The 57449-nt window shown below is 53.4% G+C and carries 53 protein-coding genes, 1 tRNA gene, 1 pseudogene and 1 riboswitch (1 of these 56 running past the window's edge); of the genes and pseudogenes, 26 read left to right on the top strand and 29 right to left on the bottom strand.

Annotated elements, in window-relative coordinates; genetic code table 11:
- Positions 1–57 carry the final stretch of a DedA family general envelope maintenance protein YghB gene (yghB, locus tag FDW88_RS21675; protein WP_115257486.1) on the top strand. The gene continues 603 nt to the left of window position 1, outside the view, so 57 of the gene's 660 nt are visible here — the last part of the coding sequence; the start codon falls outside the window, past its left edge; its stop codon occupies positions 55–57.
- Positions 58–137: 80 nt separating this feature from the next.
- Here yghB and FDW88_RS21670 read toward each other — a convergent pair whose 3' ends face one another.
- Positions 138–1037: an AraC family transcriptional regulator gene (locus FDW88_RS21670; protein WP_135953045.1), complete on the bottom strand. Its 900-nt coding sequence runs from the start codon at positions 1035–1037 to the stop codon at positions 138–140.
- A 194-nt stretch (positions 1038–1231) separates the two neighbouring features.
- Between FDW88_RS21670 and yqhD the strand changes: the two genes are divergently transcribed.
- The 3 genes from yqhD to FDW88_RS21655 all read left to right on the top strand — a co-directional run bounded on the left by yqhD (position 1232) and on the right by FDW88_RS21655 (position 5088).
- Positions 1232–2395 (top strand): alcohol dehydrogenase, encoded by a 1164-nt coding sequence (gene yqhD, locus FDW88_RS21665; protein WP_115257484.1) that lies wholly within the window; start codon positions 1232–1234, stop codon positions 2393–2395.
- A 222-nt stretch (positions 2396–2617) separates the two neighbouring features.
- Entirely contained in the window at positions 2618–3445 is an 828-nt protein-coding gene (gene dkgA / locus FDW88_RS21660) for a 2,5-didehydrogluconate reductase DkgA (RefSeq protein WP_135911403.1), read from the top strand.
- 182 nt (positions 3446–3627) lie between these two features.
- Positions 3628–5088 carry a DASS family sodium-coupled anion symporter gene (locus FDW88_RS21655; protein ID WP_170974191.1) on the top strand — a complete coding sequence of 487 codons (1461 nt, stop codon included), beginning with the start codon at positions 3628–3630 and terminating at the stop codon, positions 5086–5088.
- A gap of 86 nt (positions 5089–5174) precedes the next feature.
- Here FDW88_RS21655 and FDW88_RS21650 read toward each other — a convergent pair whose 3' ends face one another.
- Positions 5175–7346: a YgiQ family radical SAM protein gene (locus tag FDW88_RS21650; RefSeq protein WP_096755663.1), complete on the bottom strand. Its 2172-nt coding sequence runs from the start codon at positions 7344–7346 to the stop codon at positions 5175–5177.
- A 395-nt stretch (positions 7347–7741) separates the two neighbouring features.
- On the opposite strand from FDW88_RS21650, the gene FDW88_RS21645 reads away from it, so the two are divergent.
- Positions 7742–9217, top strand: coding sequence for a TrkH family potassium uptake protein (locus FDW88_RS21645; RefSeq protein ID WP_137363348.1), 1476 nt, complete (start codon positions 7742–7744; stop codon positions 9215–9217).
- 16 nt (positions 9218–9233) lie between these two features.
- Here the strand turns inward: FDW88_RS21645 and ftsP are convergent, their stop codons facing one another.
- The 4 genes from ftsP to FDW88_RS21625 all read right to left on the bottom strand — a co-directional run bounded on the left by ftsP (position 9234) and on the right by FDW88_RS21625 (position 14431).
- The gene (gene ftsP, locus FDW88_RS21640; RefSeq protein ID WP_115257481.1) at positions 9234–10646 is read right to left on the bottom strand and encodes a cell division protein FtsP; all 1413 of its coding nucleotides are present in this window, start codon (positions 10644–10646) and stop codon (positions 9234–9236) included.
- 71 nt (positions 10647–10717) lie between these two features.
- A complete protein-coding gene (gene plsC / locus FDW88_RS21635) occupies positions 10718–11455 on the bottom strand; it encodes a 1-acylglycerol-3-phosphate O-acyltransferase (protein WP_115257480.1) in 738 nt (245 codons plus the stop codon).
- Between the two features lie 195 nt (positions 11456–11650).
- Positions 11651–13909, bottom strand: a complete 2259-nt coding sequence (gene parC, locus FDW88_RS21630; protein ID WP_096755658.1) for a DNA topoisomerase IV subunit A — start codon at positions 13907–13909, stop codon at positions 11651–11653.
- A gap of 129 nt (positions 13910–14038) precedes the next feature.
- Complete coding sequence (locus FDW88_RS21625; protein WP_137363341.1) at positions 14039–14431, bottom strand: YgiW/YdeI family stress tolerance OB fold protein; 393 nt, start codon at positions 14429–14431, stop codon at positions 14039–14041.
- A gap of 153 nt (positions 14432–14584) precedes the next feature.
- On the opposite strand from FDW88_RS21625, the gene qseB reads away from it, so the two are divergent.
- The 4 genes from qseB (at position 14585) to FDW88_RS21605 (ending at position 17625) form a co-directional block, all read left to right on the top strand.
- Positions 14585–15244, top strand: coding sequence for a quorum sensing response regulator transcription factor QseB (gene qseB, locus FDW88_RS21620; RefSeq protein WP_096755656.1), 660 nt, complete (start codon positions 14585–14587; stop codon positions 15242–15244).
- Positions 15241–16590, top strand: coding sequence for a quorum sensing histidine kinase QseC (gene qseC / locus FDW88_RS21615; protein ID WP_137363340.1), 1350 nt, complete (start codon positions 15241–15243; stop codon positions 16588–16590). Before qseB ends, qseC begins: the two co-directional genes overlap by 4 nt.
- Positions 16591–16698: 108 nt before the next feature.
- On the top strand, positions 16699–17280 hold the full coding sequence (locus tag FDW88_RS21610) for an NAD(P)H-dependent oxidoreductase (RefSeq protein WP_117342677.1): 582 nt from the start codon (positions 16699–16701) through the stop codon (positions 17278–17280).
- A gap of 30 nt (positions 17281–17310) precedes the next feature.
- Positions 17311–17625: a putative quinol monooxygenase gene (locus tag FDW88_RS21605; RefSeq protein WP_096755653.1), complete on the top strand. Its 315-nt coding sequence runs from the start codon at positions 17311–17313 to the stop codon at positions 17623–17625.
- 94 nt (positions 17626–17719) lie between these two features.
- On the opposite strand, the gene FDW88_RS21600 is transcribed toward FDW88_RS21605, so the two are convergent.
- The 3 genes from FDW88_RS21600 to FDW88_RS21590 are packed head-to-tail and all read right to left on the bottom strand — an operon-like array spanning position 17720 to position 22033.
- Positions 17720–18910: a glycoside hydrolase family 88 protein gene (locus tag FDW88_RS21600; RefSeq protein WP_137363339.1), complete on the bottom strand. Its 1191-nt coding sequence runs from the start codon at positions 18908–18910 to the stop codon at positions 17720–17722.
- 23 nt (positions 18911–18933) lie between these two features.
- Positions 18934–20202, bottom strand: a complete 1269-nt coding sequence (locus FDW88_RS21595) for an oligosaccharide MFS transporter (protein ID WP_096755651.1) — start codon at positions 20200–20202, stop codon at positions 18934–18936.
- Positions 20203–20212: 10 nt separating this feature from the next.
- On the bottom strand, positions 20213–22033 hold the full coding sequence (locus FDW88_RS21590; RefSeq protein WP_137363338.1) for a DUF2264 domain-containing protein: 1821 nt from the start codon (positions 22031–22033) through the stop codon (positions 20213–20215).
- A 165-nt stretch (positions 22034–22198) separates the two neighbouring features.
- On the opposite strand from FDW88_RS21590, the gene FDW88_RS21585 reads away from it, so the two are divergent.
- Positions 22199–23050: an AraC family transcriptional regulator gene (locus FDW88_RS21585; RefSeq protein WP_137363337.1), complete on the top strand. Its 852-nt coding sequence runs from the start codon at positions 22199–22201 to the stop codon at positions 23048–23050.
- 99 nt (positions 23051–23149) lie between these two features.
- On the opposite strand, the gene parE is transcribed toward FDW88_RS21585, so the two are convergent.
- The 5 genes from parE to nudF are packed head-to-tail and all read right to left on the bottom strand — an operon-like array spanning position 23150 to position 27555.
- Complete coding sequence (gene parE, locus FDW88_RS21580) at positions 23150–25042, bottom strand: DNA topoisomerase IV subunit B (RefSeq protein WP_096755648.1); 1893 nt, start codon at positions 25040–25042, stop codon at positions 23150–23152.
- Between the two features lie 28 nt (positions 25043–25070).
- Positions 25071–25652, bottom strand: a complete 582-nt coding sequence (gene yqiA / locus FDW88_RS21575) for an esterase YqiA (RefSeq protein ID WP_115257472.1) — start codon at positions 25650–25652, stop codon at positions 25071–25073.
- Positions 25652–26479 carry a 3',5'-cyclic-AMP phosphodiesterase gene (gene cpdA, locus FDW88_RS21570; RefSeq protein ID WP_137363336.1) on the bottom strand — a complete coding sequence of 276 codons (828 nt, stop codon included), beginning with the start codon at positions 26477–26479 and terminating at the stop codon, positions 25652–25654. Before cpdA ends, yqiA begins: the two co-directional genes overlap by 1 nt.
- Before the next feature lie 24 nt (positions 26480–26503).
- On the bottom strand, positions 26504–26926 hold the full coding sequence (locus tag FDW88_RS21565) for a DUF1249 family protein (protein WP_096755645.1): 423 nt from the start codon (positions 26924–26926) through the stop codon (positions 26504–26506).
- A complete protein-coding gene (gene nudF / locus FDW88_RS21560) occupies positions 26923–27555 on the bottom strand; it encodes an ADP-ribose diphosphatase (RefSeq protein ID WP_096755644.1) in 633 nt (210 codons plus the stop codon). The genes FDW88_RS21565 and nudF overlap by 4 nt, the downstream gene beginning before the upstream one ends.
- A 199-nt stretch (positions 27556–27754) precedes the next feature.
- Between nudF and tolC the strand changes: the two genes are divergently transcribed.
- The 3 genes from tolC to FDW88_RS21545 all read left to right on the top strand — a co-directional run bounded on the left by tolC (position 27755) and on the right by FDW88_RS21545 (position 31234).
- Positions 27755–29242, top strand: coding sequence for an outer membrane channel protein TolC (gene tolC / locus FDW88_RS21555; RefSeq protein ID WP_137363335.1), 1488 nt, complete (start codon positions 27755–27757; stop codon positions 29240–29242).
- A gap of 148 nt (positions 29243–29390) precedes the next feature.
- Entirely contained in the window at positions 29391–30068 is a 678-nt protein-coding gene (locus FDW88_RS21550) for a DUF1190 family protein (protein WP_115257469.1), read from the top strand.
- A gap of 5 nt (positions 30069–30073) precedes the next feature.
- Positions 30074–31234 (top strand): glutathionylspermidine synthase family protein, encoded by a 1161-nt coding sequence (locus tag FDW88_RS21545; protein ID WP_096755641.1) that lies wholly within the window; start codon positions 30074–30076, stop codon positions 31232–31234.
- Between the two features lie 85 nt (positions 31235–31319).
- Here the strand turns inward: FDW88_RS21545 and ygiD are convergent, their stop codons facing one another.
- Positions 31320–32108, bottom strand: a complete 789-nt coding sequence (ygiD, locus tag FDW88_RS21540; RefSeq protein WP_137363334.1) for a 4,5-DOPA dioxygenase extradiol — start codon at positions 32106–32108, stop codon at positions 31320–31322.
- Positions 32109–32255: 147 nt separating this feature from the next.
- Here ygiD and zupT point away from each other — a divergent pair, with 147 nt between their 5' ends.
- Positions 32256–33029: a zinc transporter ZupT gene (zupT, locus tag FDW88_RS21535; protein WP_096755639.1), complete on the top strand. Its 774-nt coding sequence runs from the start codon at positions 32256–32258 to the stop codon at positions 33027–33029.
- Positions 33030–33094: 65 nt separating this feature from the next.
- On the opposite strand, the gene FDW88_RS22525 is transcribed toward zupT, so the two are convergent.
- The gene (locus FDW88_RS22525; RefSeq protein WP_096759330.1) at positions 33095–33271 is read right to left on the bottom strand and encodes a hypothetical protein; all 177 of its coding nucleotides are present in this window, start codon (positions 33269–33271) and stop codon (positions 33095–33097) included.
- 519 nt (positions 33272–33790) lie between these two features.
- A complete protein-coding gene (ribB, locus tag FDW88_RS21530) occupies positions 33791–34444 on the bottom strand; it encodes a 3,4-dihydroxy-2-butanone-4-phosphate synthase (protein WP_115257467.1) in 654 nt (217 codons plus the stop codon).
- A 106-nt stretch (positions 34445–34550) separates the two neighbouring features.
- Positions 34551–34700, bottom strand: a riboswitch (FMN riboswitch).
- 132 nt (positions 34701–34832) lie between these two features.
- Between ribB and ubiK the strand changes: the two genes are divergently transcribed.
- A complete protein-coding gene (gene ubiK, locus FDW88_RS21525; protein ID WP_137363333.1) occupies positions 34833–35129 on the top strand; it encodes a ubiquinone biosynthesis accessory factor UbiK in 297 nt (98 codons plus the stop codon).
- Between the two features lie 33 nt (positions 35130–35162).
- On the opposite strand, the gene glgS is transcribed toward ubiK, so the two are convergent.
- Positions 35163–35369 (bottom strand): cell surface composition regulator GlgS, encoded by a 207-nt coding sequence (glgS, locus tag FDW88_RS21520; RefSeq protein WP_096755633.1) that lies wholly within the window; start codon positions 35367–35369, stop codon positions 35163–35165.
- A gap of 178 nt (positions 35370–35547) precedes the next feature.
- On the opposite strand from glgS, the pseudogene FDW88_RS22520 reads away from it, so the two are divergent.
- Positions 35548–35664: pseudogene (locus FDW88_RS22520) on the top strand (hypothetical protein); the annotation flags it as partial.
- 53 nt (positions 35665–35717) lie between these two features.
- On the opposite strand, the gene hldE reads toward FDW88_RS22520, so the two are convergent.
- The 3 genes from hldE to FDW88_RS21505 form a co-directional block, all read right to left on the bottom strand.
- Complete coding sequence (hldE, locus tag FDW88_RS21515) at positions 35718–37154, bottom strand: bifunctional D-glycero-beta-D-manno-heptose-7-phosphate kinase/D-glycero-beta-D-manno-heptose 1-phosphate adenylyltransferase HldE (protein WP_115257466.1); 1437 nt, start codon at positions 37152–37154, stop codon at positions 35718–35720.
- 59 nt (positions 37155–37213) lie between these two features.
- Positions 37214–40054, bottom strand: a complete 2841-nt coding sequence (gene glnE, locus FDW88_RS21510) for a bifunctional [glutamate--ammonia ligase]-adenylyl-L-tyrosine phosphorylase/[glutamate--ammonia-ligase] adenylyltransferase (RefSeq protein WP_137363332.1) — start codon at positions 40052–40054, stop codon at positions 37214–37216.
- 113 nt (positions 40055–40167) lie between these two features.
- The gene (locus FDW88_RS21505; protein ID WP_137363331.1) at positions 40168–41469 is read right to left on the bottom strand and encodes an inorganic triphosphatase; all 1302 of its coding nucleotides are present in this window, start codon (positions 41467–41469) and stop codon (positions 40168–40170) included.
- Positions 41470–41710: 241 nt separating this feature from the next.
- On the opposite strand from FDW88_RS21505, the gene FDW88_RS21500 reads away from it, so the two are divergent.
- Positions 41711–42331, top strand: a complete 621-nt coding sequence (locus FDW88_RS21500; protein WP_137363330.1) for a TIGR04211 family SH3 domain-containing protein — start codon at positions 41711–41713, stop codon at positions 42329–42331.
- A 62-nt stretch (positions 42332–42393) separates the two neighbouring features.
- The gene (locus FDW88_RS21495; RefSeq protein ID WP_096755625.1) at positions 42394–43629 is read left to right on the top strand and encodes a multifunctional CCA addition/repair protein; all 1236 of its coding nucleotides are present in this window, start codon (positions 42394–42396) and stop codon (positions 43627–43629) included.
- A 98-nt stretch (positions 43630–43727) separates the two neighbouring features.
- On the opposite strand, the gene bacA is transcribed toward FDW88_RS21495, so the two are convergent.
- Both bacA and folB read right to left on the bottom strand, forming a co-directional pair.
- A complete protein-coding gene (gene bacA / locus FDW88_RS21490; protein ID WP_096755624.1) occupies positions 43728–44546 on the bottom strand; it encodes an undecaprenyl-diphosphate phosphatase in 819 nt (272 codons plus the stop codon).
- Positions 44547–44631: 85 nt separating this feature from the next.
- Entirely contained in the window at positions 44632–45000 is a 369-nt protein-coding gene (folB, locus tag FDW88_RS21485) for a bifunctional dihydroneopterin aldolase/7,8-dihydroneopterin epimerase (protein WP_096755623.1), read from the bottom strand.
- A gap of 106 nt (positions 45001–45106) precedes the next feature.
- Here folB and plsY point away from each other — a divergent pair, with 106 nt between their 5' ends.
- Positions 45107–45724, top strand: coding sequence for a glycerol-3-phosphate 1-O-acyltransferase PlsY (gene plsY / locus FDW88_RS21480; RefSeq protein ID WP_096759329.1), 618 nt, complete (start codon positions 45107–45109; stop codon positions 45722–45724).
- Between the two features lie 40 nt (positions 45725–45764).
- Here plsY and FDW88_RS21475 read toward each other — a convergent pair whose 3' ends face one another.
- Positions 45765–46697, bottom strand: a complete 933-nt coding sequence (locus FDW88_RS21475; protein WP_135911392.1) for a LysR family transcriptional regulator — start codon at positions 46695–46697, stop codon at positions 45765–45767.
- A gap of 210 nt (positions 46698–46907) precedes the next feature.
- Here FDW88_RS21475 and ttdA point away from each other — a divergent pair, with 210 nt between their 5' ends.
- The 3 genes from ttdA to FDW88_RS21460 are packed head-to-tail and all read left to right on the top strand — an operon-like array spanning position 46908 to position 49933.
- Positions 46908–47819, top strand: coding sequence for a L(+)-tartrate dehydratase subunit alpha (ttdA, locus tag FDW88_RS21470; protein WP_096755621.1), 912 nt, complete (start codon positions 46908–46910; stop codon positions 47817–47819).
- Complete coding sequence (gene ttdB / locus FDW88_RS21465; protein ID WP_115454410.1) at positions 47816–48421, top strand: L(+)-tartrate dehydratase subunit beta; 606 nt, start codon at positions 47816–47818, stop codon at positions 48419–48421. Before ttdA ends, ttdB begins: the two co-directional genes overlap by 4 nt.
- 48 nt (positions 48422–48469) lie before the next feature.
- The gene (locus FDW88_RS21460; RefSeq protein ID WP_115257460.1) at positions 48470–49933 is read left to right on the top strand and encodes an anion permease; all 1464 of its coding nucleotides are present in this window, start codon (positions 48470–48472) and stop codon (positions 49931–49933) included.
- 67 nt (positions 49934–50000) lie between these two features.
- On the opposite strand, the gene tsaD is transcribed toward FDW88_RS21460, so the two are convergent.
- Complete coding sequence (gene tsaD / locus FDW88_RS21455; RefSeq protein WP_096755618.1) at positions 50001–51014, bottom strand: tRNA (adenosine(37)-N6)-threonylcarbamoyltransferase complex transferase subunit TsaD; 1014 nt, start codon at positions 51012–51014, stop codon at positions 50001–50003.
- A gap of 235 nt (positions 51015–51249) precedes the next feature.
- Between tsaD and rpsU the strand changes: the two genes are divergently transcribed.
- The 3 genes from rpsU (at position 51250) to rpoD (ending at position 55574) form a co-directional block, all read left to right on the top strand.
- The gene (gene rpsU / locus FDW88_RS21450) at positions 51250–51465 is read left to right on the top strand and encodes a 30S ribosomal protein S21 (protein ID WP_001144069.1); all 216 of its coding nucleotides are present in this window, start codon (positions 51250–51252) and stop codon (positions 51463–51465) included.
- Positions 51466–51699: 234 nt separating this feature from the next.
- Positions 51700–53445, top strand: a complete 1746-nt coding sequence (dnaG, locus tag FDW88_RS21445) for a DNA primase (RefSeq protein WP_137363329.1) — start codon at positions 51700–51702, stop codon at positions 53443–53445.
- A 284-nt stretch (positions 53446–53729) separates the two neighbouring features.
- Positions 53730–55574, top strand: a complete 1845-nt coding sequence (rpoD, locus tag FDW88_RS21440; protein WP_096755616.1) for an RNA polymerase sigma factor RpoD — start codon at positions 53730–53732, stop codon at positions 55572–55574.
- A gap of 44 nt (positions 55575–55618) precedes the next feature.
- Here the strand turns inward: rpoD and mug are convergent, their stop codons facing one another.
- Entirely contained in the window at positions 55619–56125 is a 507-nt protein-coding gene (mug, locus tag FDW88_RS21435) for a G/U mismatch-specific DNA glycosylase (protein ID WP_115257458.1), read from the bottom strand.
- A 124-nt stretch (positions 56126–56249) separates the two neighbouring features.
- Here mug and FDW88_RS21430 point away from each other — a divergent pair.
- Positions 56250–56325 (top strand) — tRNA-Ile (locus FDW88_RS21430).
- A 161-nt stretch (positions 56326–56486) separates the two neighbouring features.
- On the opposite strand, the gene ykfI is transcribed toward FDW88_RS21430, so the two are convergent.
- Genes ykfI through FDW88_RS21415 form a run of 3 tightly spaced genes read right to left on the bottom strand, consistent with a single transcriptional unit; the run spans position 56487 to position 57406 of the window.
- Entirely contained in the window at positions 56487–56828 is a 342-nt protein-coding gene (gene ykfI / locus FDW88_RS21425) for a type IV toxin-antitoxin system toxin YkfI (protein ID WP_137363328.1), read from the bottom strand.
- Positions 56829–56848: 20 nt separating this feature from the next.
- Positions 56849–57166 carry a type IV toxin-antitoxin system antitoxin YafW gene (yafW, locus tag FDW88_RS21420; protein WP_000070396.1) on the bottom strand — a complete coding sequence of 106 codons (318 nt, stop codon included), beginning with the start codon at positions 57164–57166 and terminating at the stop codon, positions 56849–56851.
- Between the two features lie 18 nt (positions 57167–57184).
- Positions 57185–57406, bottom strand: coding sequence for a DUF987 domain-containing protein (locus FDW88_RS21415; protein WP_000691994.1), 222 nt, complete (start codon positions 57404–57406; stop codon positions 57185–57187).
- Positions 57407–57449 lie beyond the last annotated feature (43 nt).

The following is a 57449-nucleotide window of genomic DNA, read 5'->3' as shown; positions in this document are numbered from 1 at the left end:
GCTGGTCTGCTAGGTACCTTGTTCGTGGTGATTAAAAAAAAATGCTGTAGCGCCTGAGTCGTCATCGTTGGCCGGGTAAAATCACCCGGCATTTTCGCCTGATGCCGCTTTGCTAATCAGGCCAACGGTGAACATCATTAACTTCCCTGCATCGTCCGAATTCTTGCCGCATCCTCCCCCGGCGTTACGCCAAAGTACCGTTTAAACTCGCGGCTAAACTGCGACGCGCTCTCATAGCCAACCCGCATTGCTGCCGCGCTGGCCTTCATGCCGTCGTGAATGATCATCATCCGAGCCTTATGCAGGCGATAACTCTTCAGATACTGCAGCGGTGAAGTGCTGGTCACCGATTTAAAATTATGATGAAACGCCGACACGCTCATGTTGGCTTCTGCCGCCAGTTGCTCAACGTTGAGGTTCTCGGTGTACTTGTTTTCGATGCGCTTCAGCACGCGACTGATCAAACTGAAATGCGTCTGACGACTGACCAACGCAAGCAGCGCGCCACCGCGTGGACCGGTCAGCACATGGTACAAAATCTCACGGATGATCTGTTTTCCCAGAATTCGCGCGTCCAGCGGTCGCTCCATCACATCCAGCAAACGCTCGGCCGCGCAAAGAATCTCATCAGAAAGCGTGGCCGAGTTTATTCCGCTCGCCGCCATTGCAGGCTGGAACAGTTCATCTTCGCCAATGTCCATCAGGAGTTCCTGCAATTGCAGGATATCGACATTCAGCCGCAGACCGGCCAGTGGAATCTCCGGTGTCGCATACGTTTCACATTCAAAGGGTAAAGGTACGGTGAGCAGCAGGTATTCGTTGGCGTCATAACGAAATACACGCTCATTGATGTAACCAATTTTATGACCAGAGAAGAGAAATATAATGCCAGGTTCATACATCACAGGGGTGCGCAGCCCAGGCTCCATGCCATACAGTAAACGCACATCAGGCAGCAATTTATTGAGTTTATTTTCATTATTTTTCAGCTGCTTAATTTTTTCCGTCAGCAGAAGGCAGACATCATCACGGTTCATAGAGCGCCCTTTCGTCATCGAATTGTAACGTCCACAGTGTGCGTATTTTTATCCGTTTTCTCCAGTAGTCTGTAGAAATAGGCAAGACATTGGCAGAAATGAGCATTGAGAGGAATGCGTCTGACGACCACAATGTTCACCATCAGGCAGACACTCACCTGCCCTCTTTTTTTACCCACACAAGGTAACGAGCAATGAATAACTTTAACCTCCATACCCCAACCCGCATTTTGTTCGGTAAAGGCGCTATCGCTGAACTGCGCGATCAAATCCCTCAGGATGCTCGCGTGCTGATTACCTACGGCGGCGGCAGCGTGAAAAAAACCGGCGTACTGGCACAGGTTCAGGATGCCCTGAAAGGTCTGGATGTACTGGAGTTTGGCGGAATTGAGCCGAACCCGTCTTATGAAACGCTGATGAATGCGGTCAACATCGTGCGTGATGAGAAGGTGACATTCCTGCTGGCCGTCGGCGGCGGCTCTGTTCTCGATGGCACTAAATTCATCGCCGCAGCGGCCCATTACGCTGAAGGTGTCGATCCGTGGCGCATCCTGGAAACTCACGGCAACGACGTAAAAAGCGCCATCCCGATGGGCTCCGTTTTGACCCTGCCGGCAACCGGCTCTGAATCAAACTCCGGCGCGGTAATTTCCCGCAAAACCACCGGCGATAAGCTGGCCTTTATGACACCGTTTGTGCAGCCGGTCTTTGCCGTGCTGGATCCGGTTTACACCTACACTCTGCCGCCGCGTCAGGTCGCAAACGGCGTAGTGGACGCGTTTGTTCACACCGTAGAGCAATACGTAACATACCCGGTCAACGGCAAAATACAGGACCGCTTTGCCGAAGGTATTTTGCTCACATTGATAGAAGAGGGCCCGAAAGCGTTGCAGGAGCCAGAAAACTACGATGTCCGCGCCAACGTCATGTGGGCAGCGACCCAGGCGCTGAACGGCCTGATTGGCGCAGGTGTACCGCAGGATTGGGCTACCCATATGCTCGGTCACGAACTGACCGCGATGCACGGTCTCGATCACGCACAAACACTGGCCATCGTTCTGCCGGCACTGTGGAATGAAAAACGCGACACCAAGCGCGCCAAACTGCTGCAATACGCGGAGCGCGTCTGGAATATCACCGAAGGGAGTGATGACCAGCGTATCGATGCCGCCATTGCCGCGACGCGTCAATTCTTCGAGCAGATGGGCGTCCCAACCCGCATGTCCGACTACGGTCTGGATGGCAGTTCCATCCCGGCGTTGCTGGAAAAACTGGCAGCGCACGGTGGGACGAAACTGGGCGAACATCAGGACATTACGCTGGACGTCAGCCGCCGCATTTACGAAGCGGCACGCTAGGTTTTTTGACCTCTGACTTTCGTTTTTGGGTATTTATACCAGGCTTAAGTCACACACACCTCACCGGGGCTGCTCCGGTGAACTCAATTTACACCCAATCATTCATGATGCATCGAGGCGGCAATTGAGTGAATCCCCGGGAGCGTACATAAGTACGTGACCGGGGTAAACGCAAGCAGCCAACAAAGAGGCAGCCTGAAGGATTCAGTGTAGGGGGGAATTATGACCAGTCCGACCATTATCAAGCTACAGGATGGTAACGTCATGCCTCAACTGGGCCTGGGGGTCTGGAAGGCAAGTAATGAGGAAGTCATCTCCGCGATCCATAAAGCGCTGGAAGTCGGTTATCGCTCTATTGATACCGCTGCCGCGTATAAAAATGAAGACGGTGTCGGTAAAGCATTACGCGACAGCGGCGTGCCCCGGGAGGAGTTATTCATCACCACTAAACTGTGGAATGACGACCAGAAACGTCCCCGAGAAGCGTTGCTCGAAAGCATGGAGAAACTCCAGCTCGATTACCTCGATCTTTACCTCATGCACTGGCCCGTCCCGGCAATCGACCATTACGTTGAAGCATGGGAAAACATGATCGACCTGCAAAAACAGGGACTCATTAAAAGCATTGGCGTGTGCAACTTCCAGATCAACCATCTCCAGCGCCTGATGGATGAAACGGGCGTTGCGCCAGTGATTAACCAAATCGAGCTGCACCCGCTTTTACAGCAGCGGCAGCTTCATGCCTGGAACGCCACGCATAAAATCCAGACTGAATCCTGGAGCCCGCTGGCACAAGGCGGCAAAGATGTGTTCGATCAAAAGATAGTTCGCGATCTCGCCGAAAAATACGGTAAATCACCGGCACAAATTGTCATTCGCTGGCATCTGGATAGCGGCCTGGTGGTGATCCCTAAATCAGTCACTCCTGCGCGTATCGCGGAGAACTTTGATGTCTGGGACTTCCGCCTGGACAAAGATGAACTAGGCGAAATGGCCAAACTCGACCAGGGCAAACGTCTGGGGCCGGACCCGGACCAGTTCGGCGGCTAATCCCTTCTCTCCAGCCCGGCATCCCAGTCGGGCTCTTCCTGCATGGAAATATCAAGAAACAATTCACTTACATTTATTGATGTATTTATTTCAGTCGCTGGAGCAGCATTGCGCCACATAACCTACTAATTATTCACTAAATATATTCATACGATGAATATATTCACAATGTATATAGGTGCATGACCGTGGCTGAAAAAAAACCGCAGGGAGTTAAATGGCTCCAATTAATTCTAATAATTTTGATTTCAGCCGGGCTCTGGCAACTTACCCCACCAACGGGGTTAAGCGCTTCCGCCTGGCATTCGGCAATTATTTTCGTGGCCACTATCGCCTCTATCGTGGCAAAAGTTCTGCCCATTGGCGCAGTCGGTATTATTGGCATAACCGTCTTTGCCCTCGCCTATGCCGCCGGGGATAAAACCGCCAGCGGTGCGATTACCACCGCTCTGAGCGAACTGAACAGTTCACTCATCTGGCTGATCGTCGTTGCCTTTATGATTGCCCGCGGGTTTATCAAAACCGGCCTTGGTCGACGTATCGCCCTGCAGATGATCCGCCTGCTCGGCAAGCGCACGCTCGGACTTGCCTACGGCCTGGCGTTTGCCGATCTGATCCTCTCTCCGGCGATGCCCAGCAATACGGCACGCTGCGGCGGCGTCATCTATCCGATTGCCGACTCACTGGCGCGCAGTTTTCATTCCAATCCGGAAGATGAATCGCGCAGCAAAATCGGCACCTTCCTCATTACCTGCATTGGCAACGTCAACGACGTCACCGCCGCACTGTTTATGACCGGCTATACCGGCAACCTACTGGCAGTAAAACTGGCGGCCAACGCCGGGGTCACGCTAACCTGGGGAAGCTGGTTTATGGCGGCGCTGCTGCCTTGCATGGTGTCTTTGCTGTTGGTTCCGCTGCTGGTGTACTGGCTGGTGCGTCCGGAAATTAAACACACGCCGGATGCCCCGAACCTGGCCCGTCAGGAACTGGCGGAAATGGGCAGCATGTCACGCGGTGAGTGGTTGATGCTGGGTACCGTTGGCGTCCTGCTGGTGCTGTGGATTTTTGGCGATACGCTAGGCGTCGATGCCACCACCGCGTCGTTCGTTGGACTCTCAATTTTACTGCTCAGCGGTGTGCTGAGCTGGGAAGACGTCAAAAGCGAAAAAGGTGCATGGGACACGCTGATTTGGTTTGCCGCACTGCTGATGATGGCAAACCAATTGAAGAAGCTCGGTTTCACCACCTGGTTTGGTAATCTGATTGGCGATAGCCTCAGCAGTACCATGCATGGCACCAGTTGGGTGGTCGTCCTGCTGCTGCTTAACGCCGCCTACTTCTACACCCACTACTTTTTTGCGAGCGGAAATGCGCAGATCGCCGCATTGTACGCGGTATTCCTTGGCGTCGGCCTGCATCTGAATATCCCGGCAGCCCCGACCGCGTTGATGCTGGCTTTCACCAGCAGCCTGTACTGCTCTCTCACCCAGTACACACATGCGCGTGGTCCGATCCTGTTTGGTGCGGGGTATGTGCCGACGGGCGTCTGGTGGCGAACAGGGTTTATCGTCAGCCTGTTTAACCAGGCAGTCTTTATTACCGTAGGTCTGATGTGGTGGAAGGTGTTGGGGCTGTACTAAAACAGATTTGCCGGATGGCGGTGCAAGCACCTCATCCGGCTTTCAAAGCAGTGGCCCAGTAAGCAGAGCGCTACCGGGCTTCAGGATTAACGCCCTGCTACTTTGCCACGTTTTTTATTCGCGGCGGGCGTCTGGCGCTGGTGTGCAACAGGTGTGTGCTTGGTCAGTGCCGGGCGAGTATGACGATTCTGGCGACGCGCTTCACGCATTTCTTCCAGCGTAGGCGACGGAACCAGACATTCACGACGACCGCCAATCAGGTGCTTTTTACCCATATCTTCCAGCGCCTGACGGATTAACGGCCAGTTAGCCGGATCGTGGTAACGCAGCAGCGCTTTATGTAAACGACGCTGCTTATCGCCTTTCGGCACCACTACATCTTCACTCTTATAGCCAATTTTACCCAGCGGGTTTTTCCCGGTGTAATACATGGTTGTCGAGTTCGCCAGCGGTGATGGGTAGAAGTTCTGTACCTGATCAAGGCGGAAACGACGCTGCTTCAACCACAACGCCAGATTCACCATATCTTCGTCACGCGTACCCGGGTGCGCAGAGATAAAGTAAGGGATCAGATACTGCTCTTTACCGGCCTGCTTCGAGTAGGTGTCGAACAGCTCTTTAAAGCGGTCGTAGCTACCCATGCCCGGCTTCATCATCTTCGACAGCGGACCTTCTTCGGTATGTTCCGGTGCAATCTTCAGATAGCCACCAACGTGGTGGGTCGCCAGCTCTTTGATGTAGCGCGGATCTTCCACGGCGATGTCGTAGCGCACGCCGGACGCAATCAAAATCTTTTTGATGCCTTTCAAATCACGCGCGCGACGATAGAGGTTAATCGTCGGTTCGTGGTTGGTGTCCATATGCGGGCAGATGTCCGGATAAACGCACGACAGACGACGGCAGGTCTGTTCCGCACGTGGCGACTTACAGCGCAGCATGTACATGTTGGCCGTTGGGCCACCCAGATCGGAAATCACGCCGGTGAAGCCCGGTACGGTATCGCGAATCGCCTCGATCTCGTTGATGATCGAATCTTCAGAACGGCTCTGGATGATGCGTCCTTCATGCTCGGTGATCGAACAGAAAGAACAGCCGCCAAAGCAGCCGCGCATAATGTTGATGGAAAAACGGATCATCTCGTAGGCCGGAATACGGCTGTTGCCATATGCCGGGTGCGGGACACGTTTATACGGCAGTGCGAATACGCTATCCATCTCTTCGGTCGACAGCGGGATCGCCGGAGGGTTAACCCAAATGTAGCGGTCGCCGTGTTTTTGCATCAGGGCGCGCGCGCAGCCAGGGTTGGTTTCGTGGTGCAGAATACGTGAGGCGTGAGCGTACAACACTTTGTCGCCTTTCACCTTCTCATAAGACGGCAGCAGCACGTAGGTTTTTTCCCACGGCTTCGGACGCGCAGGCTGAACGGTCACCGCTTTGGCTTCCTGCTTTTTAGGCGCTACTGGCTTGTTATCTGCACACGGTAAATCTTCACCGTACGGATGCGGGATAGGGTCAATTTTCCCCGGCATATCCAGACGCGTGGAATCCACACCGCTCCAGCCGGGCAGCGCTTCTTTAACCATAATCGCGGTGTTACGCACGTCGCGGATTTGGTCGATGGTTTCACCCATCGCCAGGCGGTGCGCAACCTCAACCAGCGGACGTTCACCGTTGCCGAACATCAGCATATCCGCTTTGGAATCCACCAGCACCGAGCGGCGCACGGTATCAGACCAGTAATCGTAATGCGCGGTACGACGCAGGCTGGCTTCAATACCACCAAGGATCACCGGCACGTCTTTCCATGCTTCACGACAACGTTGGGTATAAACCAGTGTGGCGCGGTCCGGGCGCTTACCGGCGACGTTGTCCGGCGTATAGGCATCATCATGGCGCAGGCGACGATCGGCAGTATAGCGGTTGATCATCGAGTCCATGTTACCGGCGGTTACGCCGAAGAACAGATTCGGTTTACCCAGACGCATAAAGTCGTCTTTACTGTTCCAGTCCGGCTGGGCGATAATCCCGACGCGAAAACCCTGGGCTTCCAGCATACGGCCACAAATGGCCATACCGAAACTCGGGTGATCAACATAGGCATCACCGGTAACCAGAATAATGTCGCAGCTATCCCAGCCAAGTTGGTCCATCTCTTCTCGCGACATTGGCAGAAACGGCGCGGGGCCAAAACAGGCGGCCCAGTACTGCGGCCAGGAGAAAAGGTCTCTGTCCGGTTGGATCAGGGATATTGCGCTCATAATGCTTCCAAAAATGGTAAAAAAATAATCAAAGGCCGGGGATTATACGCTGTATGTCCGCCAGAAATGAAGCGGAGTCTGAGCCAGACGAGTAGAAAGTTAAATAAATTGTTAAATTTTACTACGCCTACTTTTATCTATACCCAAAATAATTCGAGTTGCATGAAGGCGGCAAGTGAGTGACAAATTCGTCAGGAAAGAATTTGAACAGCCAAAGGCTGGCCTCCGGTGAGGGACATGGATGTCCCTCATTAATCTCCAGGAGCATAGATAACTATGTGACTGGGGTGAACGAACATAGCTAACGCACATGCAACTTGAAGTATGACGGGTATATCATAATTGACATCATGTCTTGCCAGCCGGACCAGGTCTTTTTGGCGGGGGATTTTCCATTGCATCGCAACGAATCACTTAATATTTCCCAGCTGCGGGTTGTTCTTCACCTGTGCGGATTTCTGGTTCTCCTGTACAGCTTCTCTATGCTGCCGCCGATGGCCATCGCCTTGCTGAACAAAGAACGGAGTTATTTTGCTTTTTTGAGCACCTTTGCCGTTTTTTTTACCCTCGGCGGCGGTGCCTGGCTGGCGACAAAACGTGCGGGCATTCAGCTACGAACCCGCGATGGGTTCGTCATTATCGTTCTTTTTTGGCTACTTTTTTCATTCATCAGCGCCATGCCGATGTGGATGGAAGACGGGTTAAATCTCTCCTTTGCCGACGCCCTGTTTGAAGGCGTCTCCGGTATTACCACCACCGGGGCGACGGTCATTGACGATGTCGGCGCGATGCCCAGATCTTATCTGTATTATCGGGCGCAGCTTAATTTCATCGGCGGTCTTGGCGTTATCGTCCTCGCCGTTGCCGTCCTGCCGCTGCTGGGGATCGGCGGCATGAAGCTGTATCAGTCTGAAATGCCTGGGCCGTTTAAAGAAGAACGCCTGACCCCACGACTTGCCGATACCGCACGCACGTTGTGGCTAACCTATGTCACCCTGGGGTTTGTTTGTACGCTGGCCTACTGGATTGCCGGCATGTCGTTTTTCGATGCGTTATGCCATGGGCTTTCGACAGTCTCCCTCGGTGGGTTCTCTACCCGAAGCGAAAGTATCGGTTTTTATAACAGCCACGCCATTGAGCTTGTCGCCGGGCTGTTTTCGCTGCTTTCTGCCTTTAACTTCACCCTCTGGTACGTCGCCATCGTCAAACGGACCTTCAAGCCCTTTCGCCGTAATGCCGAACTGCAGCTGTTTCTGATCATTGCGCTGGTGATCACCCTGATAGCCACCTGGCAGGTCTGGCGGGCAGGTATGTACAATTTAACGGACAGTCTGGTGCATGCTTTTTTTCTGGCAAGCTCAATGCTCACAGACAACGGCCTGTCGACGGCGGATTACGCCCAGTGGCCTTCACATACTATCTTCATGCTTCTCATCGCCAGTTTCTTCGGGGGGTGTATCGGTTCGACCTGCGGGGGTATTAAAGCGCTGCGTTTTTTAATTATGTTCAAGCAGTGCCGACAGGAATTACACCAACTGGCCCATCCTCGTGCATTACTGAATATCAAAGTGGGTAATAGCGTGGTTAACGAGCGCGTGATCCGCTCAGTGTGGAGCTTCTTTTTTCTCTATGCTTTGTTTACCAGTTTTTTCGTCTGGGCGCTTAATCTGATGGGCTACGATCTCTTTTCCTCGTTCGCCACCGCCGCGGCCTGTATCAATAATATGGGGCTGGGATTTGGCGTCACGGCGGTCACGTTTGGTACTTTAAACGAAGAGGCAAAGCTGTTGATGTGCGCGGCCATGATCATGGGGCGTCTGGAAATCTACCCCATTTTGATCCTTTTCTCGCGCATGTTCTGGCGGGCGTAATAGCCTGCCCGGCACATTATGGCGCCGGGTTCACCAACATCTGTCCGATCGAGCCACGATCGGCCATTTCCAGCGTCTGGCTGTTAAAGTAGAACGGGAAATGCGCCCAGGAAGGCTGTCCGTAATACACCAGCAGCTCAACCTGACCATCCACCCAAACGGTATCTTTCCAGCCCCGGTCTTCCGGGAACGGCATCGCGCCGTTCACATTGCGGATCAGGAAAGAGACGCCTTCGATATGGAAAGACTGCGGCATATCCGCCCGCACCGTCCAGCGCTCCCAGGAGCCCTGCTGAGCGGTAATGTCCATGCGGTTTACATCCCACAACTGCCCATTAATGCCGGGATCGTCATCAAGGCTGATCTCACGACTGCGAATCGGTGAGCCGCTTAAAATTTCCGTAGGCAACAAACGCATCGGCAGGTTGTCGGTCACCAGCGGCAGCAGCCCGGTCGGGCGCAGGGTCAGTACCAGCGTGGAAATCAGAATACTGGAGGGCTCGAAGAAGCCGCGGATCCGGTCGACAATGCTGGCGGCCTCACCACAGGTGATCGACACTTCATCGCCGTTGGTCATGTCCACCAAAATCTCACGACGTTCACCCGGGGCCAGCGAGAGTTGCTTCACCGAAACCGGCGCGGGTAAAAAGCCCTGATCGCCGGAAATCACATGCAGCGCACGACCGTCACTCATTTGCAGCTGGTAACGACGCGAGTTCGACGCATTGAGTAAACGCAAACGCACCCAGCCGCGAGACACTTCTACATACGGGCTTTGTGCCCCGTTAACCAATAGCGTATCACCAACAAACCCGCCGCTGCCTGGCTCACTGTATTCAGGCGTGCCGAAGTTATCCAGCCGCTTGTCCTGAATAATGACCGGAAAATCATCCACGCCATAATGGTTGGGAATCGGCAGCGACTTACTGACTTCATCTTCAATCAGCCACATACCAGCCAGACCGTTATAGACCTGCTGCGCGGTACGGTTCGGCGTATTGGCGTGATACCACAACGTGGCGGCGTCCTGGCGAATGGGCAATACCGGCGCCCAGTCCGCATTCGGTGACATCATGCGTGCCGGCCCGCCCATCAGTGGGCCAGGAACCTGCAGCCCGGCGACGGTCATTGAAACATTCTCGGTAAGACGGTTGCTGTAAATAAGCTTGACGTCATCCCCTTTCCAGACGCGGATGGTCGGCCCCAGGTAACGCCCGTTAATCCCCCAGACCGGCGCGCGGGTGCCTTGCGTAAAGGACCAGTGAGCGCGTTGCAGGGTCATAAATAGCGGCTGTCCACGGCGAGACTCCAGCAGCGGTGGAACAGGTAACGGTTGTTGCTGACCGGCAGCATTAGCCTTCAGCGGAATAGCACCTGCACACAGTGCGATCCCCGATGTCTGAATGAACTGACGCCGACTGAGTGACATATAAGCTCCATGTAAAACTGGCGATTAACACGCAGGAAAGTATTTCCTGTAACAAACTCGGATGGCGCGAATCACACCTTACCGGTAGCTTCACGCTCGGCAACTTCTTTGTCGAGTTCGGCGATTTTTTGTTCCATTAACGTGCGGCAATGCGCGGCCAGTTCACGAACCTGATCCTTACCATAGTGGCTGATATCTACTGGCGGTAACATCTCGACGATCGCCAGACCATTATTTAATCGGTTAAGTTTAATCTTATTTGAGGTCGTTGAGACGCACACCGGGATCACCGGAACACCCGCGGCAATTGCCGCATGAAACGCGCCAGTTTTAAACGGCAGCAGACCACGGCCACGGCTACGCGTACCTTCCGGGAACATCCAGATAGAGATACGACGTTTTTTAAAATGATTAACGACCGTCGCAATGGTGCTGTGCGCTTTGGCGCGATTGTTTCTGTCGATCAACAGGTTACCGGTGAGCCAGTACAGCAGGCCGAAGAACGGGATCCACAGCAGGCTTTTTTTACCGACCGTAACCGTCGGTGGTTGCACGATCTTCGCGGCGGTAACCATGTCATAGTTATTCTGGTGGTTACAAATATAGATAGCGTTGCCGTAGTCCTTTGCGTCCGGCGGCATGCGGCATTCCACCTTCAGGCCGTACAAGGGGGCCAGTCGACCAAACATATGGCCAAACGTTGAGACGTGTTTAGGATTTCGTGGGCTGAACAGACAATATATACAACCAAAAACACAGACCAGAATGCAGTAAATTACGGTAATGAATAAACGAAAAATATATAGCATAACAACCTCTAAGGCCTAAGAGCCTGGCATTTTACGTCACCAGATGCAGAACCCTGCGTCAGGTTAGGGCTTTGTTAAGAGCGGCTCTCTGGAAAAGCGTATTGTTAATCGCAATGCACGAATAAACAACGGTTTCACGGGAATTTTTAATGTTGACTCTCCCTGCGTAAAAGCAGGGAGAGTCAGACGACAGCGTTATTCTTCGCTGTCGCCCTGACCGGCACGTCGTGGTGAGTCAATTTCGATACGGTCGATGCGCTGTAAACCGCGCATCAGCGTACCGCGACGCCCACGCTCGCCGGTCACCTTCTGCAGTTCTTCAGGACGCAGTTTAATTTTGCGTTTACCAACGTGAATGGTCAGCGTACTTTGCGGAGGCAACACGTAGAGGTGCGCCAGCCCATCATCCCCTTTCGCCGCTTCTGCAGACGGAATGTTGATGATCTTGTTCCCTTTCCCTTTCGACAATTGCGGCAGATCACTGACCGGGAACATCAGCATACGCCCGGCATGGGTGATCGCCAGCAGCATGTCGCTTTCATCTTCAAGCACCACCGGCGGCATCACATGCGCGTTCTCCGGTAACGTAATCAATGCCTTACCTGCACGGTTGCGCGCCACCAAGTCATTGAAGGTGCAGACGAAACCGTAGCCAGCATCGGAGGCCATCAGCAGTTTCTGGTCATCACTTTCCATCAGCATATGCTCAACCGTCGCTCCCGGCGGCAGCGTCAGCTTACCGGTCAGCGGTTCACCCTGACCACGTGCCGACGGCAGCGTAATCGGGTCGATGGCATAGCTGCGCCCGGTTGAATCCACGAACACCACCGGCTGGTTGCTCTTGCCCTTCACCGCCGCCTTGTAGCTGTCACCCGCCTTATAGCTTAAGCCCGGCGCATCAATGTCATGGCCTTTGGCGCTACGCACCCAGCCGCTTTGCGACAGTACAATGGTGACCGGCTCAGACGGCAGCATGTCGTGCTCGCTCATCGCCTTCGCTTCTTCGCGCTCTTTCAGCGGAGAACGGCGATCGTCGCCATAGGCATCTGAGTCTGCCTGCAGCTCTTTCTTCAGCAGGTTACTCATCTTGCGCTCAGAGGCCAGAATGCCCTGCAGCTGATCGCGTTCTTTCGCCAGCTCGTCCTGCTCGCCACGAATTTTGATCTCTTCAAGTTTGGCAAGATGACGCAACTTCAGTTCGAGGATGGCTTCAGCCTGGGTTTCAGAAATGCCAAACCGCGACATCAGCTCAGGCTTCGGTTCATCTTCATGACGAATGATTTCAATCACTTCGTCAATGTTGAGGAACGCCACCAGCAAACCTTCGAGGATGTGCAGGCGCTTGAGGACTTTTTCCAGACGATAGTTCAGACGACGACGCACGGTATCGCGGCGGAACGCCAGCCATTCGGTGAGGATCTCCAGCAGGTTTTTCACCGCCGGGCGACCGTCGAGGCCAATCATGTTCAGGTTGATGCGGTAGCTTTTTTCCAGATCGGTGGTGGCAAACAGGTGGTTCATCACCTGCTCCATATCCACACGGTTGGAGCGCGGCACGATCACCAGACGGGTCGGGTTTTCGTGATCCGACTCATCGCGCAGATCGTCCACCATCGGCAGCTTTTTATTGCGCATCTGGGCGGCAATCTGTTCCAGCACTTTGGCACCGGAAACCTGATGTGGCAGCGCGGAAATCACCACCGCGCCATCTTCTTTGGTCCAGACCGCACGCATACGCACGGAGCCACGTCCGTTTTCGTAAATCTTACGAATTTCTGCACGCGGGGTAATGATTTCTGCTTCGGTCGGGTAATCCGGTCCCTGGACGATATCCAGCAGCTGATCCAGCGTCGTTTTCGGCTGCTCAATCAGCGTAATCGCCGCTTTTGCCACTTCACGCAGGTTATGTGGCGGAATGTCCGTTGCCATGCCGACCGCAATACCGGTGGTGCCGTTCAGCAGAATATTCGGCAAACGCGCAGGCAGCATCTTCGGCTCCTGCATGGTGCCGTCGAAGTTTGGTACCCAGTCCGATGTCCCCTGACCGAGTTCCCCCAGCAGCAGTTCCGCATATTTAGACAGTCGAGATTCGGTATAACGCATCGCCGCGAACGATTTCGGATCGTCCGGTGCCCCCCAGTTCCCCTGCCCGTCAACCAGCGGATAACGGTAAGAGAACGGCTGCGCCATCAGCACCATCGCTTCATAGCAGGCGCTGTCGCCGTGTGGGTGGTATTTACCCAGTACGTCGCCGACGGTACGGGCGGATTTTTTAAATTTGGCGCTGGCATTCAGCCCCAGTTCGGACATCGCGTAAACGATGCGTCGCTGAACGGGTTTCAGACCATCACCAATAAACGGCAACGCCCTGTCCATGATGACGTACATGGAATAGTTCAGATAGGCGTTTTCCGTGAATTCATGCAGCGCAAGGCGCTCTGCCATATCGCTCATTAATCGTGGTTCCTCAACTGTTAGCCCGAACAATACCCGGTATTCGTCAGGCAATATTGCCGCAGATACTACCCTATCTGGCGAGTTGAGTCACAAAGAAAAGGGCCACGAACGCGGCCCTGATGGGGATTATTTGGTGACTTTGGTAATCTGTTTTACGTCGATTTCAACGGAGTTCCAGTCTTTATCCACTTCGCCCTGGATTTCTACGACATCCTGCGGCGTGACGGTTAAACCGTTCCAGCGCTTGTGGTCGATATCCACGTTCACCGTGCCAGATGCATCTTTAAACAGGTACAGATCGTCGGAGATACGCTCGACGATATTACCGCGCAGGGTAACCCAGGCATCATCACGCAGCGATTTTGCACTTTCTACCGTCGTACTGCTGCCATTCGGACCCACAAATCCGCCCGCCTGGCTTTGCGTCGCCGTTGGGCCAGAGAATCCGCCCTGCTGCGCTGCCAGAACAGGTGCGGAACACAGTGCCATCACGGCAACCATTGCAGCTAATTTTTTCATCTTCATGTCTCCCTTATCATGTTGTTTCACGACTATTTAATAAGTTAATCCTTAACAACTTCTTAAGGCAAAAAAAGATTCTTTTTTTGCTGTACATCCCCGGTTGACACAAGGTTTACTGGCAGCCAACTGAGTGAGCGCAGGGAAGAACATATGCGTATTTTACTGGTAGAAGATGACGCGTTGATTGGCGACGGTCTGAAAACGGGCCTGAGTAAAATGGGGTTCACCATCGACTGGTTTACCGAAGGTCGTCAGGGTAAAGAGGCGCTTTACAGTGCGCCTTATGACGCGGTGATCCTCGACCTGACGCTGCCGGGTATTGACGGCCGCGATATCCTGCGCGAATGGCGCACAAAAGGAAAACAGGAGCCGGTGCTGATTTTAACGGCCCGCGACGCGCTGGCAGAACGCGTGGAAGGTCTGCGCCTCGGTGCGGATGACTACCTGTGTAAACCCTTTGCACTGATTGAAGTGGCCGCCCGACTGGAAGCGCTGGTACGTCGCGCCAGCGGTCAGGCTACCAGCGAACTACGCCACGGTCAGGTGACGCTTAATCCCGGCGCACTGGTCGCCACGTTCGCAGGCGAGCCATTGTCGCTCAAGCCGAAGGAGTTCGCACTGTTGGAACTGCTGATGCGTAATAAAGGGCGCGTCCTGCCCCGTAAACACATTGAAGAAAAACTGTATAACTGGGACGAAAACGTCTCCAGCAATGCGGTTGAAGTGCACGTCCATCACTTACGCCGTAAGCTCGGCAGTGATTTTATCCGCACCGTGCACGGTATTGGTTACACCCTGGGTGATGCATGAAATTCACACAACGCCTCAGCCTGCGCGTCAGGCTAACGCTTATCTTCACCATTTTGGTGCTGGTGACCTGGCTGATTTCCAGTTTTGTCGCCTGGAAGCAAACCACCGATAACGTCGACGAGATGTTTGACACACAGCTGATGCTGTTTGCCAAACGGCTGGTCACGCTGGATCTTGACGAACTAAAAGCCTCTGAGCGCTTTGCCCAAACGCCAAAGAAATTCAAACACGGCCATATTGACGACGATGTGCTGACCTTTGCGGTCTACACCCCGGACGGAAAAATGGTTCTGCACGACGGCGACAATGGTCAGTACATTCCCTATAGCTATCGCCGGGAAGGGTTTGACGACGGATATCTGAACGGTGACAACGATAAATGGCGCTTTATCTGGCTGACTTCAGCAGATAAAAAGTACCGGGTCGTGGTCGGTCAGGAGTGGGAATACCGCGAAGATATGGCGCTGGCGATTGTGACGGCCCAGCTGGTGCCGTGGCTGGTCGCCCTGCCGTTGATGCTGCTGATCCTGATTGTACTGTTAAGTCTTGAACTTAAGCCGCTGAAAAAGCTGGCACAGGCTTTACGTTTGCGCGATCCGGAATCTGAAGAACCACTGAGTCTGAAAGGCATTCCCGGCGAGGTTCGCCCACTGGTTGAGTCGCTCAATCAGCTGTTTACCCGTATTCACACCACCATGGTACGCGAGCGGCGCTTTACCTCAGATGCCGCGCACGAACTGCGTAGCCCACTGACGGCGCTCAAGGTTCAAACCGAAGTGGCGCAACTGTCTGACGATGACCCGCAGTCACGACAAAAAGCGCTAATGCAGATGCAGACGGGAATTGACCGCGCCACTCGCCTGGTCGATCAGCTGCTGACGCTTTCGCGTCTTGATTCGCTCAACAATCTTCAGGATGTCGCCGATATCTCACTCGAAGAGTTACTGCAATCCGCCGTCATGGATATCTACCACCCGGCACAGCAGGCCCACATCGACGTGCGCTTGCAGATTAACGCTCACGACGTTAAACGCACCGGACAACCGCTGTTGCTTAGCCTGATGGTCCGCAATCTGCTGGATAATGCAATCCGCTACAGCCCGCAGGGTAGTGTCGTGGACGTGACGCTCAACACCCACTGTTTCAGCGTCAAAGATAACGGTCCGGGCGTTGCGCCAGAGGTATTACTGCACATTGGTGAGCGTTTCTATCGTCCACCGGGACAAAACGCGACCGGCAGTGGGCTGGGTCTGTCGATCGTCCGGCGTATTGCGACGTTGCACGGTATGTCCGTGTCATTCGCCAACGCCGCGGAAGGTGGATTTGAAGCCAAAATCAGCTGGTAGCGTTGAATTATTGCGCTACCAGCAAAAGACTTTGCACATTTTGCTAATTTCACCGCACCGCTCATCGGCGTAAAATCGCCTTCAAACGTAATTCTTTGAGGATACAACATGAGCAACATTCTGATTATCAATGGCGCTAAAAAATTCGGCCATTCCAATGGTCAGTTGAATGACACCCTGACCGAGGTCGCGGACGGTATCCTGCGCGACCTCGGACATGATGTTAGAGTCGTGCGCGCAGACAGCGATTACGACGTACAAACAGAAGTGCAGAACTTTGTCTGGGCTGACGCCGTTATTTGGCAAATGCCGGGCTGGTGGATGGGTGCACCGTGGACAGTGAAAAAATACATCGATGATGTGTTCACTGCAGGGCACGGTACGCTGTACGCCAGCGATGGTCGCACACGTTCTGATGCCACTAAAAAATACGGTTCTGGCGGCCTGATTCAGGGCAAAAAATACATGTTGTCCCTGACCTGGAATGCACCGATGGAAGCCTTTACTGACAAAGATCAGTTCTTCCACGGCGTCGGCGTTGATGGCGTTTATCTGCCGTTCCATAAAGCAAACCAGTTTTTAGGTATGGAAGCGCTGCCGACTTTTATCACCAATGATGTGATTAAAATGCCGGATGTCCCGCGTTATATCGCAGAATATCGCAAGCATCTGACCGAGATTTTTGGTTAACTAGTTACCTGGAATTAGAAGGAGTTAACCATGCTTACCGTTATTGCAGAAATCCGTACACGTCCAGGTCAACACCACCGCCAGGCGGTGCTGGATCAGTTTGCTAAAATCGTTCCAACCGTCCTGAAGGAAGAAGGCTGTCATGGCTACGCGCCGATGGTCGATCACGCCGCGGGTGTGAGTTTTCAAACCACAGCGCCGGATTCAATCGTGATGATTGAACAGTGGGAAAGCATTGCGCACCTTGAAGCGCATTTGCAAACCCCGCATATGAAAGCTTACAGTGAAGCCGTGAAAGGTGATGTGCTGGACATGAGCATTCGTATTCTGGAATCAGGTATTTAAGGTTGTTGATGTACCGGATGACGTCGCCCGCGACGTATCCGGTCTACACACGATCTGTAAGCCCGGTAAGCACAGTGCAACCGGGCCAATAAACTTACCAGTACAACTTCCAGCACTGCGTAAAACGGGTTAACGCCTCAACGTAAAAGTAATCTCCCCAGCTTGCGCACTCATCGACCCCTTTATTGCTCGCAAGATGGTAAACCGAGTGTTTCAGTAGCCCGTTGCCCTTCTCATCTTTGCCCATCAGATAATGCTGCGTCAGCGATGACATGATCCCCATCGCCCATTGTTGATAACGTTCACGATCCGGATCGGTCACCGGCAGGTGTTTAATCAACTCCAGCAGGCCACATACCGCAATGGCCGCCGAAGAAGAATCACGCAGCGCATCGGTGCCCACCAGCGCCAGATCCCAGTGACAAACGGCATCATCCGGCAGGCGATTGAGAAAGTAGTTGGCCAGTTTTTTCGACAGCTGCACCATCTCGCGATCGCCGGTATAGATATAGCTCAACAGAAAACCATAAATCCCCCACGCCTGCCCACGCGACCAGCATGAATCATCAGCGTAACCCTGCTGGGTATTACCGTAGCGCGGCGCGCCGGTTTGCACGTCCATGTAGTAGGTATGGAACGTCGAGGCATCTTCACGGATCAGATATTTCGCCGCCTGCGCCACGTGCGCTTTTGCCGCATTGGCAAAGCGCGGATCGCCCGTCTGTTCACTGGCCCAGTACAGCAGCGGCAGGTTCATATTGCAGTCAATGATCATCCGACCGGCCTGCTCTGGATCGCGGAGATCGCCCCATGCCTGAATGATCTGCGCCTTCTCGTGAAAACGTTCGAGCAGCGCTTCTGCCGCCATCAGCGAAAAACCGCGCGCATCGCGATTGCCCGTCAACCGCCAGGCCGCCACACAGGAGAGCGTGTACAGGAAGCCCAGGTCGTGGGTGTTGGTGTCATGACGCCCGGCAATACGCAAACCAAATGAGCGCACGTGCTTTTCGGCCATTTCACGAAATGTCGCTTCACCGCTCATTTCCCACGCCAGCCACAGTTGCCCAGTCCAGAAACTGGTGGTCCACTCCACATTATCCGTCAGCGGGTAATAACCGTTGACGCAGGTTTCGGCAGGAAAGTCTTCACCGAATTCCGTTAAATGACGGCTAAGCAGCTCGAGGACATGTTCCCTGGCGCCATTCATTTGTTCCTGAAAGGCTGCGGTATTAAGCGGGCTACCAGGAAAAGCGCGCAACGTTTCCTCAACGATATGCTTTAACATATTTTGGTTCCTTATTACGTAGATTATCTTGTCGCGTTATTTTCAGCGATATCGAGCGCGGTATTATTACGACGTTTACTTTGGCAGGCGGATAACGTAAATGCCGAAATCAGCGTAAAGGTCAGCGCAATAATACCCATAATGATATAGGTCTTTTCAAAACCAATTCGGTCATACATTAATCCGGCAGGTGAAGACACCACCACGTTGCCAACATACAGCATCGCCTGATAACCCAGTAAATACATGGTTGCGTTGACGCGTTTATCAAAATGTTCGGCAATGTATTTAAAGACAGAAACCAGCAATAAACAGATTTCCAGGCCATACAACGGTTTTAGCACTGAAATTAACAGATGCGAGTCGCACAGTCCGGAGATAACCAGACGCGCGCCGACCAGTGCCCCGACAATCAGCAATCCCCGCTTCGCGCCGATGTAGTTAACGAACAGCGGGATCACCATATACATGATAAATTCCATACCTGACTGCACGGTGCCCAGATATCCGAATACCGCATTGCCTTTATGTACATCAGCAAAGAAGGTGACAAAATAACGCGAGAATTGCTGTTCGGCGATAAACATCATCCACGCCACGCCTGCGACATACAGGCAAAACGCCCAAAATTTGCGGTTACGTAGCAGCGCGTAAACATCCGCAGGAGAGATTTTATCTTTGGTCAGTACCTCTGAGGCATTGGCTGAATTTACGTTCACTTTCAGGCTTAGCAGGACAATCAGCATTACCACCGACGCCACGCTACCTAACATAAAGTTATACGCCGGAGAGAGGTTAAACAGCAGCCCCGAGAACGACGACGCGACTGCCCAACCGAGCGATCCCCACATGCGGATTTGCCCAAACTCCATGCCGTTTAAACGACTGTAGCGGTCAGAATAGGATTCGCAGGCGGCCACACCGGCGTACCACGCAAAGCTTAAGTAAATTGCGCCGACAATAATACCCAGTAGGGTATTGGAGATTAATAGCGGCTGATATACATAAATAAAAAACGGTGCCATTAATGCCGACATAATCACGACAAAATAGAGCAGGTATTTACTCATACCGATTCTGTCGAGGATATAGCCATAAATCGGCTTCAGTATCACCGAGAAAATACCGTTCACAGCAAATACGGTACCGATAACCGTCCCACTTAACTGCGCTTTCTGCCCCAACCAAATGGCCAGCAAACCAATACTGGCCGACCAGGTAAAGAAATAAAGAAAAATAAAGCTACTAATTTTATAATATTCTGTTCTGTTACTCGCTGAACTCTTTTTCATACCATCCTCGCTATAAAAAGAACGACAACTGACGTGCACCGTCAGGTTCGCGAATAACGACCTGGTTACGGTTAATTTGCAGCAGTGGGACCGTGAGCACGTTTTTTTGCTTGCCGCTGGCATTCACGGCGCAGCACAGCCAGCTCCCGCCCGGCAGGATCTCGGTGGTCAGCGTCGGAATAGCCGCGCACTCGGCAAACATAATGCTGCTGTTAGGCGGCGTGACCACACTGTCCGGCTGGCGGATGATGGCAGGCGACAGATCCACAATCGCACTGGTCCCGTTACGCGCTGCCAGCAGACATCCCCGTGCGCTGAGCTGCGGCTCTGTCTTCATCACTGCAAAGCCCCCTTCTACCGTTTGCAGCGTTCTCGCACTGTGAATGCGGTGCAAACGAATATGCCACTCGCCAAACGGCACCAGCCAGGTCTCAATACTGACGTCATGCCACGGCGACCAACGGGACCAGAGATAATTTTCATCAACGCGAACGTCATCGCACTGACGACGTCCACGGAAGTAATTATCGCCATCTGCCAGCAGCAGCATGGAATCGCACGCCGCATGTTTGATGCCGTAGCGCCCGCGCTCAATGGTGAAGCCAAAACGGCTGGAGTAGGCAAATTTGGTGTACTTGGCCTCGGTATTCACATAGTTGTTCAGCTCAAGCTGGCCTGACGCCAGCATCGTGACATGCGCAGAATCTTCGCTGTGTTGCAGGATCTGCCCGGCATGGGTAATCACCCGTTTTTCGTCAAGCACCGGGAGCGGCAACTCTTCAGCCTGCCAGAACGCGTGATCGTCCGGTAACGCGAGGATCAAAAAGACTTTCAGTGCCCAGTACGGCGATCCCGGCGAATTGTAGTCTTCACACATCGCCAGGTTTGGATAGGCAAAGCCCAACGTCAGGATGCCGTCTCGATCAAAAATCGGCTGCTGTTGCCACCAGCGCAGATGGCGCAGGATCACCCCTTTGATAACCCCAGGAGAGAACACATCCAGTTCAGCAAAGGCCACCGCACTCCAGAGGGCGACCATGGCAAAGCGGTAGGTCAGGCTGCGACCAAACGGCACCGATGCCCCGTCGGCGGCAGACATAAAGATAAAATCCGCGGCAAACAGCCGGGAACGTTCACGCAACGTAGCGGCGCGACGGGTGTCTTCCGGGCTGAGGGTGGCATACAGCAGGCCATAAAAATGAAAGGCCATGGAGATGTAATAATCTTTAGGTCGCCCGGGACCGTCGGAATACCAGCCATCGCCGAGGTAGTAGGCGTCCATCATCTCAAATCGCCGATCGATAGCCTGTTGGTCAAACGGTAATCCTGCACGTTTAAAGCCAAGCTGCACGATAATGGCGAAATAGTTCCAGTTGCTGTCCGGCATCTGAGCATCGGTAATTTGATTCAGCCAGCGGTGCAGATTGTCCTGCTCCATTGCGCTGAACATCCCGGTTAAACGCGTCTGCAATAACGCCAGGCCCAGACCATACGCCGCCATCTCGACCAGACGCTGATCGTAAGGACCGGTGTCCCCCCAATAGTGCGAGCTGTGGGGATCGGTGCCGAGTTTTATCGCCTGAATATATTTGTCGGCAAACGGCACATCCGCCCCGCCGGCCATCAGCGGAAATAGCCCCCACAGCGCTCGGGAAAGCCCTTCCATGCAGGCAATATCCACGCTGTAATGCGCGCAGGTATCACCGAGAGAAAACTGAGCCTGTCCCGCTGGGAATTGCTTGTCGAGTGCCCGTAAAAGGGTATTAACGGCACGCGTAACGTCTTCGCGGGATGACAATGGATTTGATTTTTCTTCAGTTGCCGACCACATACTCTGCCCCTCTGAATTAAGTGGCTAAAGAATAGTGAATGGCAGACAAGCAGAAATGTTACTTCAATCACACGACAAACATTAAAATAAAACAGTGATTGAAGAAATTTAAAAATAGGGTTTATAAACAGGAATTCGCCGGCAAAAGTTTAAATTTATTGCACTATGAACTTATCTTCCCCTCAAGAGTACCTGGAGCTGATTGCCCTCAACGACGCGGTGGTGTCGTTCAGTCGTTTATTTGCCAATACGGTTCGTTATCACCATTGGCATCAGTGTCTGGAAGTGTTGTACGTGGAAGAAGGGTTTGGCGTGGTGACGGTCGATCATAAGCAATACACCATGCGTCCAGGGCGAATGTTCTTTTTCCCGCCGTTTACGCTGCATAAAATTTTTGTCGACGAGCAGGTGCGGGACCGTTATCGGCGGACCATTATTCATCTCGATCAGCACGCAGTGCTGAAGGTGTTACGCGACTTTCCACTTCATCAACAGCGTCTACAACACCTGAGTGTACGCGGGAGCGAGGCGTGGGTCATCGACGCCGCAGACGTCCATACGCACATTGATTTTCTGTTCAGCCGCTATGCAAAACTGGCCGCGCAGAAACCGCTTAACACTGAGCACGTTGCCTGCCTGTTATTGAATTTATTCAGCCTGTTACCCGAAGATAACGTCAATATGCATGATAGTGATACGGGGATGGCCAGCCAGGTGATGTTCTGGCTTGATGAGCACTACATGCATAAATTTAGCCTGGAGACGCTGGCACAAGCGTTAGGAAAATCAAAAAGTTATGTTTCTCGGCGTTTTCAGGTAGAAACAGGCGAGAGCATCCTCGGGTATCTCAACACGCTGAGGTTGAGAAAAGCCTGCGAGGCGCTGTTACACAGCGAGGCAAGCGTCAGAGAGATTGCGCAAAAAGTGGGGTTTTCTGATGTGACTTATTTTATCAGCGCCTTCGGAAAAGGCATTGGCGAGACGCCGTTACAGTACAGGAAGCGGCATAAGCCGTAACGCCTGATGGCGACGCTAATGCGTCTTATCAGGCCTACGGGCACAATGCGAATGTAGGCCGGATAAGCGAAGCGCTATCCGGCATTCACAACATCATGCTTACCCTTCGAGATCCGCCAGGTCGCCTTTCTCCTGCAGCCAGTTACGGCGATCTTCAGAGCGCTTCTTCGCCAGCAGCATATCCATCATGGCGTTGGTGCGCTGATCGTCTTCATCATCAATGATGAGCTGCACCAGGCGACGGGTATTTGGATCCAGCGTGGTTTCGCGCAGCTGCATCGGGTTCATTTCACCCAGACCTTTAAAGCGTTGGACGTTCGGCTTGCCTTTCTTACGCTTCAGCTGCTCCAATACGCCCGCTTTCTCTTCTTCCGTGAGCGCGTAATACACCTCTTTCCCGAGGTCGATACGGTACAACGGCGGCAGCGCCACGTAGACGTGTCCGTGTTTGACCAACGTGCGGAAGTGCTTCACAAACAATGCGCACAGCAGCGTAGCAATATGCAGACCATCGGAGTCCGCATCCGCGAGGATACACACCTTGCCGTAGCGCAACTGGCTGAGATCGTCGCTGTCCGGATCGATGCCGATCGCTACCGAGATATCGTGAACTTCCTGGGAGGCCAGCACTTCATCAGAAGAGACTTCCCAGGTGTTCAGGATCTTACCCTTCAGCGGCATGATCGCCTGATACTCACGATCGCGCGCCTGCTTGGCCGATCCGCCCGCCGAGTCACCTTCCACCAGGAACAGCTCGGTGCGGTTAAGATCCTGTGCGGTGCAGTCCGCCAGCTTACCCGGCAGTGCCGGACCGCTGGTGAGCTTTTTACGCACCACTTTTTTCGCTGCACGCAGACGACGCTGAGCGCTGGAAATCGCCATTTCCGCCAGCAGCTCTGCTGACTGCACGTTCTGGTTCAGCCACAGGCTAAAGGCATCTTTTACCACCCCAGAAACGAACGCCGCGCACTGGCGCGAAGAGAGACGCTCTTTGGTCTGACCGGCAAACTGTGGATCCTGCATCTTCACGGACAGCACGTAGGCGCAGCGATCCCAGATATCCTCCGCCGACAGCTTCACGCCACGCGGCAGGATATTGCGGTATTCACAGAATTCACGCATCGCATCCAACAGACCCTGACGCAGGCCATTGACGTGCGTCCCGCCCTGCATGGTTGGGATCAGGTTAACGTAGCTTTCGGTCAGCAGTTCACCGCCTTCCGGCAGCCACAGCAGCGCCCAGTCCACCGCTTCCGTATCACCGGAGAACGTCCCAACAAACGGTTTTTCCGGCAGCAACGGCAGGCCGTTCACCGCTTCGCTCAGGTAGTCGGTCAGGCCATCGGCGTAGCGCCAGGTCTGTTCGGTATCGTTGACCTTATCCTTGAAGATGATCTCCACGCCCGGGCAGAGTACCGCTTTGGCTTTCAGCAGATGGCTCAGGCGAGAAGCGGAGAAACGTGGGCTGTCAAAGAAGCTTTCATCCGGCCAGAAGTGCACGCTGGTCCCGGTATTGCGCTTTCCACAGGTGCCGGAAACGTGCAGGTCTTCGACCTTTTCACCGTGTTCAAAGGCGATACTGTGAATCTGACCATCACGACGAACGGCCACTTCAACACGTTTTGACAAGGCGTTAACCACCGAAATCCCCACGCCGTGCAGGCCACCGGAGAACTGGTAGTTTTTGTTAGAAAACTTCCCCCCTGCGTGCAAACGGCAAAGGATCAATTCAATGGCCGGGACGCCCTCTTCCGGGTGGATATCGACGGGCATGCCACGTCCGTCATCAATGACTTCCAGTGATTGATCGGCATGAAGGATAACCTCGACACGTTTCGCGTGCCCGGCCAGCGCTTCATCCACACTGTTATCAATAACTTCCTGCCCCATATGGTTAGGACGAGTCGTATCTGTGTACATCCCCGGGCGGCGGCGAACCGGCTCAAGCCCAGTGAGTACCTCAATGGCATCAGCGTTATAAGTTTGCGTCATGGTTTAAATTAGCAATTCGAATTGATCGTCAAAAACTGTGCAGTCCAAGGAAATCGACAATCTGGTTGAAATAATCTTCGAAGCCTGTGAATGCGTGGTTTCCGCCCTCAATAACAGTTTGACGGCAGGAGGCGTAATACGCCACCGCCTGGCGGTAGTCCAACACTTCATCGCCCGTTTGTTGTAGCAGCCAGAGCAAATCCGGCGCCTCCAGCGGGTCAATCTGCATGACTTTAAGATCGTAAATATGGCGAGACTCTAGCACATATTGCTGGCCCGTGTAGGGGTTCTCGTTTTGGCCAAGGTAGTCGACCAGCAGTTCGTAAGGCCGCACCGCAGGGTTCACCACCACCGCAGGCAACATAAAACATTGCGACAGCCAGGTGGCGTAATAGCCCCCTAAAGAGGAGCCAACAATCCCCAGCGACTCTCCGCCATGCTCAAGGACTATTGATTCCAGCATCTCTGCCGCTTGGGCAGGATACGGTGGCAGCTGCGGTACGATCATCTCAACGTGCGGGTGGTGCTCTGCCAGCCAGCTTTTCAGCAGACACGCCTTCGCCGAGCGAGGAGAGCTATTAAATCCGTGTAGATAGAGAAGCGTAGACATCAGTAGCCTTCTGAAGCGGTATCAGGGTGGAACCGAATTCCCGGCAGACGGCACACCTGAGTGTGCAGCGAACCATCAGCAAAAAGTTCCAGCGTACGCCAGCCGGGACTAATGGTATCTAACGTAAAGTTGGCACAATGCGGCTTGAACTGCACGCATGTCGACGGCGTAGCCAGCAGGCGGCGACCGTTCCAGTCGAGATCCAACTCCTGATGAATATGCCCACACAGCAGATACTTCACGCGCGGATAGTTCACCAGCACGTTGTCCAGCTCAGCAGCATTGCGCAGGCTGTGCTGATCGAGCCAGCTACAGCCCGAAGGCAGTGGGTGGTGATGCAAAAGCAGCAAGGTATTCCGTTCAGGCGCATCGGCAAGTTTTCGCTCCAGCCATTCAAGCTGGAACTCACTTAATTCTCCGTGGGGAACGCCAAAAACCTGGCTATCGAGCAGCAAAATTTGCCACTGTTCACCAATGAAGACGCGTTTCGCAGGCGAAATTCCGGCGTCCTGCAGGGCGCTGTACATGGCTGGCTGAAAATCATGATTGCCAAGTAACCAGACGCAAGGCGCACGAAAGCTTGCGATACCCTCAGCAAAATGCTGATACGCCGCAGCGGATTGATCCTGCGCTAAATCGCCTGTCGCCACGATCAGATCGAAGTCGGTCGACTCAGCATGTATAGCGTCCAATACGCACTGATAGCTGTCCCAGGTGTTCACTCCCAGCAGCGTTTCATGCTTTTCGGCAAACAGGTGAGTGTCTGTAATTTGCAAGATCCTGACTCTGGCCTCACCAGCCAAAGGAAGGGTTAACAGGCTTTCCAAATGGTGTCCTTAGGTTTCACGACGCTAATAAACCGGAATCGCCATCGCTCCATGTGCTAAACAGTACCGTAACCAGTCGGCCAGGAACTGATTAATTTGATGCTTTTCGTCGCGTTGATGCAACTTTTTATTTGGGTAATCATACCGCGCTTTGAAGCGAAAGATCTGCTGACTTGAACACACTTCAGCCACCCTCGCATCATGATACAGGCGGACGGTAAGCGATGGCAGGCTCCAGTAAGTGACAGCAGGCGCCGTCTGTTCGATCGCAACCAGCGTAGTGTATCGGGTCGATTCAACAATCGTTAACCGATATTGTGCGTTTGCCACCTGATAGCTCACTGTTTCGCCGACCACATCATTTCGCGGCAACAGACGGCGCAGTTGCGAAAAGTTGGTTTCGCACAGGCGCATCATTTCAGGGAAATCAGGTGTATAACGCTTCATTTTTTCCACTCAGTTTTTAACTCTTGATAGTGCAGCTGCAACCATTGCAAGGCGATGACAGAAGCCGCGTTGTCGATTTTTCCCTCTTCCACCCACTGATAAGCCTGTTCCCGGCTTACAACATGAACGCGAATATCTTCGTTTTCATCCGCCAGACCGTGGATCCCGCTTGCGGTCGTGGCGTCCACTTCGCCGACCAAAATGGACAGGCGCTCGCTCGTGCCGCCGGGGCTTGCCAGATAGCTCAGCACAGGTTTGGTTCGTTTTACGTCCAGTCCGGCTTCTTCCATCGCTTCACGGCGGGCAACGTCCTCAACGGTTTCACCTTCTTCGATCATCCCGGCGACCATTTCCAGCAGCCACGGGCTTTCGCTGGTATCAAATGCCGCAATACGAATCTGCTCAACCAGCACAACTTCGTCCCGCTCAGGGTCAAAGGGTAGCAAGACCGCCGCGTGTCCGCGCTCAAAAATTTCGCGCGTGACTTCCTCACTCATTCCACCGTTAAACAGGCGATGGCGGAACCGATAAAGATCCAGTGAAAAAAAACCGCGGTATAGCGTTTCTCGTGCAATAATTTCTACATCATTTTTCGTGAAAGTCATTGGCAAGCTGTCTGGTTTACGCATTGTGCTGTCCTGATACCAATAGTGATTAAAATGTGAATTTCAAGGTCGTTTGACTGCTGTTTGGGCGCCCTTGTGTTAAATTGATGCAAATTAACGCCGTATGGCACGTAACGCCAACTTTTTGAAGTGGTGGATTCTGCTAGAATCAACAATTATTTTTACCATTTGATCAGCGCTAAATACTGCTTCACAACAAGGAATGCAAATGAAGAAATTGCTCCCCATCCTTATCGGCCTGAGCCTGTCGGGGTTCAGTACTTTGAGCCAGGCAGAGAACCTGATGCAGGTTTATCAGCAAGCACGCCTGAGCAACCCGGAATTGCGTAAATCCGCCGCCGATCGCGATGCTGCATTCGAAAAAATTAACGAAGCGCGTAGTCCGTTACTGCCTCAGCTGGGCTTAGGTGCCGATTACACCTACAGCAATGGCTACCGTGATGCAAACGGCGTGAATTCCAACGCCACCTCTGCTTCGTTAACCCTGACTCAGTCTCTGTTTGATATGTCGAAATGGCGTGCCCTGACGCTGCAAGAAAAATCAGCGGGCATCCAGGATGTGACCTATCAGACCGATCAGCAAACGCTGATCCTGAATACTGCCACGGCCTATTTTAAAGTATTGAACGCGATTGATGTGCTGTCATACACCCAGGCACAGAAAGACGCAGTTTACCGTCAGTTGGATCAGACTACCCAGCGTTTTAACGTCGGCCTGGTCGCCATTACTGACGTACAGAACGCCCGTTCACAATACGATACCGTGCTGGCAAATGAAGTTACCGCACGTAACGATCTGGACAACGCGGTGGAAGAGCTGCGCCAGGTTACCGGCAACTACTACCCGGAACTGGCCTCGTTGAACGTTGACGGCTTTAAAACCAACAAGCCGCAGGCGGTGAATGCACTGCTGAAAGAAGCCGAAAATCGCAACCTGACCTTGCTGCAGGCGCGTTTAAGCCAGGACCTGGCGCGTGAACAAATTCGTCTGGCGCAGGACGGTCACCTGCCGACGCTGGATTTAACCGCCTCTACCGGTGTTTCTGATACCTCTTACAGCGGCTCTAAAACCCGCGCGGCAACCGGTACTCAGTATGACGACAGCAATATGGGTCAGAACAAAATTGGCCTGAATTTCTCGCTGCCGCTGTACCAGGGTGGCATGGTTAACTCGCAGGTGAAACAAGCACAGTACAACTTTGTGGGCGCGAGCGAACAGCTGGAAAGTGCGCACCGCAGCGTGGTACAGACCGTACGTTCATCCTTCAATAACATTAATGCGTCCATCAGTAGCATTAACGCATACAAACAAGCGGTTGTCTCTGCACAAAGCTCTTTGGACGCGATGGAAGCCGGTTATTCCGTTGGTACACGTACCATCGTGGATGTGTTGGATGCCACCACCACGCTGTACAACGCCAAACAGCAGTTGGCTAACGCACGTTATACCTATCTGATTAACCAGTTAAACATCAAATCTGCGCTCGGTACGCTGAACGAACAGGATCTGGTGGCGCTGAACAATACGCTGGGCAAACCGATTCCGACCGCGCCTGACACCGTCGCGCCGGAAAACACACAGCAAGACGCTGCAGCAGACGGCTATACCGCGAGCAACAACGCGGCAGTCGCTCAGCCGACGGCAGCACGTTCAACCAGCAGCACCGGCAACAATCCGTTCCGTAACTGATGGTGATGACGGGGCTTCGGCCCCGTCTGAACGTAAGACAACGTAAAGATCCGCCCCTTCTTCCGCATTCTCGCCTCTTCCCGCTTCAATTTCGACCAGTCATCCTCTATTCTGAGCAGTATTTACCACTGGGTCCTGGAAGACATAAATGAAACGGACAAAATCTATACATCACGCGTCGTTCCGCAAAAGCTGGAGCGCACGCCACCTGACTCCTGTTGCCCTGGCTGTTACCGCCGTTATTATGCTGGCGGGCTGTGAGCAGAGCGACGAAACAGTATCGCTTTACCAAAATGCGGACGACTGCTCGACGGCGAATCCGGGTAAAAGCGCTGAATGTACAACCGCATTCAACAACGCGCTGAAAGAAGCTGAGCGCACGGCGCCGAAGTACGCCACCCGCGAAGACTGTATCGCTGAATTCGGCGAAGGTCAGTGCCAGCAGGCACCTGCACAGGCTGGTATGGCACCAACGGGTGAAGGCCAGGCTCAGGCACAGAATCAGAGCAGCGGCAGCTTCTGGATGCCGCTGATGGCAGGCTACATGATGGGCCGCATGATGGGCGGCGGTATGGGCGCTCAGCAGCCGCTGTTCAGCTCGAAAAATCCGGCCAGCCCGGCCTACGGCAAATATACCGATGCTGGCGGAAAAAACTACGGCGCAGCAACGCCGGGCCGTACCATGACCGTACCGAAAACCGCCATGGCGCCGAAACCGGCAACCACATCAACCGTCACGCGCGGCGGCTTTGGTGAATCTGTCGCCAAACAAAGCACCATGCAACGTAGCGCCAGCGGTACCACCACGCGTTCAATGGGCGGCTGATCCACATGGAAAGAGTCAGTATTGTTGAGCGCCCGGACTGGCGCGAAAAAGCCACCGAATACGGTTTTAACTTTCACACCATGTACGGCGAACCGTACTGGTGTGAAGACGCCTACTACAAGCTCACGCTTGCACAGGTCGAAAAGCTGGAAGACGTCACCGCTGAACTGCACCAAATGTGCCTCAAGGTGGTTGAAAAGGTCATCGCCAGCGACGAGCTGATGACCAAGTTTCGTATTCCCAAACACACCTGGGGATTTGTCCGCCAGTCATGGCTGACTCAGCAGCCGTCGCTCTATTCCCGCCTCGATCTGGCATGGGATGGCATCGGCGAACCTAAGCTGCTGGAAAACAACGCCGATACGCCAACCTCGCTGTACGAAGCTGCATTCTTCCAGTGGATCTGGTTAGAGGATCAGCTCAATGCCGGGAACCTGCCGGAAGGCAGCGATCAGTTCAACAGCCTGCAGGAAAAGCTGATTGAACGCTTCACCGCGCTGCGCGAACAGTATGGTTTTCAGCTACTGCACCTGACCTGCTGTCGTGACACCGTCGAAGATCGCGGGACCATCCAGTATTTGCAGGATTGCGCGGCCGAAGCGGAAATCGCCACCGAATTCCTCTATGTCGAAGATATCGGCCTCGGTGAGAAAGGTCAGTTCACGGACTTAGAAGATCAGGTGATTGCCAACCTGTTTAAGCTCTATCCGTGGGAATTTATGCTGCGCGAGATGTTCTCTACCAAGCTGGAAGATGCCGGCGTTCGCTGGCTGGAACCGGCCTGGAAGAGCATCATCTCCAACAAAGCGCTGTTACCACTGCTGTGGGACATGTTCCCGAACCATCCGAACCTGCTGCCTGCGTATTTCGCCGAAGACGACTATCCACAGATGGAAAAATTCGTCGTGAAACCGATCTTCTCGCGTGAAGGCGCTAACGTGTCGATCGTTGAGAACGGTAAAACGATCGAATCGGTGGAAGGCCCGTACGGTGAAGAAGGTATGATCGTACAGCAGTTCCATCAGCTACCGAAGTTTGGCGATAGCTACGTGCTGATCGGCAGTTGGCTGATTAACGATCAGCCAGCCGGGATTGGCATTCGCGAAGACAGAGCGCTGATCACTCAAGATCTTTCCCGCTTCTATCCGCATATTTTTGTCGAATGAATGAAAGTGCCGGGTGGCGGCTCTGCCTTACCCGGCCTACGACACGAACTGTAGGCCCGATAAGCGCAGCGCCATCGGGCATTAATCATCCAACCTGCACCGACAGCATACTCAGACTGCCCATCTCAATGCCGTCCACAGGAATTGTCACGGGTTCTTTTCCATCCCACGCACCTAATACGTAAAGCAGCGGCAGATAGTGATCCGCCGTTGGATTCGACAACGATCCGCCTTCATGATCCAGATAGTTGACCAGCGGATGTTGTTCAACCGGTCCCTGCCATGTCAGGTTGGCCTTCACATAATCGTTGAATGAGGACGCCCACGGGTATGGCGTATTTTCACCGTGCCAGCGTGCCGTGCGCAGGTTATGCACCACGTTACCACTGGCGACCAGCATAATACCTTCGTCGCGCAGCGCCGCCAGCTTACGACCCATTTCAAAATGCCAGGCGGCCGGCTTCGTGCTATCAATGCTTAATTGCACCATCGGGATGTCGGCATTCGGGTACATCTTGATCAACACGCCCCACGACCCGTGGTCAAAACCCCAGGCTTCTTTGTCTAAGGCGACAGGGACGGGAGACAGCAAATCCACCAGATGTTGCGCCAGTTCTGGCGAGCCCGGCGCCGGATAATGTGTGTCATACAGAGCCTGCGGAAAACCACCAAAATCATGAATCGTTTTCGGTGCTTCCATGGCAGTTACGCCAGTGCCACGGGTAAACCAGTGCGCCGAAACCACGACTATGGCTTTCGGTCGCGGCAACGTTTCCCCCAGTTGCTGCCAGGCACGGGTATAAACGTTATCTTCCAGAACATTCATCGGGCTGCCGTGCCCCAAAAACAATGCTGGCATACGAGTTAAAGACATGATGATATCCTTACTGAGGGAGTCATTTTGATATCATCACAATACGCTTTTTCGGTTGATGAAGAACTCAGATAACCATGATGAAGATCATCAGTTATTTTGACGGTCTGGCCCGGACAGCTGATGGATAAGGAGTTGGATTTGTCGATGTCAGTACCTTTACTTCTGACTTTACTGGCGGGTGCCGCCACCTTTATTGGCGCCTTTCTTGGCGTGCTGGGACAAAAGCCCTCAAACCGCGTGCTCGCCTTTTCTCTGGGTTTTGCCGCGGGCATTATGCTGCTTATCTCCCTGATGGAGATGCTACCCGCCGCACTGGCTGCAAAAGGAATGTCACCCGTACTTGGCTACGGGATGTTTATCGTAGGCTTACTGGGCTATTTTGGTCTGGATCGTTTGCTGCCGCACGCCCATCCTCAGGATCTCGTGCAAAAAACAACACAACCTTTACCCGGTTCTATTAAACGCACCGCCATTTTGCTCACGCTTGGCATTAGTCTGCACAATTTCCCGGAAGGGGTCGCGACGTTTGTTACTGCCAGCAGCAACCTCGAGCTGGGTTTTGGTATCGCCCTCGCCGTGGCATTGCATAATATTCCTGAAGGTTTGGCCGTTGCCGGACCCGTGTACGCTGCAACCGGTTCGAAACGTACCGCGATATTTTGGGCTGGGATCTCCGGTATGGCGGAAATACTCGGCGGCGTACTGGCGTGGTTAATTCTGGGGAGTTTAATTTCACCGGTGGTCATGGCGGCAATTATGGCGGCTGTTGCCGGAATTATGGTCGCACTGTCCGTCGATGAACTGATGCCGCTGGCAAAAGAAATCGACCCGAATAATAACCCCAGCTATGGTGTACTCTGCGGAATGTCGGTGATGGGACTCAGCCTTGTCATCCTGCAATCAATGGGCATCGGATAATACAGACGGCGGATGCTGTCCTGCCCTGCAGGCCATCCGCCTCTACAACAGCAAAGCGACAGGGATTATTCATGCTCCCTGACCGTGCCAGCCTCTTCGCTCGTACGGCGAAAGAGTTTGTTACGCGCCTCAAGCAACGCATCTCGGTCTTGTCGAAACGCGCGGCAATAACGCTTCATATGACAATAATAACCAATAGCAACGAGTGCAATTAATACCATCCAATACCAGGCAATAAACATTCTTTTACCCTTAAAATTTAACATCATTAAACATTTAACGTTAAAATTTCACATATCCTTATTTCAACCTACCACTATAGTGGCACATTACAGAAACAAATAGATGATTTCGATCATATAAACCAGCGGATAGAGCCAATTGAAAAACGTGCATTCAAAATAAAACAATACAGAACCTGCAAGCATCTATAAATAACATTAATTATAATAAGTACATTCCAAACTTACTTTACTTAATTAAATCAACACACTAGGGTTGATAACAAACAGACCTAAAACAATAAACACATTTACTTATCACAAAGATTTAGCCATATTCTTATATGGTAAAAAATACAAAAATAGCGCATGCGGAATATATTATATGTCGATAAAATATAAAGCAGTATATCCTCGTTAAAGGATACCGTTCGTCCGGGCAAAGCTAAATAGGCGGGCCGTAATAACAAAAAACCGAAGCCAGAAAACTGACTTCGGTTTTTTATTGCCACCGCAACTGGCGCGGTAAAGCGTGTGCTATCAGCTGGCTTTACGTTCGTGCGCCTGACGGTAAGCGACTAAATCTTCGATCGTGACCACAGCCATATTATGCTTGCCTGCAAATTCGATGCACGCTGGCGCACGCGCCATGGTGCCATCATCATTGGTCAGCTCACACAGTACACCAGCCGGTTTAAAACCTGCCAGCGTCATCAGATCGATGGTTGCTTCAGTATGACCACCGCGGGTCAACACGCCGCCAGCCTGAGCACGCAGCGGGAAAACGTGTCCCGGACGGTTCAGATCGGAAGGTTTAGCGCCGTCTTTAACTGCCGCGCGAACCGTGGTAACACGGTCAGCGGCAGAAACACCGGTAGTTACGCCTTCAGCGGCCTCAATGGTCACGGTAAAGCCCGTGCCGTAAGCGCTGGTGTTATTTTCCACCATCATTGGCAGATCGAGCTGCTTGCGTCGATCTTCAGTGATGCACAGGCAAACAATACCGCTACCGTGACGGATGGTAAGTGCCATCTGTTCAACGGTCATGGTTTCTGCCGGGAAAACCATATCGCCTTCGTTTTCACGATCTTCGTCGTCAAGCACCATCACACCGCGTCCTTCACGCAGCGCAGACAGCGCAAGTTCAACACGTTCGAAAGGCGTACCAAAAGAGGAAAGTAGCGTCTGATTCATGGTAAAAAAACCTCACTAAAATTATGGTTACCAGAATCAGGGCAGTCTTAGGAGTACCGTCTAAGCGGCAAAAAAATAACGTGAGCGGGTCCATGCCCGACTGGATCGTTACTCTCTCCCATCCGGACTCTAACCGTCGGCCCCGGAATTACACCGGATCTGCTGACCTTTTCGCGTTAACGAAAAGCGCTCGCGGGCTTTCAACATCAGTTGATTTACCGCCGGTGGGGAATTTCGCCCCGCCCTGAGAATAAGCGAGTTAACTATAACGCTATTGATTACCTTCATCAACGCCTTTGCTTGACTTCACTTCACACAATTCTGGTTTATGCCGCTGCCAGTTCGCACTACAATAGGCAGCAACACGTACCAGTTCAGGGAAACCACCATGATTGACCCGAAAAAAATTGAGCAGATTGCTCGTCAGGTCCACGAGTCGATGCCGAAAGGGATCCGCGAGTTTGGGGAAGACGTCGAGAAAAAGATTCGCCAAACGCTGCAGTCACAGCTGACGCGCCTGGATCTGGTAAGCCGCGAAGAGTTTGATGTACAAACCCAGGTTTTGCTGCGCACCCGCGAAAAGCTCGCGCTGCTTGAGCAACGCCTGACCGAGCTGGAAGCGCGCGAGAAACCGACTGAAGTGAAGCCTGCACCTGCTATCCCGCCCGTCGATCCGCAAGCGTAAAAACGACAACGGGCCGCAAGGCCCGTTTATCTGTTAGTGTTCCAGCTCTAATTTTTTCGCCTCAGTTGCCTGCTGGCAATACAGCGCGTAGCGTTTGCAAAACCAACTGCGGTGCTCCTCATCCATGTTGCCGGTTACGGCCTGGATATCAACAGGGTGCCCCTCAGCCTGCATCCTGGCAAAACTCCGGGCCAGGAAATCGAAATTGTTCAGTGAATACATATTGCTGTTCATGAGCATACCCTCCAGTTATTGAATATCTGTTAAGGCCATATGCTTTTTCTGATTTCAGTATTTCCCTATACAGAAAGTTGTTCTGTACATAATGTGCGCAAATTGAGAGCTATGCTTCACACTTTCCTACGAAATCTGAGAGGGGGAGATGTCTTTTTTCGGATGTAAGGAACCTGCAGAACTTCAGGCTCCGCTGATTGATTCGCTGTTAAATGAGATTGGTTTGTCCGGCGGTTCGCTTCACGCCCTGGCTGAGCCGCTGAAAAACAGTCCACAGCCTGTGGAGAAAACTGAAGCATAAGAGACAGAAATGCCGGATAAGGTGTTTATACCGCTATCCGGCAATCGACCAGACTATGACTTATCGCTGTCTTTCTGGATCTTTTTGATGATATTGGTCGTTGAGCAGCCGTCTTCGAAGTTCAGCACCAGCACTTCACCGCCGTTCGCCCATACCTCTTCGCTACCCGCAATTTGTTCCGGCTTGTAGTCACCACCTTTTACCAGCAGATCCGGCAGAACACCTGCGATCAGTCGCTGTGGGGTATCTTCTTCAAAAGAGACCACCCAGTCGACGGATTCCAGCGCACCCAGTACGATCATACGCTGCTCGAGAGGGTTGACCGGGCGCGTTTCACCTTTCAGACGTTTGGTGGATGCGTCGCTGTTTACCGCCACGATCAGACGATCGCCCAGCTTGCGCGCATTCGCCAGATAAGAGACGTGGCCCGCGTGCAGGATGTCGAAAACGCCATTGGTCATGACCACCTTCTCACCGCGCTTGCGCGCGCTGGCCACGGCTTGTTTCAGCTCGGCTTCTGTCATCACACCAAAACCGGTATCCGCACGACCGCGCACGGCGTTTTCCAGTTCGATAGGCGAAACGGTGGACGTCCCCAGCTTACCCACTACCACGCCCGCCGCAGCGTTAGCAAAATAACACGCTTCTTCCAGTGAGTTACCCGCCGCCAGCGTTGCCGCCAGCACGCCAATAACCGTATCGCCAGCACCGGTCACGTCATACACTTCCTGCGCCTGGGTCGGCATGTGCAGCGGTGCTTTGCCCGGCTGTAGCAGCGTCATGCCCTGCTCGGAACGGGTGATCAACAGCGCGGAAAGATCGAAATCCGCAATCACCTTCATGCCGCGTTCAACCAGTTCTTCTTCGCTTTTGCACTTACCGGCAACCGCTTCAAACTCGGAAAGATTTGGTGTCAGCAGCGTCGCACCGCGATAGCGTTCAAAATCAGTGCCTTTCGGATCGATAAGCACCGGTACGCCAGCCTTTCGTGCCAGCGCAATCATCTGCTGCACGCTGGCCAGCGCGCCTTTGGCGTAGTCAGACAGTACCAGAGCACCGATAGAACCCAGCGCCTGGTTAATACGATCGTGCAGCGGCTGTGGATCTACGCCTTCGAAACCTTCCTCGAAGTCCAGACGGATCAGCTGCTGGTTGCGTGAGAGTACGCGCAGTTTGGTGATCGTCGGGTGCGTTGGCACCGAAACGAAGTCACATTTCACATTCACGTCCGCCAGCGTTTTACTCAGCGCACGTGCCGCATCATCAATACCAGTCAACCCTACCAGACGGGAATTTGCGCCCAGAGAGGCAATGTTCATCGCCACGTTTGCCGCGCCGCCGGGACGTTCTTCAATGGTATCCACTTTGACTACCGGAACTGGGGCTTCTGGTGAAATACGGCTAGTAGGCCCGTACCAGTAGCGATCCAGCATCACATCACCGACAACCATGACTCCTGCACGTTCAAACTCTGGCAGCGTTACTTTCATTCCTGTCTCCTGAGAGATTCTCTGAGGGTCTTAAAATTTGCGCGCGATCATAGCACACTTCACTCGGCAACCAGCCACTTCTGCCAGCTGTCACGCACCAGCGCGCGCTCAGCGCTGAAGCACTCCGGCGCCACATGGCCCGGAAGTTCCTGCAAAGCAAGATGATGAAGTTCATCACGCAGCGTAGTATAGGCGCGGGTCAGCGCCAGGGCTTCTTGCTCTTCCATAATGTCGTTTTGTGCCAGTAATTCCAGAATGCGCACGTTATCTGACCAGCGCGTCAGTTTCGGTTTTTCATGGGCATAGCGCAGCACCAGATATTGAGTAATAAACTCAATGTCGGTGATCCCGCCTTCATCTGCTTTGATATCAAAGCGATCGCGATGCTTATTACCCAAATGAGCACGCATTTTCTCGCGCATTTCACGCACGTCGGTCTGCAACGTTTTTCCGTCACGAGCGAGCGTCATGATATCGCGACGCACCGCGTCAAACTGAGAGGTCAGCTGCGGGTCGCCATACACCACCCGAGCACGCACCAGCGCCTGATGCTCCCATGTCCAGGCTTCGTTGCGCTGGTAATCGGCGAAAGCCTCGGTTGATGTCACCAGCATGCCTGCGGCACCGGATGGGCGCAGCCGCGCATCCACCTCATATAAAATGCCGGAAGACGTGCGGGTACTGAAAAGGTGCATGATGCGCTGTGACAGACGCAGATAGAACTGCCGCCCGTCAATTTCACGCTCGCCGTCAGTCATCACGGCCATCGGACAATCGTGCAGGAAGATCAAATCAAGATCGGAGCTGTAGCCCAGCTCCCAACCGCCCAGCTTGCCGTAACCGACAACGGCGTAACCGCGGCCCTCGCGATCGCCAAGGTGCGTTGGTTGCCCGTAGCGGGCGACCATTTGCGTCCACGCCTGCTGAACCACGGCATCGATAATCGCTTCGGCCAGCCATGTTAAGTGGTCGCTCACCTTCATCACTGGCAGCGTCCCGGCGATATCGGCCGCCGCAATACGCAGCAGTTGAGTTTGCTTGAACTGACGCAACGCTTCCAGTTGCTGTTCTTCGTCATCCTCCGGCACACGCAGCAGATACTGACGTAGCTCATCACGGTAGGCATCGGTTGCGGTGGGCTGATACAGGGTGTTCGGATCCAGCAACTCGTCCAGCAGCAGCGGATAGCGCGCCAACTGGCTGGCGACCATCGGCGAGGCGGCGCACAGCGAAATCAGGTGCTTCAGCGCGCCAGGGAATTCACTCAACAGCTCCAGATAGGTCGTACGGGTGACAATGCCCACCAGCAGCGGAGTAATACGCGACAGCGGCACCGAGGCATCAGCGCGGGAGCAAACATCGCTCAGCAAGTGCGGCATCAAATGATCCAGAACCTGGCGTCCACGTGGGCCGATGGTGCGCTTATCCAGCTCTTTACGGAAATCGGCGATCAGAGTCAGCACGCGGCGCTGATCGTCTTCCGCAAGATGCGCCAGCACTGGCGTGGTGTCATCTTCCTGCAAAGCATCCTGCCACAGTTCGCGCCACTGTTCCGACAACGACTCTTCCTGGGTTTCGGTTTCATCATCACCGATTAACTCATTGAACACCCGACGCACGTTGCCCATGTGAACGTTCAGGACAGCCGTCAACTGCGACCAGTCATCCGCACCCATGGCCCATGCCAGACGCGCGCGATTTAGCTCATCGCCCGGCAGCGTCTGGGTCTGTTCATCGTTGATGCTCTGCAGCAGGTTTTCCAGACGACGTAAAAAGAGATAGGCACTTCGTAAATGCTCTGCATCGGTATCAGACAGTAGATGCAGCGCGTTGATGGCGCTGAGCGTAGGTAACAGCGCGCGGGATTGTAGCGATGGCTCACGCCCGCCGCGAATCAGTTGGAAGACCTGTACGATAAATTCGATTTCACGAATACCGCCCGCCCCCAACTTGATATTGTCTTTCAGACCACGGCGGCGGACTTCACGGGCAATCATCCCTTTCATGTTACGCAGCGACTGGATCACGCTGAAATCGATATAACGACGAAAAACAAAAGGCCGCAGCATGGCGCGCAGTTCAGCGACGTAAGTACCGTCAGCATCCCCCATAATACGCGCCTTAACCATCGCGTAGCGTTCCCAGTCACGCCCTTGCTCCTGGTAATAATCCTCCAGCGCCGAGAAGCTCAGCACCAGCGGACCGCTGTCACCAAACGGGCGTAAACGCATATCCACCCGATAGACAAATCCATCCATAGTCGGCTGATCCAACACTTTAATCAGCCGTTGGCCCATACGCGTAAAGAACTGAGCGTTATCCAGCTCACGCCGTCCGCCCTGCGTCGATCCGTGTTCTGGCCAGGCAAAAATCAGGTCGATGTCGGAGGAAAAGTTAAGCTCGCCGCCGCCCAGTTTTCCCATCCCTAAAATCAGCAACGGCTGCGGGACACCGTCAGGGTTGCACGGCGTTCCCCACTCACGACAGCAGACGTCATACAGCCAGTCTCGTGCAGCGATAATCAGCGTTTCAGCCAGATGGCTTAACTGCTGCAAAATGCTCTCTTCCGTCACCAGCGACAGCGTCTGCGCCCAGGCAATTCGCACCATGATGCGACGGCGAAACAGGCGCAGCTCACGCATCAGCGCCGCTTCATCACCGACGTCAGCTAATGCTTGCTGCAACCAGACGCCATAGTGCTGCCATTCATCCGCCAGCGGCGGTTCGCTTTCCAGCTCTGCCAGCCACTCGGGATGGGCGATAACGCTGTCGCGAACAAAATCACTGAATGTGAGCACTGACTTCGCCTGCAGGCTGAGTGACGCTTCAGGTATTGCTGCTGGCAGCCGATCAACAACGGTCGGCCAGTACTGTTGTAACGGTGAAGAGAGCTGCTGCATTTACGGGTTATCCTTTAAATGATGCCGGATAGTGGCGTTTCACCTTATCCGGCCTACAAGACATTTACGCCCATCGCGTAGGCCTGATAAAGGCATCCTGATCTCGGTCCTGATTATCGTTTACCGCTGTGCAGCCAGAACGGCTCCTCAGAGATCGCTTCATTACGATAATGTTCAATTTCAATATGTTGGCGCGTCATGATGGCATGACGTAAACCCTGCCAGGTCGCAATCCATTCCGATGCCACCTTCTCATCGTAATAGCCTGCCAGCATCAGAATACTGTCAATGTTTCGCGTCAGGCGCGGGATTTGGTCGGCATATTGATCGCCCAATGGCTGACCAAACACCGTTTTCAGTTCAGCCGCATGACGTGAAAGATGGGTATCAGAGAAACGCTTGAAGGAGTCGGCGATTTTGGCCTGCGCTTTCGCATCGAGGAACGGTTGCCACCCTTTAGTCACCAACCACTCGGTGAGTGCCAGTTTTGCCATTGCCGTTTGCGGGTTGTAAGCCGCAGATACCGCAGAAGTTTCAGCGGCAATAATCGCTTCCGACTGGGTCAGCAAATCACGTAAGTGAGCGCTCGCTTTACGTGGAACATTCCCGCCAAACAGCATCAGGATGTGGCGTACCAGCCCCATCGCCGCCAACACTTCCGATTTGGCGCCTTTTACGCCGCGAACCCATAACTCCTCATGGTACTGCCATTGCGACAATGCCAGTTCCAGCGCGGCTTCAAGCCCCTGCTCAATGCTGGCCTTGGCCGGGACTTTCAGAATACGCGTCGGCTTCAGCTCGCGTGGGGCATTCCCCTGCGCCAGATGATAACCCCGTGCCGCCTTACTCAGGCTACCCAGGCGTAAACCCTCCTCGGCAACCAGCTGATTTGCCAACTTCAACACCGCACGGGTATCGCCGCTGACCAGTTCCAGTTCAAGCTCACAGAGCGGTTCAGCGAACTCTCCGGCCTTCACTTCACCCAGATCGAGGGCGAGTTCAATCTGGCTACCGTCAACCTCAAGCAGCCATTTCTCACGGTTAAAATCAGTGCTGAACAGCGGTTGTAGCTGAGAGGCGAGATCGGCTGGCAGTTCGCCATTTGGCCAGACTTCGGCTGGAAGCAGCGCAAGATCCAGTTCTGGCTCGCTCAACGCAACATTATACTCTGGTCGCTGATGCAACCCCCCCGTCACCCGTCCGGCAATTTTCAGGGTCATTTCATAACGACCGTTCTCACCGCGAATACGCAGCCCCATATCATGGCTACGCAACCACCCATCCGGCGTTTCATAGTAGATATTCAGCAACTGGCTGGGCGCATGATGCTCTCCCCCCAGCGTATTCAGACGTTCGCGCAATGCATCAACAGCATCATTATTGACAATAAATTTTAATTCGATTTCCTGGGTCATGATCTTGTACTTATGGGTTATGTCACAGTTGAGAAAACAGACTGCGAACTAAGTGCGTTCTTGATTGTCAGTAGATAGTATTTTGCGCCAAATTGCCATGCAACGAGCAATTTGACGGGCGTAAAAGTTTCGAGTGGTGGCAAAAAGGACACAGATGATTCCGATTGATGTTGAATGCTTTGCGTAGAGACACTGATGCCACTACTATCGTTCCACTTTCTATGACAATAACGACAGCCTGATGCCAAAATTACGCCTGATTGGATTAACTTTACTCGCACTTAGCGCCACTGCCGTCACCCATGCAGAGGAAAAGCGCTATGTCTCTGATGAACTGAACACCTGGGTCCGCAGCGGTCCGGGAGATAATTATCGCCTCGTGGGTACGGTTAACGCCGGCGAGGAAGTCATTCTGTTACAGACCGATGCCAGCACCAACTACGCCCAGGTAAAAGACAGTACCGGACGTACGGCCTGGATCCCGCTGAAAGAGCTGAACAGCACGCCAAGCCTGCGTACCCGCGTTCCGGAACTGGAAAACCAGGTAAAAACACTGACCGATAAGCTCAATAATATTGATACCACCTGGAACCAGCGTACCGCCGATATGCAGCAAAAAGTGGCGCAAAGCGACAGTGTGATCAATGGGTTGAAAGAAGAAAACCAGAAGCTAAAAAACGAGCTGATTGTGGCGCAGAAAAAGGTCAGTGCCGCGAATTTGCAGCTTGATGACAAGCAGCGCACCATCATCATGCAGTGGTTTATGTATGGCGGCGGCGTACTGGGACTGGGTCTGTTGCTCGGTCTGGTTCTGCCACACATGATCCCAACCCGTAAACGCAAAGATCGCTGGATGAACTGAATCGCCTTCTCCGCCACACTGACATATGATTAAGGGATGATTTTTTTCAAAAGGAAAGTGGCGTGAAGATTTATCTGGTCGGTGGAGCTGTTCGGGATGCGTTATTAGGGCTACCGGTTAAAGATAAAGATTGGGTTGTCGTCGGCGCCACGCCGCAAGAGATGCTCGACGCGGGCTACCAGCAGGTAGGCCGCGATTTTCCTGTTTTTCTCCATCCGCAAACACGCGAAGAATATGCGCTGGCGCGAACCGAACGAAAATCAGGTTCAGGTTACACCGGATTTACCTGCTATGCCGCAGCAGACGTAACGCTGGAAGCCGATCTCCAGCGCCGCGACCTGACGATCAACGCGCTGGCCCGCGATGATGACGGCGAGATTATCGACCCGTATCACGGGCGTCGCGATCTGGAAAATCGTCTACTGCGCCATGTTTCCCCTGCTTTTAGCGAAGATCCGCTGCGCGTACTGCGCGTGGCGCGCTTTGCCGCGCGTTATGCACACCTCAGCTTCCGAATCGCCGATGAAACCCTGGCCTTAATGCGCGAGATGACCGCTGCCGGAGAACTGGCACATTTGACGCCGGAACGAGTCTGGAAAGAAACGGAAAATGCGTTAACTACCCGTAATCCACAGGTCTTTTTCCAGGTCCTGCGCGACTGCGGCGCACTGCGCGTTCTGTTCCCGGAAATAGACGCTCTGTTTGGCGTCCCGGCGCCGGCTCAATGGCATCCGGAAATCGACACCGGTATTCACACGCTGATGACGCTGTCGATGGCGGCCATGTTGAGCCCAAACGTAGATATACGTTTTGCCACGCTGTGCCACGATCTTGGCAAGGCTCTGACGCCAAAAGCGCTGTGGCCACGTCATCATGGTCACGGCCCGGCGGGCGTCAAACTGGTAGAGCAGTTATGTCAGCGTCTGCGGGTGCCCAATGACATCCGCGATTTAGCCAAACTGGTGGCGGAATTCCACGATCTCATTCATACGTTCCCGATCCTGCAGCCGAAAACTATCGTGAAGTTGTTTGATTCCATCGATGCCTGGCGTAAACCGCAGCGTGTGGAACAAATTGCCCTGACCAGTGAGGCCGACGTCCGGGGTCGCACCGGTTTTGAAGCAGCAGATTACCCGCAAGGTAGGCTGCTGCGGGAGGCCTGGCAAGTCGCACAGACTGTGCCGACGAAAGAGGTCGTTGAGGCAGGATTCAAAGGGCCGGACATTCGCGAGGAGCTGACACGACGTCGCATTGCGGCGGTGGCCAGTTGGAAGGAACAGCGTTGCCCAAAAGCGTAGGCAGTATGTTGCCGGATGCGCTGCGCTTATCCGGCCTACGGGGTCAACATCTCGTTCCGTAGGCCCGGTAAGCATAAGCGCCACCGGGCACACAAAAGTTAGAAGAACACCACGTAAACAGCGGCGGCGACCACAAAACGATAAATCGCAAATGGAATAAACGAGATACGTTTAATCAGCTGCAGGAAGGTTTTGATCGCCACCAGCGCCACGACAAATGCCGTCACGAAGCCCACAGCAAACATTGGAATGTCTGACGCGCTCAGGAACGACCAGCTTTTGTAGAGATCTAACGCCGTGGCACCCATCATCATTGGTACCGCCAGCAGGAATGAGAATTCCGATGCAGCATAGCGGCTCACGCCCATCAGCATACCGCCTGAAATGGTCGCTCCGGAACGGGAAAATCCCGGCCACAGCGCCAGGCACTGGAAGCAGCCAATCATAAACGCCTGGCGATAAGTCATATCATCCAGACCCGGCGCGCGCGGCTCTTTCGGCTTCAGGCATTCTGCGGCTATCAGCAGCACGCCCCCCACCACCAGCGCATACATCACGTTGATCGGGTTAAACAATGATTTGATGGTATCGTGGAAAATCAGTCCCAGTACCACGGCCGGGATCATCCCTAACAGGATATGCCCCAGCGTTAGTCGTCCCTTGCCGGTTCCTTCGTGCGGGGCTTTACCAAAGTGAATGCCAATCAGGCCAAACAAGCGGCGCCAGAACATCACCACAACAGCCAAAATGGAACCCAGTTGAATAACCACTTCAAATGTCTTTGCGGTAGCGCCTTCAAACCCCAGCAGATGGCCAACAATAATCATATGGCCGGTGCTGGATACAGGCAAAAACTCCGTCAATCCCTCGACCACACCCAAAATTGCCGCCACCAGCAGCGAGTGCATATCACTCATCAATTAACCCCTAGATAGAAAACCACGGCAAAAAAGAGCCAACGTTAGGACTCTTTTATACCTGTTAGGTTTAGATATTATTAATTTAATTACTTTCTTTCAGATTATTGCCACGCTCAATGATAACGCCGACGTTTGCCGCTCTCGCCACCGCCCCCGGCTTGCTGAGCTTGATGCGTACCCATGGGGAATTAAAACGGCTAAGCAGGAGGTCTGCCACCTCTTCAGCCACGCGTTCAACCAGCGCAAAACGTCCGCCTTCCACATGGCTGACCACCGTTTGTGCGATATCAGCATAGCTCAGGCAATCGGCAACATCGTCGCTTTTCGCTGATTTGCGGTTATCCCATGCCATTTCGATATCGAACACCAGTTTTTGTTCGATAGTCTGTTCCCAGTCATAAACACCAATAGTGGTGATTACCGAAAGTTGCTCTATAAATACAATATCCATCACGACCTGCCTGCTTTTTGGCTAACCCGGATACCACTTCCGGCGAAATATGCGTATTATCCACGGAAGTAGTGTTTTACACGACATTTTCAAAACGGAACAGCTTATGAGTGCAATCGCGCCTGGAATGATTATCTTCGCGTACCTCTGCGGCTCAATTTCCAGTGCTATTCTGGTATGCCGCCTCGCTGGATTGCCGGACCCACGTGATAGCGGTTCTGGAAATCCGGGCGCGACAAACGTATTGCGAATTGGTGGCAAAGGAGCCGCCGTCGCCGTGCTGATTTTTGACGTCCTGAAGGGTATGTTACCCGTGTGGGGTGCATACGCGCTAGGCGTTAGTCCTTTCTGGTTGGGCTTGATTGCTATCGCCGCCTGCCTGGGACACATCTGGCCGGTGTTCTTCGGTTTTAAAGGTGGGAAAGGCGTCGCCACCGCCTTTGGCGCCATTGCGCCGATTGGCTGGGATTTAACTGGCGTCATGGCGGGCACCTGGTTGCTGACCATCTTGCTGAGCGGTTATTCCTCATTAGGGGCCATCGTCAGCGCCCTGATAGCCCCATTCTATGTCTGGTGGTTCAAACCCCAGTTCACCTTCCCGGTATCCATGCTGTCGTGCTTAATTCTGCTGCGCCATCATGACAACATCCAACGTCTGTGGCGTCGACAGGAGCCGAAGATCTGGACCAAGCTGAAGAAAAAGCGCGAAAAAGATCCCGAGTGACGGTGCTGCCGGATGATGATGCGACGGTGTCTTATCCGGCTTACAGGATCTGATACCCGTCAACCGGCTTACCCAACCGCTGCTGGCACCACGTTGCCAGAAACTCTACGCACACCCGTAGCTTTACGCTGCGATACAATGGCTCCTGATACACCGCCCAGATATTGGCGCTCTGCGCATATTCTGGCAGCACGCGAACCAGTTCACCGCTGAGCAGAAACGGCTGTACGTCCCACTCAGAACGCAGCATGATCCCTTTTCCCTGTAACGCCCACTGCAACACAATCTCGCCGCTGTTAGAAGAAAGATGCCCCGCTACCTTGACCGATTTTTTCTCATGCCCATTATCAAGTTCCCAAACCCCGTGCGTCATATCGCGCTCTTTGGTAACCAGGCAATCATGGCGGCTTAATTCCTGTAACGTCTTTGGATCCCCGTATTCTCGTAAATATGTCGGTGCAGCACACAATATTCTTTTATTTTTCGTTAACAAATGTGCAATATAATAATCGGGAATTTCATCATTAATACGAATATCCAGATCGATATTATCCTGCGCTAAATCAATTTGCCGATCGTACAGTTCAAAATGCACCTGTAATTCAGGATAGCTATGCATCAATTCGGTAATCGCTGGGGCGATATAACTGCGCCCAAACCCAAAGCTACAACCAATACGGATCATCCCTTCCGGACGCGTTTTGATTTGCGTGACGTCATCCACCAGATGCTGATAGCGGGCGAGGATCTCCTGCGCATGTTCATAGCACCGCTGACCGCTTTCCGTTAACGCCACGCCGCGTGCGGAGCGGTTAAGCAGCGTGGCCCCTAGCGTAGACTCCAGAATCTGAATGCGTTTTGTCACAAACGCTGGCGTCTGCCCAAGGGTCGCTGCCGCCGCGCTAAAGCTGCCGCTATGCACAATTTCAACCAGCACCTGCAGGTCTTTCGCCAGGGGATAGGTGTTCAGCATGTTCAGGATATCCGTGAGGGTGTGAATCGCAGTGTAATTCCCCTGGACATAATAAACCCTGCCTTTGCGCAATTTTTATTATCTTAAGCGGGCATCATTCACGAACTGTTAATTGGTTATTCACAGCGCTAAAAAATATAAAACCACATTTTTAGTGGTAGTTTGTCCGGGAGAATTTATTTCCAGATAAATAAAAGAACTGGAGTTGACATGATGAGCCATCAAAATAACCAACATGCGATAAATACGCTGACTAACATTGTCGCTGATTTTACCGCCATGATTTCTACCCGTATGCCCGACGATGTCGTAGATAAATTAAAACAGCTACGCGAAGGCGAAACCTCGCCGATGGGTAAAATTATCTACCACACCATGTTTGACAACATGCAGAAGGCGATCGACCTGAATCGCCCAGCGTGTCAGGACACCGGTGAAATCATGTTCTTTGTGAAGGTCGGTTCCCGCTTTCCACTGCTGGGCGAACTGCAAAGCATCCTTAAGCAGGCCGTTGAAGACGCCACCGTGAAAGCGCCGCTACGCCACAATGCGGTAGAGATTTTTGACGAGGTAAACACCGGCAAAAATACCGGTACCGGCGTGCCATGGGTCACCTGGGACATCATCCCCGACGCTGACGACGCAGAAATTGAAGTCTATATGGCGGGCGGCGGCTGTACGCTGCCGGGGCGCTCCAAAGTGTTAATGCCTTCCGAAGGCTATGAAGGTGTCGTGAAGTTTGTTTTTGAGAATATCTCCACGCTAGCAGTAAACGCCTGCCCACCGGTGCTGGTCGGCGTAGGTATTGCGACCTCCGTTGAAACCGCCGCCGTGCTGTCACGCAAAGCCGTACTGCGCCCGATTGGCTCACGCCATCCCAATCCCAAAGCTGCCGAGCTGGAACTGCGTCTCGAGGAAGGACTTAACCGTCTGGGTATTGGCCCACAGGGGCTAACGGGTAACAGCTCCGTGATGGGCGTACATATCGAATCTGCCGCACGCCACCCGTCGACTATCGGCGTGGCCGTTTCTACCGGCTGCTGGGCGCACCGTCGCGGCACGCTGCGGGTTCATGCCGATCTCTCCTTCGAAAATTTGTCTCACACCCGGAGCGCGTTATGAAAAAGATCCTGACAACCCCGATCAAAGCCGAAGATCTGGCAGACATTCGCGTCGGCGATGTCATTTACCTGACCGGTACGCTGGTGACCTGTCGCGACGTGTGTCACCGCCGCTTGATCGAACTCAAGCGCCCGATCCCGTACGATCTGAACGGTAAAGCCATTTTTCACGCTGGCCCGATCGTGCGTAAGAACGGGGAAAAATGGGAGATGGTCTCCGTCGGCCCAACCACCAGCATGCGTATGGAAGCCTTTGAGAAAGAGTTCATCGAGCAAACCGGCGTCAAACTGGTGGTCGGCAAAGGCGGCATGGGACCGTTGACCGAAGAAGGGTGTAAGCAATTCAAAGCACTGCACGTGATCTTCCCGGCTGGCTGCGCGGTTGTTGCCGCCACGCAGGTTGAAGAAATTGAAGAAGTGCACTGGACGGAATTGGGCATGCCGGAATCCCTGTGGGTGTGCCGGGTTAAAGAGTTTGGCCCGCTGATTGTTTCCATCGATACCCATGGCAACAACCTGATCGCCGAAAACAAAAAGCTGTTCGCTGAACGTCGCGACCCGATCGTCGAAGAAATCTGCGAGCACGTGCACTACATCAAATAACCCTCTCGGAGAGGCGCATACCTCTCCCCCTTTCGCAGGGATACAACAATGGCACCTTTAGCTGGTTGGTGGCGATACCTGGCTCCGCTGGTGGTCATCGCCATTATTGCTGTTTTGCCCGTTCCTGGCGGTCTTGAAAGCCACACCTGGCTCTATTTTGCCGTCTTTACCGGGGTCATCGTCGGGCTTATTCTGGAACCTGTTCCCGGTGCGGTAGTGGCGATGATTGGTATTTCTATCATTGCCGTGCTGTCGCCGTGGCTGTTGTTCAGCCCTGAGCAACTCGCCCAGGACGGATTTAAATTTACCGCCAAATCGTTGTCATGGGCGGTATCGGGTTTTTCTAACTCGGTTATCTGGCTGATTTTCGCCGCCTTTATGTTCGGCACCGGTTACGAGAAAACGGGTCTGGGTCGGCGTATCGCGCTGATGCTGGTAAAGAAGATGGGGCATCGCACGCTGTTTCTCGGCTATGCGGTGATGTTCTCCGAACTGATCCTTGCCCCCGTGACACCGTCTAATTCCGCACGCGGCGCAGGCATTATCTACCCGATCATTCGTAACCTGCCGCCGCTGTACCACTCTCAACCCAACGATCCCAGCGCCCGCTCCATTGGCTCTTACATTATGTGGATGGGGATCGTCGCCGACTGCGTCACCAGCGCTATTTTTTTAACGGCGATGGCACCAAATCTGCTGCTAATTGGCCTGATGAAAGGTGCTTCCCATACAGCGTTAAGCTGGGGTGACTGGTTCTTAGGCATGCTGCCGCTGAGCATTTTACTGGTGTTGATCGTGCCCTGGCTGGCCTACGTGCTGTACCCACCGGTGCAGAAATCTGGCGATCAGGTCCCGCGCTGGGCGGAAACCGAGCTGAAGGCGATGGGGCCACTGTGCGCGCGTGAGAAAAAGATGCTGGTATTGATGGTGGGAGCGCTGGTGCTGTGGATCTTTGGCGGTGACTATATTGATGCCGCAATGGTCGGCTACAGCGTGGTGGCGTTGATGCTGGTACTGCGCATCATTTGCTGGGATGACATTGTCAGTAATAAAGCGGCATGGAACGTCTTTTTCTGGCTGGCTTCGCTGATTACCCTTGCCACCGGGCTGAACAATACTGGCTTTATCTCCTGGTTCGGCAAACTGCTGGCAAACGGACTCAGCGGCTACTCGCCGATAATGGTAATGGTGGCGTTGATCGTGGTGTTCTATCTGTTGCGTTATTTCTTTGCCAGCGCCACGGCCTATACCTCTGCCCTCGCGCCAATGATGATTGCAGCCGCGTTGGCGATGCCGGACATCCCGCTGCCGGTATTCTGCCTGATGGTCGGTGCCGCCATTGGTCTGGGCAGTATTTTGACCCCGTACGCTACCGGACCAAGCCCGATCTACTACGGCAGCGGCTACTTGCCGACGGCCGATTACTGGCGACTGGGCGCCATCTTCGGCCTGATATTCCTCGTCCTGTTGGTGATAACCGGCCTGCTGTGGATGCCTCTGGTTCTACTGTAAATCCCGCCGGGGCGGCGTAGCGTCGCCCCTTTTCCCTACGCATCTCACCAGTCCGCTCCCGGTGCGCTTACGCCGCCGGTAACTCTGCCAACGGCCAGCGTGGACGCACGGTGACACCAAGGTCTGCCGTTGCTCCGGATTTAAAACGCACCATGCCCGCATAGGCGATCATCGCCCCGTTATCGGTACAAAATTCCGGGCGCGCATAGAACACTTCGCCACGGCGTTTTTGCATCATTTCCGCAAGCGCAGCCCGCAGGGTACGGTTAGCGCTCACGCCCCCCGCCATCACCAGACGCTTAAAACCGGTTTGATCCAGCGCGCGTTTGCACTTGATCATCAGCGTATCGACCACCGCATCTTCAAATGCACGGGCGATATCCGCACGGGTCTGATCGTCGTTTTCGTTATTACGAATGGTATTCGCGGCGAACGTTTTCAGGCCTGAGAAGCTGAAATCCAGCCCCGGACGATCGGTCATCGGGCGCGGGAAGACAAAACGCTTTTCCACGCCCTGAGACGCCAGCTTAGACAGCATCGGTCCACCTGGATAATCCAGCCCCAGCAGTTTGGCCGTTTTATCGAACGCTTCACCGGCCGCATCGTCAATCGATTCGCCCAGCAACTCATACTGTCCAATACCGGTGACGCTAATCAGCTGCGTGTGTCCGCCAGAAACCAGCAGCGCTACAAAAGGATATTCCGGCGGATTATCTTCCAGCATCGGTGCCAGCAAATGGCCTTCCATATGGTGTACAGGAATGGCCGGAACATTCCAGGCGAACGCCAGAGAACGCCCTACGGTCGCCCCCACCAGCAGCGCACCGACCAGACCCGGTCCTGCGGTATAGGCCACCGCATCAATATCTTTTGCCGTTAACCCTGCTTCAATCAGCGCCGCCTGAATCAACGGTACGGTTTTACGCACGTGATCGCGCGAAGCCAATTCAGGCACTACTCCACCGTAGTCAGCGTGCAATTTCACCTGACTATACAATTGGTTGGCTAAAAGACCTTTTTCATCGTCGTAAATGGCGATGCCGGTTTCATCGCAGGATGTTTCAATTCCCAGTACACGCATGACTTGTTTTACCTCGCTCTAATACCGCGCAGTGTAGGTCGAATGCGGGTTGATGTAAAACTTTGTTCGCCCAAGGAAGAACCCTCGTGTATACTCCTCACCCTTATAAAAGTCCCTTTCAAAATCGCGTCGGTGCTTTACAAAGCAGCAGCAATTGCAGTAAAATTCCGCACCATTTTGAAATAAGCTGGCGTAGATGCCAGCGGCAAACCGAATTTATAAAGGTGAGAGTTACATGCCGGTAATTAAAGTACGTGAAAACGAGCCGTTCGACGTAGCACTGCGTCGCTTCAAGCGTTCCTGCGAGAAAGCAGGTGTTCTGGCGGAAGTTCGTCGTCGTGAGTTCTATGAAAAACCGACTACCGAACGTAAGCGCGCTAAAGCTTCTGCTGTGAAACGTCACGCGAAGAAACTGGCTCGCGAAAACGCACGCCGCACTCGTCTGTACTAATCTATTGGGAGCTAAGGCTCTCAATTCAGACTGAGTTGTAGTTGTAAGGCCGTGCTTCCGGAAGGAATGCGCGGCTTATTTTCGTTTATACATCAGTAACTACACAAAATCATTCACACTGTATCAAGACGGCAAGTGAGTGAATCCCCGGAGCTTACTTAAGTAAGTGACAGGGGTGAGCGAGCGCAGCCAACGCAGAGACAGTTTGAAGGATGAAGTGTAATAACGGGGCATATGGCTGGACGAATCCCACGTGTATTCATTAATGACCTGCTGGCAAGAACCGACATCGTCGATCTCATCGATGCACGAGTTAAGCTGAAAAAGCAGGGCAAAAATTATCATGCGTGTTGTCCGTTCCATAACGAGAAAACCCCCTCTTTCACCGTAAACGGTGAAAAACAGTTTTATCACTGCTTTGGGTGTGGCGCGCACGGCAACGCCGTCGACTTTCTCATGAACTACGACAAGCTCGAGTTTGTGGAAACCGTCGAAGAACTGGCCGCAATGCACAACCTTGAAGTGCCTTATGAAGCAGGCAACGGCCCCAGTCAGATAGAGCGCCATCAACGGCAAAGCCTCTATCAATTGATGGACGGCCTGAACACTTTTTATCAACAGTCTCTGATACAACCCGCCGCTACCCCTGCGCGCCAGTACCTGGAAAAGCGAGGACTCAGTAGCGACGTGATCGATCGTTTTGCTATTGGTTTTGCCCCCCCCGGTTGGGACAACGTCCTGAAACGGTTTGGCGGCAATCCTGAGAATCGCCAGGCATTGATTGACGCGGGTATGTTGGTGACCAACGATCAGGGACGCAGTTACGATCGCTTCCGTGAGCGAGTGATGTTCCCTATCCGCGACAAACGCGGTCGGGTCATTGGTTTTGGTGGACGCGTGCTGGGCGATGCCCTGCCGAAGTACCTGAACTCCCCGGAAACCGATATTTTCCATAAAGGTCGCCAGCTGTATGGCCTTTATGAAGCCCAGCAGGATAACGCCGATCCGCAGCGCCTGTTAGTGGTTGAAGGCTATATGGATGTGGTGGCGTTGGCCCAATACGGCATTAACTACGCCGTGGCCTCCCTCGGGACGTCAACCACTGCCGATCACATCCAGCTGTTGTTCCGTGCGACGAACCAAGTGATTTGTTGTTACGACGGTGACCGGGCCGGACGCGATGCCGCATGGCGCGCGCTGGAAACTGCACTGCCGTATATGACGGACGGACGCCAGCTGCGCTTTATGTTTTTACCTGACGGTGAAGATCCCGATACGCTGGTGCGTAAAGAAGGGAAAGAAGCCTTTGAAGCCCGGATGGAGCAGGCCTTACCGCTCTCCGCGTTTCTGTTTAACAGCCTGTTACCACAGGTAGATTTGAGTACCCCGGACGGACGAGCACAGCTCAGTACGCTGGCCTTGCCGCTGATCACTCAAGTCCCGGGCGAAACGTTGCGCATTTATCTGCGGCAGGAGTTGGGAAACAAGCTCGGCATTCTGGATGACAGCCAGCTTGAACGTTTAATGCCAAAACTGGCAGAAAATGGAGCTTCCCGCCCTGTTCCACAGCTAAAACGTACGACCATGCGTATACTTATAGGGTTACTGGTACAGAACCCAGATTTAGCCCCGCTGGTGCCGCCGTTAGGCGCTCTGGATCAAAATAAGTTGCCCGGCCTTGGCTTATTCAGAGAACTGGTCAACACTTGTCTGGCCCAGCCAGGTCTGACCACCGGACAACTGTTAGAACACTATCGTGGCACAATTGATGCGGCCACCCTTGAAAAACTGTCGATGTGGGACGATATAGCAGATAAAGATATCGCGGAAAAAACCTTCACCGACTCACTCAACCATATGTTTGATTCGATGCTTGAACTGCGCCAGGAAGAGTTGATAGCTCGTGAGCGCACACATGGTTTAAGCAACGAAGAACGCCGGGAACTCTGGACGCTGAACCAGGAACTGGCCAAGAAATAAGAGAAAGACAAAACAAAGACAAAATCATTCGCGTTGTATCAAGGCAGCAAGTGAACGAACGCCTGGGAGTGTACATAAGTACATGACCAGGAAGAGAGAACGCAGCTAACGCAGAGACAACGTGAAAGATGAAGTATTTAACGGCTTAACTGCCGAATATCGATCGGGAAGCCCCCGACAGCCGCACGGAGAGGCAGCGGCAAAATATAAGTATGCCCTCGTTTTGCCGTTGGCGGTTTTACCGCCCAACACCAATCAAACGAATTAAGTGTGGATACCGTCTTATGGAGCAAAACCCGCAGTCACAGCTGAAGCTACTTGTCCAACGTGGTAAGGAGCAAGGCTATCTGACCTATGCCGAGGTCAATGACCATCTGCCGGAAGATATCGTCGATTCAGATCAAATCGAAGACATCATCCAAATGATCAATGACATGGGTATTCAGGTGATGGAAGAAGCACCGGATGCCGATGATCTGCTGCTTGCTGAAACCTCCAACAGCACCGATGAAGACGCGGAAGAAGCGGCTGCCCAGGTTCTGTCCAGCGTTGAGTCCGAAATCGGTCGTACAACTGACCCGGTGCGCATGTACATGCGTGAAATGGGTACCGTTGAACTGTTAACCCGTGAAGGCGAAATTGACATCGCTAAACGTATCGAAGACGGGATTAACCAGGTTCAATGCTCCGTTGCAGAATACCCGGAAGCCATCACCTATCTGCTCGAGCAGTACGATCGCGTAGAAGCTGAAGAAGCGCGTCTTTCCGACCTGATCACCGGCTTTGTCGATCCGAACGCGGAAGAAGACATGGCACCAACGGCGACGCACGTCGGGTCTGAACTCTCTCAGGAAGAGATGGATGACGACGAAGACGAAGATGAAGAAGAAGACGACGACAGCAGCGATGACGACAACAGCATCGACCCTGAATTAGCGCGCGAGAAATTCGGTGAACTGCGTACTCAGTACGAAATCACCCGCGACACTATCAAAGCGAAAGGCCGCAGCCATGCTGCCGCGCAGGAAGAAATTCAGAAGCTGTCTGAAGTGTTCAAACAGTTCCGCCTGGTGCCGAAGCAGTTCGACTACCTGGTAAACAGCATGCGCGTCATGATGGACCGCGTGCGTACTCAGGAACGTCTGATCATGAAGCTCTGCGTTGAGCAGTGCAAAATGCCGAAGAAAAACTTCATCACCCTGTTCACCGGCAACGAAACCAGCGAAACCTGGTTCAACGCGGCTATCGCGATGAACAAACCGTGGTCTGAAAAACTGCACGACGTGGCAGATGATGTCCACCGCGGCCTGCAGAAACTGCGTCAAATTGAAGAAGAAACCGGCCTGACCATCGAGCAGGTTAAAGACATCAACCGTCGTATGTCCATCGGTGAAGCGAAAGCCCGCCGTGCGAAAAAAGAGATGGTTGAAGCGAACTTGCGTCTGGTTATCTCTATCGCTAAGAAATACACCAACCGTGGTCTGCAATTCCTCGATCTGATTCAGGAAGGCAACATCGGTCTGATGAAAGCGGTAGATAAGTTTGAATACCGTCGTGGTTATAAGTTCTCCACCTATGCAACCTGGTGGATCCGTCAGGCGATCACCCGCTCTATCGCAGATCAGGCGCGTACCATTCGTATTCCGGTGCATATGATTGAGACCATTAACAAGCTCAACCGTATCTCCCGCCAGATGCTGCAAGAGATGGGCCGCGAGCCAACGCCGGAAGAGCTGGCTGAACGCATGCTGATGCCGGAAGACAAGATCCGTAAAGTGCTGAAGATTGCCAAAGAGCCTATCTCCATGGAAACGCCGATCGGCGACGATGAAGATTCGCATCTGGGTGATTTCATCGAGGATACCACCCTCGAGCTGCCGCTGGACTCTGCCACTACCGAGAGCCTGCGTGCCGCAACGCACGACGTTCTGGCTGGCCTGACAGCGCGTGAAGCGAAAGTTCTGCGTATGCGTTTCGGTATCGATATGAACACCGACCACACGCTGGAAGAAGTCGGGAAACAGTTCGACGTTACCCGCGAACGTATCCGTCAGATCGAAGCGAAGGCGCTGCGTAAACTGCGTCACCCGAGCCGTTCTGAAGTGCTGCGTAGCTTCCTCGACGATTAATCTCGCCGTATAAACATCAACGCCACCGCAAGGTGGCGTTTTTTTTACATCCCACGCATAACCAGCGCGTCATCTAATTCCCGATACGCCGCCACTAACTTATCCAGCGTAATCCGGCTTAACCCACTCGGGTTCGGCAACACCCAGATCTGCGTCGCGCCAATCGTCAGCGTCTGTTTCCCCCACTGTGCACCACGCTGGCTAAAGCCTTGCTCAAATGCCTGTTTTCCCAAAATAGCGAGCGCCGCTGGCTGATAGTCTTCAATCTTCTCAACGAGCTGACGACCACCGCTACGCATCTCCTCGAGCTTCACTTCATTGGCCTGCACCGTCGGCCTGTCGACAAATTTGGTGACGCCACAGCGAAAATCCAGCAGGTGTTGTGCCTCTTCTGGCTTTAGCAGGCGATCGGTAAATCCCGCCTGATGGATGACCTTCCAAAAGCGGTTGGCAGGATGCGCAAAGGGAAAACCTGTACCCGCCGAAGAGAGCCCCGGATTGATGCCGCAAAAAACCACCCGCAGCCCCGGCGCCAGTATGTCCTTAACCATAATCACTCCGCACAATACATCAGGCAACCAGTATAACGGACTGAAAACACATTGTTTATAAAAACAGCATCCGTACGCTTATGGCTGGATTGCAACGCAGAGTTACTTTATAATCCACCGCCACGGCCCCTTAGCTCAGTGGTTAGAGCAGGCGACTCATAATCGCTTGGTCGTTGGTTCAAACCCAACAGGGGCCACCAGATAAAACAAGGAGTTAGATGAGAAATCGTCTAACTCCTTTTTCTTTGGATGCAATTTGGGTCAGGTAATGGGTCAGGTAAGGAATTGCTACCCTGCCCTCTTCATCTCGCTGCCAGCATCCCCGGATAGTGATGAAAGCCAGTAGCACTGCCTGTAATATTCACCGTACCGAATTTTTACGGCTTTGCCGCAACAAGCCAGTTGCCTGCCGTGCTCGCAGAATGTCTACAGCCCGGAGATAAGGGGATTGTTCCTGCCAGTTAAATCCCTTCCTGTCGATACGCACCAGTTCGTATTTTTCCACCAGAAAATTCACGGCATCGGCTAGGGTGATACCGGCATCGATGTGTTCCTTAATCACAGCCTCATTGCAGAATGGCGTGTCGTTTATTGTCAGACCATAGTGCTGTTCCAGCAGACGTGTCAGTAACATTTGCCAGACAGCCACGGGTGACAGGCAGGGCTTCACCGCCCGCTGAGTTGTTGCAGGTAAAGTTTTCATGTTTGCTCTCGTGTAGGTAATTAACGCTGAGTGGGGTAAATGGCGATGTATACGTAGCCGCAACTGCCAAGGGTGTCGGCTTCGCAGGTTAAATCGTTGTGGTACAGGGTAACGCAGTGGGCATGGTGGGGGCTGAGTTCACCGGTGGTCAGCATCGATTCCATCTGGCGGATAAAGTGCGGGAATGTTTCATCCAGCTTCCGGCATTCGATGTCACTGAACTTGCCGGTGATGCTGGCCCGGTCAGCCAGATAATGCAGTCGGTTGCCTTCCTGCACCAGACGGGCTCCCAGGCGCAGTGTAATCTCCCGCTGCAGGCCCCTGGTAGGGTTGCTCATTACAGTTCTCCACTATTGTCAGTTCAGGGTGATGCTCATCAGGCAGGTATAGGGCCCATTGCGGTCCTGGCGGCGTTCGGCGTATACCGCGAGGACTCCGGCGATATCCGGAACGTCCCTGCCGGTGTAATGACAGACGCTACCGTGCCACTGGTATTTGCCGGTGCAGTAGCGAAAGATTCGGGACTCAGGATGCTGGCGGTATATCGTCATTGCCCTGCGTTTACTGATAATTTTCATGTAATACCTCAAAGCAGACCGTGTTCTGCGAACGAATAGATTT

The sequence above is a fragment of the Citrobacter sp. wls829 genome (assembly GCF_005280825.1).
Taxonomy (GTDB): domain Bacteria; phylum Pseudomonadota; class Gammaproteobacteria; order Enterobacterales; family Enterobacteriaceae; genus Citrobacter; species Citrobacter gillenii.
Note: the sequence above shows the minus strand (reverse complement) of the source record. Positions and strands in the feature narration are given on the sequence as shown.

Coding starts and splice junctions, on each gene's coding strand:
- FDW88_RS21590 (WP_137363338.1), bottom strand. CDS start 22,033: ATGTGGTCGGCAACTGAAGAAAAATCAAATCCATTGTCATCCCGCGAA.
- nudF (WP_096755644.1), bottom strand. CDS start 27,555: ATGCGTAAACCAGACAGCTTGCCAATGACTTTCACGAAAAATGATGTA.
- FDW88_RS22525 (WP_096759330.1), bottom strand. CDS start 33,271: ATGTTTATTGCCTGGTATTGGATGGTATTAATTGCACTCGTTGCTATT.
- dnaG (WP_137363329.1), top strand. CDS start 51,700: ATGGCTGGACGAATCCCACGTGTATTCATTAATGACCTGCTGGCAAGA.
- tsaD (WP_096755618.1), bottom strand. CDS start 51,014: ATGCGTGTACTGGGAATTGAAACATCCTGCGATGAAACCGGCATCGCC.
- rpsU (WP_001144069.1), top strand. CDS start 51,250: ATGCCGGTAATTAAAGTACGTGAAAACGAGCCGTTCGACGTAGCACTG.
- FDW88_RS21605 (WP_096755653.1), top strand. CDS start 17,311: ATGCTTACCGTTATTGCAGAAATCCGTACACGTCCAGGTCAACACCAC.
- qseB (WP_096755656.1), top strand. CDS start 14,585: ATGCGTATTTTACTGGTAGAAGATGACGCGTTGATTGGCGACGGTCTG.
- FDW88_RS21460 (WP_115257460.1), top strand. CDS start 48,470: ATGGCACCTTTAGCTGGTTGGTGGCGATACCTGGCTCCGCTGGTGGTC.
- yqiA (WP_115257472.1), bottom strand. CDS start 25,652: ATGTCTACGCTTCTCTATCTACACGGATTTAATAGCTCTCCTCGCTCG.
- glgS (WP_096755633.1), bottom strand. CDS start 35,369: ATGCTCATGAACAGCAATATGTATTCACTGAACAATTTCGATTTCCTG.
- FDW88_RS21650 (WP_096755663.1), bottom strand. CDS start 7,346: ATGAGCGCAATATCCCTGATCCAACCGGACAGAGACCTTTTCTCCTGG.
- plsC (WP_115257480.1), bottom strand. CDS start 11,455: ATGCTATATATTTTTCGTTTATTCATTACCGTAATTTACTGCATTCTG.
- glnE (WP_137363332.1), bottom strand. CDS start 40,054: ATGCAGCAGCTCTCTTCACCGTTACAACAGTACTGGCCGACCGTTGTT.
- plsY (WP_096759329.1), top strand. CDS start 45,107: ATGAGTGCAATCGCGCCTGGAATGATTATCTTCGCGTACCTCTGCGGC.
- qseC (WP_137363340.1), top strand. CDS start 15,241: ATGAAATTCACACAACGCCTCAGCCTGCGCGTCAGGCTAACGCTTATC.
- FDW88_RS21585 (WP_137363337.1), top strand. CDS start 22,199: ATGAACTTATCTTCCCCTCAAGAGTACCTGGAGCTGATTGCCCTCAAC.
- FDW88_RS21565 (WP_096755645.1), bottom strand. CDS start 26,926: ATGAAGCGTTATACACCTGATTTCCCTGAAATGATGCGCCTGTGCGAA.
- ftsP (WP_115257481.1), bottom strand. CDS start 10,646: ATGTCACTCAGTCGGCGTCAGTTCATTCAGACATCGGGGATCGCACTG.
- FDW88_RS21625 (WP_137363341.1), bottom strand. CDS start 14,431: ATGAAAAAATTAGCTGCAATGGTTGCCGTGATGGCACTGTGTTCCGCA.
- FDW88_RS21500 (WP_137363330.1), top strand. CDS start 41,711: ATGCCAAAATTACGCCTGATTGGATTAACTTTACTCGCACTTAGCGCC.
- yafW (WP_000070396.1), bottom strand. CDS start 57,166: ATGAGCAACCCTACCAGGGGCCTGCAGCGGGAGATTACACTGCGCCTG.
- ubiK (WP_137363333.1), top strand. CDS start 34,833: ATGATTGACCCGAAAAAAATTGAGCAGATTGCTCGTCAGGTCCACGAG.
- ykfI (WP_137363328.1), bottom strand. CDS start 56,828: ATGAAAACTTTACCTGCAACAACTCAGCGGGCGGTGAAGCCCTGCCTG.
- FDW88_RS21550 (WP_115257469.1), top strand. CDS start 29,391: ATGAAACGGACAAAATCTATACATCACGCGTCGTTCCGCAAAAGCTGG.
- ygiD (WP_137363334.1), bottom strand. CDS start 32,108: ATGTCTTTAACTCGTATGCCAGCATTGTTTTTGGGGCACGGCAGCCCG.
- FDW88_RS21475 (WP_135911392.1), bottom strand. CDS start 46,697: ATGCTGAACACCTATCCCCTGGCGAAAGACCTGCAGGTGCTGGTTGAA.
- parC (WP_096755658.1), bottom strand. CDS start 13,909: ATGAGCGATATGGCAGAGCGCCTTGCGCTGCATGAATTCACGGAAAAC.
- FDW88_RS21415 (WP_000691994.1), bottom strand. CDS start 57,406: ATGAAAATTATCAGTAAACGCAGGGCAATGACGATATACCGCCAGCAT.
- mug (WP_115257458.1), bottom strand. CDS start 56,125: ATGGTTAAGGACATACTGGCGCCGGGGCTGCGGGTGGTTTTTTGCGGC.
- FDW88_RS21545 (WP_096755641.1), top strand. CDS start 30,074: ATGGAAAGAGTCAGTATTGTTGAGCGCCCGGACTGGCGCGAAAAAGCC.
- rpoD (WP_096755616.1), top strand. CDS start 53,730: ATGGAGCAAAACCCGCAGTCACAGCTGAAGCTACTTGTCCAACGTGGT.
- FDW88_RS21670 (WP_135953045.1), bottom strand. CDS start 1,037: ATGAACCGTGATGATGTCTGCCTTCTGCTGACGGAAAAAATTAAGCAG.
- parE (WP_096755648.1), bottom strand. CDS start 25,042: ATGACGCAAACTTATAACGCTGATGCCATTGAGGTACTCACTGGGCTT.
- bacA (WP_096755624.1), bottom strand. CDS start 44,546: ATGAGTGATATGCACTCGCTGCTGGTGGCGGCAATTTTGGGTGTGGTC.
- FDW88_RS21595 (WP_096755651.1), bottom strand. CDS start 20,202: ATGAAAAAGAGTTCAGCGAGTAACAGAACAGAATATTATAAAATTAGT.
- yqhD (WP_115257484.1), top strand. CDS start 1,232: ATGAATAACTTTAACCTCCATACCCCAACCCGCATTTTGTTCGGTAAA.
- FDW88_RS21600 (WP_137363339.1), bottom strand. CDS start 18,910: ATGTTAAAGCATATCGTTGAGGAAACGTTGCGCGCTTTTCCTGGTAGC.
- ttdA (WP_096755621.1), top strand. CDS start 46,908: ATGATGAGCCATCAAAATAACCAACATGCGATAAATACGCTGACTAAC.
- FDW88_RS21610 (WP_117342677.1), top strand. CDS start 16,699: ATGAGCAACATTCTGATTATCAATGGCGCTAAAAAATTCGGCCATTCC.
- FDW88_RS21505 (WP_137363331.1), bottom strand. CDS start 41,469: ATGACCCAGGAAATCGAATTAAAATTTATTGTCAATAATGATGCTGTT.
- dkgA (WP_135911403.1), top strand. CDS start 2,618: ATGACCAGTCCGACCATTATCAAGCTACAGGATGGTAACGTCATGCCT.
- folB (WP_096755623.1), bottom strand. CDS start 45,000: ATGGATATTGTATTTATAGAGCAACTTTCGGTAATCACCACTATTGGT.
- zupT (WP_096755639.1), top strand. CDS start 32,256: ATGTCAGTACCTTTACTTCTGACTTTACTGGCGGGTGCCGCCACCTTT.
- ribB (WP_115257467.1), bottom strand. CDS start 34,444: ATGAATCAGACGCTACTTTCCTCTTTTGGTACGCCTTTCGAACGTGTT.
- tolC (WP_137363335.1), top strand. CDS start 27,755: ATGCAAATGAAGAAATTGCTCCCCATCCTTATCGGCCTGAGCCTGTCG.
- ttdB (WP_115454410.1), top strand. CDS start 47,816: ATGAAAAAGATCCTGACAACCCCGATCAAAGCCGAAGATCTGGCAGAC.
- hldE (WP_115257466.1), bottom strand. CDS start 37,154: ATGAAAGTAACGCTGCCAGAGTTTGAACGTGCAGGAGTCATGGTTGTC.
- FDW88_RS21655 (WP_170974191.1), top strand. CDS start 3,628: ATGACCGTGGCTGAAAAAAAACCGCAGGGAGTTAAATGGCTCCAATTA.